Annotated in this window: 50 protein-coding genes (1 of these 50 cut by a window edge); 17 read left to right on the forward strand and 33 right to left on the reverse strand. The window is 43.6% G+C overall.

The annotated features are described in order from the left end of the window. Positions 1–11: 11 nt before the first annotated feature. The 4 genes from R7E42_RS08160 to R7E42_RS08175 form a co-directional block, all read right to left on the reverse strand. Complete coding sequence (locus R7E42_RS08160; protein ID WP_213966182.1) at positions 12–482, reverse strand: RES family NAD+ phosphorylase; 471 nt, start codon at positions 480–482, stop codon at positions 12–14. A gap of 1 nt (position 483) precedes the next feature. Next, on the reverse strand, positions 484–936 hold the full coding sequence (locus R7E42_RS08165; protein WP_017820987.1) for an antitoxin Xre/MbcA/ParS toxin-binding domain-containing protein: 453 nt from the start codon (positions 934–936) through the stop codon (positions 484–486). A gap of 173 nt (positions 937–1,109) precedes the next feature. Then, positions 1,110–3,284: a catalase/peroxidase HPI gene (gene katG / locus R7E42_RS08170; RefSeq protein WP_256900074.1), complete on the reverse strand. Its 2,175-nt coding sequence runs from the start codon at positions 3,282–3,284 to the stop codon at positions 1,110–1,112. 186 nt (positions 3,285–3,470) lie between these two features. Continuing rightward, on the reverse strand, positions 3,471–5,012 hold the full coding sequence (locus tag R7E42_RS08175; RefSeq protein WP_031781378.1) for a glutamate synthase-related protein: 1,542 nt from the start codon (positions 5,010–5,012) through the stop codon (positions 3,471–3,473). Positions 5,013–5,168: 156 nt separating this feature from the next. On the opposite strand from R7E42_RS08175, the gene R7E42_RS08180 reads away from it, so the two are divergent. Beyond that, positions 5,169–5,648 carry an aminoacyl-tRNA deacylase gene (locus tag R7E42_RS08180; protein ID WP_005376501.1) on the forward strand — a complete coding sequence of 160 codons (480 nt, stop codon included), beginning with the start codon at positions 5,169–5,171 and terminating at the stop codon, positions 5,646–5,648. Positions 5,649–5,823: 175 nt separating this feature from the next. Here R7E42_RS08180 and R7E42_RS08185 read toward each other — a convergent pair whose 3' ends face one another. The 3 genes from R7E42_RS08185 to R7E42_RS08195 form a co-directional block, all read right to left on the reverse strand. Then, the gene (locus tag R7E42_RS08185) at positions 5,824–7,236 is read right to left on the reverse strand and encodes a coniferyl aldehyde dehydrogenase (RefSeq protein ID WP_318072570.1); all 1,413 of its coding nucleotides are present in this window, start codon (positions 7,234–7,236) and stop codon (positions 5,824–5,826) included. 125 nt (positions 7,237–7,361) lie between these two features. Further along, positions 7,362–7,934 carry a GNAT family N-acetyltransferase gene (locus tag R7E42_RS08190; protein WP_033906501.1) on the reverse strand — a complete coding sequence of 191 codons (573 nt, stop codon included), beginning with the start codon at positions 7,932–7,934 and terminating at the stop codon, positions 7,362–7,364. A 104-nt stretch (positions 7,935–8,038) separates the two neighbouring features. Continuing rightward, a complete protein-coding gene (locus tag R7E42_RS08195; protein ID WP_005376504.1) occupies positions 8,039–8,497 on the reverse strand; it encodes an NUDIX hydrolase in 459 nt (152 codons plus the stop codon). Between the two features lie 168 nt (positions 8,498–8,665). Here R7E42_RS08195 and R7E42_RS08200 point away from each other — a divergent pair, with 168 nt between their 5' ends. Beyond that, positions 8,666–9,571, forward strand: a complete 906-nt coding sequence (locus R7E42_RS08200; RefSeq protein WP_005376505.1) for a DMT family transporter — start codon at positions 8,666–8,668, stop codon at positions 9,569–9,571. Between the two features lie 79 nt (positions 9,572–9,650). On the opposite strand, the gene R7E42_RS08205 is transcribed toward R7E42_RS08200, so the two are convergent. Continuing rightward, the gene (locus tag R7E42_RS08205; RefSeq protein ID WP_005376506.1) at positions 9,651–9,965 is read right to left on the reverse strand and encodes a DMT family transporter; all 315 of its coding nucleotides are present in this window, start codon (positions 9,963–9,965) and stop codon (positions 9,651–9,653) included. Positions 9,966–10,359: 394 nt separating this feature from the next. Between R7E42_RS08205 and R7E42_RS08210 the strand changes: the two genes are divergently transcribed. Further along, the gene (locus tag R7E42_RS08210) at positions 10,360–11,724 is read left to right on the forward strand and encodes an endonuclease/exonuclease/phosphatase family protein (RefSeq protein WP_203345398.1); all 1,365 of its coding nucleotides are present in this window, start codon (positions 10,360–10,362) and stop codon (positions 11,722–11,724) included. Between the two features lie 284 nt (positions 11,725–12,008). On the opposite strand, the gene R7E42_RS08215 is transcribed toward R7E42_RS08210, so the two are convergent. From R7E42_RS08215 to R7E42_RS08230, 4 genes are all read right to left on the reverse strand, one after another. Further along, positions 12,009–12,542: a DNA mismatch repair protein gene (locus R7E42_RS08215; RefSeq protein WP_203345397.1), complete on the reverse strand. Its 534-nt coding sequence runs from the start codon at positions 12,540–12,542 to the stop codon at positions 12,009–12,011. Continuing rightward, positions 12,536–12,922, reverse strand: a complete 387-nt coding sequence (locus tag R7E42_RS08220; protein WP_005376510.1) for an MAPEG family protein — start codon at positions 12,920–12,922, stop codon at positions 12,536–12,538. The genes R7E42_RS08215 and R7E42_RS08220 overlap by 7 nt, the downstream gene beginning before the upstream one ends. Positions 12,923–13,130: 208 nt before the next feature. Next, complete coding sequence (gene rarD, locus R7E42_RS08225) at positions 13,131–14,036, reverse strand: EamA family transporter RarD (RefSeq protein WP_031778926.1); 906 nt, start codon at positions 14,034–14,036, stop codon at positions 13,131–13,133. 102 nt (positions 14,037–14,138) lie between these two features. After that, positions 14,139–14,861: a sulfite exporter TauE/SafE family protein gene (locus R7E42_RS08230; protein ID WP_005376512.1), complete on the reverse strand. Its 723-nt coding sequence runs from the start codon at positions 14,859–14,861 to the stop codon at positions 14,139–14,141. Between the two features lie 444 nt (positions 14,862–15,305). Here R7E42_RS08230 and R7E42_RS08235 point away from each other — a divergent pair, with 444 nt between their 5' ends. Further along, entirely contained in the window at positions 15,306–15,842 is a 537-nt protein-coding gene (locus R7E42_RS08235; protein ID WP_262602081.1) for a conjugal transfer protein, read from the forward strand. A 49-nt stretch (positions 15,843–15,891) separates the two neighbouring features. Here R7E42_RS08235 and R7E42_RS08240 read toward each other — a convergent pair whose 3' ends face one another. Further along, complete coding sequence (locus R7E42_RS08240) at positions 15,892–16,872, reverse strand: chemotaxis protein (RefSeq protein ID WP_025998672.1); 981 nt, start codon at positions 16,870–16,872, stop codon at positions 15,892–15,894. A 682-nt stretch (positions 16,873–17,554) separates the two neighbouring features. Here R7E42_RS08240 and R7E42_RS08245 point away from each other — a divergent pair. Then, the gene (locus tag R7E42_RS08245) at positions 17,555–18,163 is read left to right on the forward strand and encodes a response regulator transcription factor (RefSeq protein ID WP_017821556.1); all 609 of its coding nucleotides are present in this window, start codon (positions 17,555–17,557) and stop codon (positions 18,161–18,163) included. Here R7E42_RS08245 and R7E42_RS08250 read toward each other — a convergent pair. The 5 genes from R7E42_RS08250 to R7E42_RS08270 form a co-directional block, all read right to left on the reverse strand. Then, entirely contained in the window at positions 18,160–19,047 is an 888-nt protein-coding gene (locus R7E42_RS08250; protein ID WP_005376516.1) for a LysR family transcriptional regulator, read from the reverse strand. The genes R7E42_RS08245 and R7E42_RS08250 overlap by 4 nt on opposite strands. Before the next feature lie 157 nt (positions 19,048–19,204). Then, positions 19,205–20,575: a GGDEF domain-containing protein gene (locus R7E42_RS08255; RefSeq protein ID WP_005376517.1), complete on the reverse strand. Its 1,371-nt coding sequence runs from the start codon at positions 20,573–20,575 to the stop codon at positions 19,205–19,207. Positions 20,576–20,584: 9 nt separating this feature from the next. Further along, positions 20,585–21,181, reverse strand: a complete 597-nt coding sequence (locus R7E42_RS08260) for a response regulator transcription factor (protein WP_017635347.1) — start codon at positions 21,179–21,181, stop codon at positions 20,585–20,587. Continuing rightward, a complete protein-coding gene (locus R7E42_RS08265) occupies positions 21,174–22,340 on the reverse strand; it encodes an EAL domain-containing response regulator (protein ID WP_318072571.1) in 1,167 nt (388 codons plus the stop codon). Before R7E42_RS08265 ends, R7E42_RS08260 begins: the two co-directional genes overlap by 8 nt. Continuing rightward, positions 22,324–25,989: an ATP-binding protein gene (locus R7E42_RS08270; protein ID WP_318072572.1), complete on the reverse strand. Its 3,666-nt coding sequence runs from the start codon at positions 25,987–25,989 to the stop codon at positions 22,324–22,326. The genes R7E42_RS08265 and R7E42_RS08270 overlap by 17 nt, the downstream gene beginning before the upstream one ends. A 447-nt stretch (positions 25,990–26,436) precedes the next feature. On the opposite strand from R7E42_RS08270, the gene ylqF reads away from it, so the two are divergent. Both ylqF and cqsA read left to right on the forward strand, forming a co-directional pair. After that, entirely contained in the window at positions 26,437–27,381 is a 945-nt protein-coding gene (gene ylqF, locus R7E42_RS08275) for a ribosome biogenesis GTPase YlqF (RefSeq protein WP_005376521.1), read from the forward strand. A gap of 337 nt (positions 27,382–27,718) precedes the next feature. Further along, positions 27,719–28,900: an alpha-hydroxyketone-type quorum-sensing autoinducer synthase gene (cqsA, locus tag R7E42_RS08280; RefSeq protein WP_213898375.1), complete on the forward strand. Its 1,182-nt coding sequence runs from the start codon at positions 27,719–27,721 to the stop codon at positions 28,898–28,900. A gap of 103 nt (positions 28,901–29,003) precedes the next feature. On the opposite strand, the gene R7E42_RS08285 is transcribed toward cqsA, so the two are convergent. Then, complete coding sequence (locus tag R7E42_RS08285; RefSeq protein WP_064369289.1) at positions 29,004–31,049, reverse strand: response regulator; 2,046 nt, start codon at positions 31,047–31,049, stop codon at positions 29,004–29,006. Positions 31,050–31,412: 363 nt separating this feature from the next. On the opposite strand from R7E42_RS08285, the gene R7E42_RS08290 reads away from it, so the two are divergent. Further along, positions 31,413–32,030, forward strand: a complete 618-nt coding sequence (locus R7E42_RS08290; RefSeq protein ID WP_005388227.1) for an HAD family hydrolase — start codon at positions 31,413–31,415, stop codon at positions 32,028–32,030. A gap of 89 nt (positions 32,031–32,119) precedes the next feature. Here R7E42_RS08290 and R7E42_RS08295 read toward each other — a convergent pair whose 3' ends face one another. Continuing rightward, positions 32,120–32,668, reverse strand: a complete 549-nt coding sequence (locus R7E42_RS08295) for a GNAT family N-acetyltransferase (RefSeq protein WP_005376525.1) — start codon at positions 32,666–32,668, stop codon at positions 32,120–32,122. Positions 32,669–32,939: 271 nt separating this feature from the next. On the opposite strand from R7E42_RS08295, the gene R7E42_RS08300 reads away from it, so the two are divergent. Next, the gene (locus R7E42_RS08300) at positions 32,940–34,064 is read left to right on the forward strand and encodes an acyl-CoA desaturase (RefSeq protein WP_017821552.1); all 1,125 of its coding nucleotides are present in this window, start codon (positions 32,940–32,942) and stop codon (positions 34,062–34,064) included. A gap of 359 nt (positions 34,065–34,423) precedes the next feature. Continuing rightward, a complete protein-coding gene (gene dcuC / locus R7E42_RS08305) occupies positions 34,424–35,791 on the forward strand; it encodes an anaerobic C4-dicarboxylate transporter DcuC (protein ID WP_318072573.1) in 1,368 nt (455 codons plus the stop codon). A 103-nt stretch (positions 35,792–35,894) separates the two neighbouring features. Here the strand turns inward: dcuC and R7E42_RS08310 are convergent, their stop codons facing one another. After that, positions 35,895–36,251, reverse strand: coding sequence for a hypothetical protein (locus R7E42_RS08310; protein WP_005376535.1), 357 nt, complete (start codon positions 36,249–36,251; stop codon positions 35,895–35,897). Positions 36,252–36,827: 576 nt separating this feature from the next. Between R7E42_RS08310 and R7E42_RS08315 the strand changes: the two genes are divergently transcribed. From R7E42_RS08315 to R7E42_RS08330, 4 genes are all read left to right on the forward strand, one after another. Then, positions 36,828–38,060 carry an OFA family MFS transporter gene (locus tag R7E42_RS08315; protein ID WP_005388232.1) on the forward strand — a complete coding sequence of 411 codons (1,233 nt, stop codon included), beginning with the start codon at positions 36,828–36,830 and terminating at the stop codon, positions 38,058–38,060. Positions 38,061–38,127: 67 nt separating this feature from the next. Further along, positions 38,128–39,741 (forward strand): VRR-NUC domain-containing protein, encoded by a 1,614-nt coding sequence (locus R7E42_RS08320; protein WP_318072574.1) that lies wholly within the window; start codon positions 38,128–38,130, stop codon positions 39,739–39,741. Between the two features lie 165 nt (positions 39,742–39,906). Further along, the gene (locus R7E42_RS08325) at positions 39,907–40,554 is read left to right on the forward strand and encodes an AcfA family outer membrane beta-barrel protein (protein WP_104976146.1); all 648 of its coding nucleotides are present in this window, start codon (positions 39,907–39,909) and stop codon (positions 40,552–40,554) included. A gap of 15 nt (positions 40,555–40,569) precedes the next feature. Then, positions 40,570–40,905 carry a YgiW/YdeI family stress tolerance OB fold protein gene (locus tag R7E42_RS08330; protein WP_130546257.1) on the forward strand — a complete coding sequence of 112 codons (336 nt, stop codon included), beginning with the start codon at positions 40,570–40,572 and terminating at the stop codon, positions 40,903–40,905. A gap of 81 nt (positions 40,906–40,986) precedes the next feature. Here the strand turns inward: R7E42_RS08330 and yegS are convergent, their stop codons facing one another. The 11 genes from yegS to R7E42_RS08385 form a co-directional block, all read right to left on the reverse strand. Further along, positions 40,987–41,889: a lipid kinase YegS gene (gene yegS, locus R7E42_RS08335; protein WP_169628690.1), complete on the reverse strand. Its 903-nt coding sequence runs from the start codon at positions 41,887–41,889 to the stop codon at positions 40,987–40,989. 8 nt (positions 41,890–41,897) lie between these two features. Beyond that, the gene (locus R7E42_RS08340; RefSeq protein ID WP_005376541.1) at positions 41,898–42,803 is read right to left on the reverse strand and encodes a LysR family transcriptional regulator; all 906 of its coding nucleotides are present in this window, start codon (positions 42,801–42,803) and stop codon (positions 41,898–41,900) included. A gap of 172 nt (positions 42,804–42,975) precedes the next feature. Beyond that, entirely contained in the window at positions 42,976–43,401 is a 426-nt protein-coding gene (locus R7E42_RS08345) for a bifunctional diaminohydroxyphosphoribosylaminopyrimidine deaminase/5-amino-6-(5-phosphoribosylamino)uracil reductase RibD (RefSeq protein WP_318072575.1), read from the reverse strand. Between the two features lie 49 nt (positions 43,402–43,450). Then, positions 43,451–44,752, reverse strand: a complete 1,302-nt coding sequence (locus tag R7E42_RS08350) for a BatD family protein (protein WP_213968445.1) — start codon at positions 44,750–44,752, stop codon at positions 43,451–43,453. Further along, positions 44,749–46,479 (reverse strand): VWA domain-containing protein, encoded by a 1,731-nt coding sequence (locus R7E42_RS08355; RefSeq protein WP_213972726.1) that lies wholly within the window; start codon positions 46,477–46,479, stop codon positions 44,749–44,751. Before R7E42_RS08355 ends, R7E42_RS08350 begins: the two co-directional genes overlap by 4 nt. Beyond that, the gene (locus R7E42_RS08360) at positions 46,472–47,542 is read right to left on the reverse strand and encodes a vWA domain-containing protein (RefSeq protein ID WP_213972725.1); all 1,071 of its coding nucleotides are present in this window, start codon (positions 47,540–47,542) and stop codon (positions 46,472–46,474) included. Before R7E42_RS08360 ends, R7E42_RS08355 begins: the two co-directional genes overlap by 8 nt. Then, complete coding sequence (locus R7E42_RS08365; RefSeq protein WP_054577823.1) at positions 47,535–48,113, reverse strand: DUF4381 domain-containing protein; 579 nt, start codon at positions 48,111–48,113, stop codon at positions 47,535–47,537. The genes R7E42_RS08360 and R7E42_RS08365 overlap by 8 nt, the downstream gene beginning before the upstream one ends. Then, positions 48,114–49,076, reverse strand: coding sequence for a DUF58 domain-containing protein (locus R7E42_RS08370; protein ID WP_054577822.1), 963 nt, complete (start codon positions 49,074–49,076; stop codon positions 48,114–48,116). It abuts the gene before it with no gap. 12 nt (positions 49,077–49,088) lie between these two features. Continuing rightward, positions 49,089–50,072, reverse strand: a complete 984-nt coding sequence (locus R7E42_RS08375) for an AAA family ATPase (protein ID WP_258656234.1) — start codon at positions 50,070–50,072, stop codon at positions 49,089–49,091. A gap of 85 nt (positions 50,073–50,157) precedes the next feature. After that, positions 50,158–51,459 carry an anaerobic sulfatase maturase gene (locus R7E42_RS08380; protein WP_033906479.1) on the reverse strand — a complete coding sequence of 434 codons (1,302 nt, stop codon included), beginning with the start codon at positions 51,457–51,459 and terminating at the stop codon, positions 50,158–50,160. Between the two features lie 106 nt (positions 51,460–51,565). Continuing rightward, positions 51,566–53,092, reverse strand: a complete 1,527-nt coding sequence (locus tag R7E42_RS08385; protein WP_318072576.1) for an arylsulfatase — start codon at positions 53,090–53,092, stop codon at positions 51,566–51,568. A 141-nt stretch (positions 53,093–53,233) separates the two neighbouring features. Between R7E42_RS08385 and R7E42_RS08390 the strand changes: the two genes are divergently transcribed. Continuing rightward, positions 53,234–54,091 carry a LysR family transcriptional regulator gene (locus R7E42_RS08390; RefSeq protein ID WP_025767859.1) on the forward strand — a complete coding sequence of 286 codons (858 nt, stop codon included), beginning with the start codon at positions 53,234–53,236 and terminating at the stop codon, positions 54,089–54,091. A 134-nt stretch (positions 54,092–54,225) separates the two neighbouring features. Here R7E42_RS08390 and R7E42_RS08395 read toward each other — a convergent pair whose 3' ends face one another. Further along, positions 54,226–55,773 carry an arylsulfatase gene (locus R7E42_RS08395; RefSeq protein ID WP_005376560.1) on the reverse strand — a complete coding sequence of 516 codons (1,548 nt, stop codon included), beginning with the start codon at positions 55,771–55,773 and terminating at the stop codon, positions 54,226–54,228. 306 nt (positions 55,774–56,079) lie between these two features. Between R7E42_RS08395 and R7E42_RS08400 the strand changes: the two genes are divergently transcribed. Together R7E42_RS08400 and R7E42_RS08405 are read left to right on the forward strand one after the other, a co-directional pair. Continuing rightward, a complete protein-coding gene (locus R7E42_RS08400; RefSeq protein WP_137282695.1) occupies positions 56,080–56,466 on the forward strand; it encodes a winged helix-turn-helix domain-containing protein in 387 nt (128 codons plus the stop codon). An 80-nt stretch (positions 56,467–56,546) separates the two neighbouring features. Next, positions 56,547–57,671 carry the beginning of a fatty acid cis/trans isomerase gene (locus tag R7E42_RS08405; protein WP_047101402.1) on the forward strand. The gene runs 1,230 nt beyond the window's last position, so only the first 1,125 of its 2,355 coding nucleotides appear in the window; its start codon is at positions 56,547–56,549; its stop codon lies beyond the right edge, outside the window.

Genomic DNA, 57,671 nt, shown 5'->3' on the forward strand with positions numbered 1-57,671 from the left:
AGCCAGCGCGTCTATTTGAAAATGCGCGGATCAAACGCGAAATCGAGCTTTTCGGCTTTCTTGATGATCTCTTTCATTTTGGGATGATTTGGATTCACCACGTAGTTTTTATCACGAGGTGAAATCGTTGAAGGCACTTGCAGCGCGGCAAACTCTGGATGAGGATCATTGAGAAACTGATCACCAATGTACTGCGTAGACTCGCTCGCCGGTATTGCTCGCCACGTCACAGGGAGATCTTCTTCATCTAAGGTGGCGATGAGGTATTCTGGCATTTCAATACGATATAAATCGTAAAGTTTGGTGATAGCAGGATCGTTGTTTACGTGAACAAATACTTCCAACGAGCAAAGGGATTCCGATTCAGAGAAGTAGAGGACTTCGGTTCCTTTTGAATTCCATCGCCCTCCAAACAACTTTGCGCCAACGGGGCTGAATGGCGTGTCAGCGAATTTCTTTTGTGTGAGACGATAGAGCTTCATATTACGAGAATACCCCGTGCTCTAAACGGCCGATCAAATCTTTTACGATTTCAAAATCCACCGTGGTCGAGACCATATCAAGTGGACGTTTTCCACCTAAGCCATACACATTCTCTCTCATCCATTTTAACGCGCGCTCTTCGTCGTCAAACAGTTCTGTCGCGAGTTTCAATAACATCGCTAATCGATAGATTGCATCACTTTCTTGCGTATTGAAGCGTTCATCGTTTTTTAGACGACGCTTGATCGTGCTAACAGGTATCAATGTGACGTTTTGAAACTCACTCTGAGAAAGCTTCACACGCTCAACAATATTGCGATACACCTTTGGCTCAAAGCCTTTGTGAACCGCATCAGTGCGACCTGTTTCAGCGTCTTCAATACCCAACATAAACCAGAAATTGGCTTTATGAGGTTGTTTCGGTTTGAAGCTTTTTAATGCTGCAGTTGCCATATCAAGCTCCTATGGTTCATATGGTCCAGTTATTATGGTTCAAATGAGCTTAATTTTCAATCAAAGTAACAATCAAAGTAAAAAGATAGTAAAGAAAAAGGCGAGCTTTTCGCCCGCCTCTCTTACTTATTCATCAACTTTGTTTACGCATCTATCGATGAACATCGTTTCACTTATTGCAAGTCAAAACGATCCGCGTTCATGACTTTCGTCCATGCGGCGATGAAGTCATGGATGAATTTTTCCTGATTATCATCTTGCGCATACACTTCCGCATACGAACGCAGGATCGAGTTTGAACCAAAGACAAGATCCACACGGGTTGCCGTCCACTTCACAGCGTCGGTTTTACGATCACGGATTTCGTACTGATTAGCACTCACTGGCTTCCACGTATATGCCATGTCAGTAAGGTTCACGAAGAAATCATTCGACAAAGTGCCTACTCGGTCAGTAAATACGCCCTCTTTTCCACCGCCGTAGTTACTGCCTAGAACGCGCATACCACCGATAAGTACCGTCATTTCTGGCGCCGTTAGCCCCATAAGCTGAGCACGATCTAACAAAAGCTCTTCTGGCTTAACCGCGTAGTCTTTCTTCAACCAATTCCGGAAACCGTCAGCAACAGGCTCAAGTACTTCGAATGATTCAACATCCGTCATCTCTTGGGTGGCATCACCTCGGCCTGGCGCGAATGGTACGGAAACATCATGACCTGCGGCACGCGCAGCCAGTTCAATACCTACGTTACCAGCAAGCACGATAGCATCTGCAACACTACAGCCCTCTTCTGCTGCTATTTTTTCTAGCACAGCAAGAACACGACTTAGACGTTCAGGTTCGTTCCCTTGCCAATCTTTTTGCGGAGCCAAGCGAATTCTCGCGCCATTTGCACCGCCTCGGCGGTCAGAGCCACGGTAAGTACGCGCACTATCCCACGCCGTACTTACTAACTCACTAATGGATAGGCCACTTGCTTCGATTTTTGTTTTTACTAAATCAACATCGTAGTCTGTCTTACCTGCGGGCGTTGGGTCTTGCCAAATAAGATCTTCGCTTGGCACATCAGGGCCGAAATAACATGATTTTGGTCCTAGATCGCGGTGTGTCAACTTAAACCAGGCACGAGCAAAAACGTCATCAAAGTACGCAGGGTCATTTTGGAACTTTTCTGCAATCTTACGATATTCAGGGTCCATTTTGAGCGCCATATCGGCGTCGGTCATGATTGGATTGTAGCGCTTAGAACCGTCTTCAACATCGACAGGCTTGTCTTGTTCTTCAATGTCGATTGGCTCCCATTGCCATGCGCCAGCTGGGCTCTTTTTCAGTTCCCAGTCATACTTAAATAGTAGGTGGAAGTATCCGTAATCCCATTGTGTAGGGTGTGTTGTCCAAGCACCTTCAATACCACTCGTTACCGTGTCACGGCCAATACCACGTGTTTTGTGATTAATCCAGCCAAGACCTTGCTCATGAACGTCTGCTGCTTCGGGCTCTGGGCCAAGGTTTGCGGCATCACCATTACCATGACACTTACCCACCGTGTGACCACCAGCTGTGAGCGCGACGGTTTCTTCATCGTTCATTGCCATTCGCGCAAAGGTCACTCGCATGTCATGTGCTGTTTTGAGAGGATCTGGGTTACCGTCTACCCCTTCAGGGTTCACATAGATAAGACCCATCATTACCGCAGCAAGCGGGTTTTCTAAATCTCGCTCACCAGAGTAGCGGCTGTTATCAGCGTCACTTGTGGCTAACCATTCTTGCTCAGAACCCCAGTAAGTGTCTTTTTCTGGGTGCCATATGTCCTCTCGTCCAAACGCAAAGCCAAAGGTCTTAAAACCCATGGATTCGTACGCCATGTTACCGGCAAGGACAATCAGGTCTGCCCAACTTAGTTTGTTGCCATATTTTTTCTTGATTGGCCATAAAAGGCGTCGAGCCTTATCCAGGTTGGCGTTATCTGGCCAAGAGTTGAGAGGAGCAAAGCGTTGGTTGCCTGTAGCAGCACCGCCACGGCCATCCGCAATACGATAACTGCCCGCTGCATGCCATGCCATTCGGATCATTAAACCACCGTAGTGTCCCCAGTCGGCAGGCCACCAGTCTTGGCTATCAGTCATTAAATCTTTTAAATCTTTTTTAAGTGCTTCGACATCTAGCTTTTTCAGTTCTTCTTTGTAATTAAAGTCCTGACCAAATGGGTTGGTTTTGGAGTCGTGTTGATGCAGGATGTCTAAGTTCAAGGCATTCGGCCACCAATCCATCACCGACTTATCTGTAGATGTTTGCCCACCATGCATAACTGGACATTTACCTACCGAACCGCCGTTTGCTTTGCTCATATAATGCTCCTTCGTGTCGTGGTTGTGGTAACCACTCTTTGTTATTCAATAAATCGAATATCCACCTCAAACAGCGTAGTTCATACACTGTTTTTTTAGTTAACGCCAAGTCAAAATTTCAAACATTTCAGCGAATAAATAATTGTTATCAAACATGTACCTATATGCAGAAAATATGGATAGAGATCAGTTTAAGTCCATACCTGAATACTTAATCCCAGACAGCCTCGCCATGTTGTGATCCCAGGTCGCTAAATCATGATGACTAAATTCATTCAGAGCGTGATGACCACACGCCCTCGCCATGACTTTCATGAGCTCAACCGAAGATTCGAAGAAATTTTTCAGTTGCTGGGATGACTTTTCAACGTCGAGACGCTGCCTCAAATCGGCATTTTGTGTCGCAATGCCTGCCGGGCAATTATTGGTGTTGCAGATGCGAGCCGCGACACAACCGATCGATTGCATCGCACTGTTTGCTATCGCTACTCCGTCTGCTCCAAGTGCCAACGCTTTGACAAAATCCGTAGGAACTCGCAACCCACCGGTGATGATTAATGTGACGCGGTCACTTGCACCTTTTTCATCTAAATACTTACGTGCACGAGCTAATGCAGGAATGGTGGGCACACTAATATGATCACGGAACATAGTTGGCGCCGCACCCGTGCCACCACCGCGACCATCTAAGATGATGTAATCAGCCCCAGCATCAAGCGCAAACTGAATGTCTTGCTCAATATGGTTGGCACTGAGTTTAAATCCAATTGGAATACCGCCTGTGATGCCACGAACTCTGTCAGCAAACTTTCTGAAATCGTGAGTAGTGTGAAGATCTTTGAACGTTGGTGGTGATATCGCTGGTTGTCCTTCGGGGATGCCTCTCACCTGAGAGATCTTACCTACATTTTTATTTGCAGGCAGATGACCACCCGTGCCCGTTTTTGCTCCTTGCCCACCTTTAAAGTGAAACGCCTGAACATTAAGAAGCTTAGATTCGTCGTAGCCAAATTGAGCACTAGCAAGCTCATAGAAATACCGTGAATTAGCGGCTTGTTCTTCCGGTAACATGCCACCCTCACCAGAGCAAATCCCAGTCCCTGCCAACTCTGCACCTTTTGCTAGTGCAATTTTCGCCTCTTCAGAAAGTGCGCCAAAACTCATGTCCGACACCAACAAAGGAATGGCGAGTCTGAGCGGCTTACGCGCGTTTGGTCCCACAATCAACTCGGTAGACACAGGAACGTCTTCCAACAACGGTTGTGTCGCCATTTGCGCCACCATAATTTGTATAGCATCCCAATGTGGTAGCAAATGCCTAGGAACCCCCATTGCAGCCATCGGACCATGATGACCGAGTTTAGAGAGTCCTTCTCTCGCTAATTGGTGGATAAACTCGAGGGTTGGTTCTTCTTGAGTAGCAGACGCCGTTGGTTTGTCTCTTTTCTCTCGCTTTTGTTCCGGTCCCTCTTTACCGACTTGCTCTGCGGTAAATCGCTTGTGTGTACCATCACAAAAAGGAGCATTGGCGGTATGCTTACATTGGCAGAGATAGGCATCTTCGTCTTTTTCCGCACTAAAGCTCATTGGCTTTAAGCCGGTTCCCGAATGAGACCCATCGCAGTAAGGTTGTTTTTTAGAACGCCCACATCGGCAGAAGTAATATTCTTGCCCAGCTTTCAACTCTACTTTGATCGGCTTGTTATCAGCGATGATTGGCTTGCTCATGTTGCCCCCTATTTATTATTGTTAACCATGCTTTCTCGCTGGCTTGCAATAAGCGTAGAACAGGAGCGTAAAGAGCGTCAGTGTCGCCGAGTAAAATGCGCGATTGTCGCCCGACTAACCTATACTTTTTATGGGTCTCATACACGTGGAGGCTATATGACGATTGCAACCCGATTAGATGAATATTTGACTGAGCATAACATTCACTTTCAAACCGTGAATCACAGCCACAGTCATAGCTCGCTACAAAGTGGTGTTGCAGCAGGTGTGCCTTTAATGAATATCGCAAAAGGTGTGATTCTAGAGGATCATGAAGGGCGTCATATGATGGCGGTCTTACCTGCCAACAACAAAATCAGTTTGTCGAGATTAAACGACGAATTTAATGCCACCTTCCACTTGGTGAAAGAGCGTATGGTTTACCGACTCTTCACCGATTGTGAACACGGCGCTATTCCACCGATTGGTAGCCCTTACCACATGTCGACAGTTTGCGATGAAAGACTAGCAAACTTGGAACATGTCTACCTTGAAGCTGGCGATCATGAAACTCTGATTAAGCTGGACCGAAAGGCGTTTAAAGAACTGATGAACGACTGTAGATATCTAAGATTCAGCAGTGAAGTTCTGCATTAAACTTGCCAAGATCTCTCGACACTTCCTGAACAAGGCTCTTTCAACAAGAGCCTTTCTTTGTTTTGTTGGTAGCACGCGATGGAAGTTTCTCGGACTTTGGTGCTCAGCGTTTCAGAGCATATAGAAACAAAAAACCGCCTATTCGGGCGGTTTTTTATCAATCAAATCATAATTATTATCGAACAAAGATCTTTTGGATCGCTTTTATCGCCATAGCCCTACGGCGCATTAATACGCTCGTTCTTGGCAACCATTTCGGTGTGTGAAGAATGGTTTTCGCATGACTAAAAGTTCTGAATCCTTCCTCTCCGTGATAATGCCCAATACCCGATTCACCAACGCCACCAAAAGGCGCATCTTCAGCGCCAACATGTAAAACCGTATCATTAACGCCGACGCCACCACTGTGGGTGTTGCGTACAATATGTTTGATGGTCGATTTGTCGTCCGACATAACATACAGCGCAAGTGGTCTTTGGCGCTGATTAATGTAGTCAATCGCTTCATCAACGGCATTGTAGGGCTTAACAGGTAGAAATGGCCCGAAGATCTCCTCTTGCATGATTCGCATATTCGGCGACACATCCGTGACCAAATGAGGATACAGAAGTCGTTCCTCTTGGGGCGACGCTTCAACAGTGTGAAGGTTAGCACCTTGCGCTTTTGCATCCTCAAGTAGCGCAGTCAAACGAGCATATTGTCGTTGGTTGACAATATGGGTCAGCTTTTGATTCTTGTTGGATTTTAAATAGAGCTTTTCAAAACGTTTTAAGAATAACGAAATGAACTCTTCGACACGTTCTTGCGGTACAAACGCGTAGTCAGGCGCGACACAAATCTGGCCTGCATTAATGCATTTACCAAACAAGATAGCATCAACGGCTTTCTTCATGTCTGCATCTTTTGCAATGATCACCGGGGACTTTCCACCCAACTCTAACGTCACCGGGGTAAGGTTTTCCGCTGCCGCTTTTGCCACTGCGCGACCAACACTCGTAGAACCCGTGAACAAAAGGTGATCGAATGGCAGTTGGCTGAATGCTTGTGCGACGTCTGCTTCACCCTCAAAAACTTCGACATACTCAGACAACCCACGGCAAATATCGACGATGACTTTATTGGTTTTTGGCGTAAATTCGCTGAGCTTCATCATCACGCGGTTGCCAGCAGCCAATGCTGTCACTAAAGGCGCAAGGCTCAAAATCACAGGAAAGTTCCACGGTGAAATGATCCCGACGACACCTAACGGTTGATACTGAACGGTGACTTTAGAAGGTGCGAGCAATAAGCCGGATTCGCGCTTGCTGGGTTTGCACCATTTTTTTAGTCGTTTGAGGGTATAATTAATATGCGAGACCGTTGGCAAAACGTCGGTCATGGCGGTATCAAATTCTGAACGATAGCCAAAATCGTCACTTAACGCTTCAACCAAAGCTTGTTTGTTCTCAAGCAGCGATTTTTTTAACAAAACGAGGCGCTGTTTACGTTCATCCAAACTAGGATAAGGCTCGGCTGCATATGCCGCTTTTAAGCGTTCGAGGCTTTGCTGTAACAAGTTATCTACTTCAACCTCTGTGATTGCGTTCATGATGCTTCTCCTAGCCTAGTTTCTACCAATGACGCTCCAAGTTAACACGAGCGCAACAATGTTACTATTGTAGCGCTCGTGAAGTTAGAGTTCGAACTCTGATTAAAATATCTCTGGGGTGGATACTACATCAAACGTAGTTCATAAATGCCTAGTCGTTGAGAGCGGTCAAGCATATCAAACTCATGATCAACGTATTCTTTTAATGTGGCGCCTGCACGCTCAGCAATATTGATGCTAGCGATGTTATCTTCCATACAATGGAACTGAATGAATTGTGCGTGCCCTTTCTGCTTCAAAAAAGGGATCAATACTGCGAGTACTTGATCAATCACACGATGGCCTCGCCCATTATTGGCAAGCCAGTAGCCAATTTCAGTAACACGTGTATGTAAATCCACACCTTTAATGCCAATAACACCCGTAAGCTGCTCATCAAAATAAATTGCACACCAGTGGGAATCCAGCGCGTTACTGTTCACTCGCAGGGAAATGTAGTTCACGGCCTCTCTATGATTCGTGACAGAATCCGTCCAAGGTAGATAGCCCTCAAGGCTCTCTCGGTGAGTGTTCACAACCTCTAGTAAAGCGGACGCGTGTTTCGTGTTGAGGGGCTCAATTGAGACCCTTTGCGAGACGGAAAAACGCTTCTGTAAGTGATTTCCTTGATACGTCTCTTGGCATGTAACTTCATCCATAGATGTTATTCCTTTTTATTGTGAACGCTCAGCGCAAATCCTAACGCTTCATTTTATGAGAACAAACCTCTCTATAAAAACTAATCAAAGCCGTTGCCGTTCATTTAGCCCTTTTGATCGATCAGCGTAAATGGCGTTAGTGATGCCACATCTACATAATGCTTCCATACATGTTCATAGAGGTGATGCTGATTGGCAAACGGAGCCAGCTGCTTAGCTTCTTCAAGCGTACACCAGCGATACTCTGTATGCTCTTCGTTAAGAACAACTGATTGGTTAGGCGGACAAAATAGCACAAAACATGGGATAACCATGATACGGTTATTTTTTGCTTCGTAGAACTGCTCTAGAAAGTCTGCAGTATGTAACTCAACTTGGTCAATTAGTGTCTCTTCTTTTAACTCTCTTAAAATGGTTTGCCACCCGGCTTCACCCGCTTCGATACCACCTGCAACATGGCACCAATAGCCACCTTTTACGCGTTTGAGTAACAGCATTTTTTCTATGCCATCAATTTTTGAAATGACAACGCCTGAAACATGCGTTGCTTTTATCGGGATCATGTAAGCTCCTTAAATATCGAGTTTTTATTGTTACGCTGAGAGAGGCAGATTAATTGCTACGTATTTTACTGTTTATTCATCTTGTCGACAGAAGTGTTTGAGTTGAGAGGATTTAATCGCTAACTAAGTATGCTAAAGTGAGATCTGTCGCAACAAATGAGCAGTAAAATGTCCAATTCATTCAACACTATGATTCCCATCGGTGTGCGCTTTATGGTGCTTTCCGCGTTCGGCTTTGCTCTGATGTCGGCTACAGTAAAGCACGTCGGCAACTACGGTATCCCCGTTTTTGAAATCGTTGCAGCAAGAGCGCTCGTTTCACTTATCATTAGTTATTTCGATGTAAAGCGAAAACGAATTTCTGTATGGGGCAATAATAAGCCATTACTATTTGCACGCGGTGCTGTGGGTACGATGGCTCTGATGTGTGTATATTATTCAGTGACTACCTTACCTTTGGCAGAAGCGACGATATTCCAATATATTCATCCGGTATTTACTGCACTACTCGCCGTATTTTTCTTGAAAGAGCGCATCCAGCCGTCAACTTTCCTTTGTATTGCGTTATGCTTACTCGGCATCTATATCATGGTAAGCCCAGAAACTGGGCAAGGCTCAGATAGCGCTTTACCAATGTTTAGCGTCATGATTGCGATCTTAGGCGCATTTGGTAGCTCAATTGCCTACGTCATTGTCAGAAAACTGAGTCAGACAGAAGACAGCTCAGTGATCATTTTCTATTTCCCGTTGGTTGCTCTCCCCGCTTCACTCTTACTGATTGGCGACGATTTTGTAATGCCCGATCTATATCTGACTTTCATGTTGGTTCTAGTTGGTGTCTTTACCCAAATTGGACAATTGGGGTTAACCAAAGCGATGCAAACTCAACAAGCGGGTAAAGCCTCCGCTTATTCGTATATCCAGATCGTATTTTCTGTGTTGTTGGGCATCATTTTCTTTGGCGAGGTTCCGATCATTTGGACGTACGTCGGTGGCGGTCTGATTGTTACAGGCGCATTAATTAATGCGTTTGGTCATCACTTACGGTTACCTTTTATTAAGCGCAACGCTTGATATACCTCGCCAGAACCGTAAACACGACATTTAGAAAAACAGCCAGAGTGACTCTGGCTGTTTTGTGTTTAGCCTAACGTTAAGCTGATATTTTTAACCCTGCGATACCAGCGACAATCATTAGCAAGCTTAAGGCTTTGATAAGTGTTGCTGGCTCATTGAACAGATAAATACTCACGACTGCCGTGCCTATTGCGCCAATCCCTACCCATACTCCATAAGCAATGCCTAAAGGCAAGGTTCTTAACGCAATGCCAAGCAACCAAAAGCTCAATAACATAAAGACAATAGTGAATGCCGAAGCACCGAATTTGGTAAACCCTTGTGAATATTTAAGACCGACAGCCCATGCGATTTCACACAAGCCCGCAATGAAGAGAATTCCCCAAGCCATGTCACATTTCCCAACGAGATGGGGTCGTCCCCGAGAAAAGATAGAGCGGTGAGGTCGTCCTCACTTCTGATTGACTGCTTATTATATACGGAAATCTAAACATAAAAAATAAAACACGGCGATAAGCATACAACTCAAACATCTCATGCACGCTTAAATTCTACGCTTTTCTTTTTAACGGTGGCGGACTCTCTATTTCGCATCAATAACGACACCGTTTTTTAACAATTTACATATAACCTTCTGGTGTTGAAAGTGTTGCATTTATTGCACAAATCACACAAAAACTAATTGAACATGTAAATATGAAAACATTTGTGTGACTAATATCGCTTAAAACAATGACTGATGACTTTAATATTCAGCCGAATTAATTATAAGGTATGACGTACCCATGAAAGCAATCAAAACCTCTATCGCTGTCCTTGTTGGCGCCGCTCTACTATCTGGATGTAATGACGATACTGAATACGTCAATGTTCAGCCTAAAGAAGTAAAAATAGCGACTTACAACCTCTCTTTTGACCGCGCTACCTTCGAAACTTTGGTAGATGAAATGCAAATTGAACCAACGCAGCAAACTGCGTTGGTCACCTCTTATTTAGACGGTTCAATCGCAGCCGAAGACAAAACCACTGCGGAAAAAGTCATTCAAATTCGTAACGTTGCAGCAATCATTCAAAAGAATCGTCCTGATGTTCTTATGATGGCGGAATACAACAACGACGGAACAGGTGAAAACAAAGCAGCCATTGAAGGATTCCAGAAGAACTACTTGTCTGTCGCGCAAAGTATCGATGGCGCGGGCGGTGAAGCAAACCTTGAGCCTATTGAATACCCTTATGCTGAATCTTATTCAACCAATACAGGGTTGTTGAGTGAGTTTGATCTCGACAACAACGGAACCGCAGGTCAAATGCCAGGTGATGCATGGGGCTTTGGCATGTACCATGGTCAATATGCATTTGCCCTTATGTCTAAGTATAAAATTGACACGGCAAACACACGTACATTCCAAGCATTTAAATGGAAAGATATGGAAGGTGCGAAAATTCCAACCATTACTATCTGTGACGGTTCGCAAAAGATTCCAGACGGCATGAAGTGTGGTGATGAATGGTACTCAGCGGAAGAATGGGATCAAGTGCGTCTATCTTCGAAAAATCACGTCGACGCGCCAATCATCATTCCAACTCGCAATGGCGAAGAAGTTGTACACTTGTTGATGTCTCATCCTACTCCACCAGTATTCGACACCGGTAAAAACAAAGCGCAAAACGCAGCAGAAGTGGAGTTTTGGCATCATTACATTCAAGGTAAAGACTATTTTTACGACGATGCGGGTAAAACAGGTGGCTTAACGAACGGCACTAAATTCGTAATGATGGGTGATCAAAACCTTGATCCAGTGGCTGGTGACGGTATTAGCTCTGTAATGCAAGAGCTGCACAACGATCCATTGGTTAATCAAACCGTGATGAATGGTGAGCTTTACCCAACAAGCTTTGGTGCAGCTGAACACGCTGTTGACCGCAGTTCAACTCACCCATATCCGAATCGCATCACTTCAACGTTTGGCTTAGGGGTAGACTATGCCTTGCCTTCAGCAAATTTGAATGTAATAGACTCTGGTGTGTACTGGTCAGCGTCTTATGAAGAAGGCCGTAAACTATTTAACGATGCACGTATCGGTAAGTATGGTGATGGTAAGGATGTATCTTCCGACCATCGCATGATCTGGATTAAAGCACAGTTCTAGACTGCATAAAAAAAAGCCAACCACAAGGAGTCGTGATTGGCTGTATATATTTGTGAACAAGATGGTTCACTAACAACGTCAGTTGGCTAGGTGACCCTCGGCTTAGAAAGGGTCACTCATACTAAAGCATGAGACGTGCCAACTTTTCAGCGCACAAAAACAGGTTGTTATTTAATCACTTTCATTAAAACTTAACCAATAGCTACTGTTTGCTCACAGAATAAATTGCAATTTGCAAACTACCATTGGCATTTCGCAATAAACCTGATCTTTAGCTCTTGCTTTTATTGCTTCCTAGCTAAGTCGCGTGCAAGGATTAACGCAAGTCCGAATACTTGCAAGAAGAGTCCGATATTCTTGTACCAAGCGATCTTTTCATCCTGCTTTGCCATTACCTCATTGAGCTCTACATTCTCAATGTAGTAATTATCGATGCGGTCTCTATACGAAGCTTGTGCCTGATTTATCTTTGACATTAGTTGAGGAAGTTGATCAATTTTTATTTCATCCGACTCGTTATGAACCCAAGAAGATAAATGACCTGCTAATACCTCTTCTAGCTCTAAAGGCATCGCTACGCTCTGACTTATGTGCACATGCAGCAGTAAAGCTTCTCTTTTCCTTTCTAGGGTTTCCACACTGTTCCATGCGAGTTGGATGGAATACAAGTTTTCTGCTGTTTGCTCTGCGAGCTGCGAGTGCTGTTTACCCAACTTATCAAGGACTAAGCTAGTAACGATGATCGCGCCAATATTCAGTACTAATCCAATCAGAACGAGTACCCATGGTGGTGGAATGTAACGTCGCAGACTTACCATAACTTATCGTATGGCAGGTAAATCATATTTAACACAACCAATGAAAGTATCACCAGAAATGTCACCTGCATCCCTCTAATGCGCTTTTTCAAGTCTTTTTTCAATATGCCTTTAGCATGAATAACTCGACCAATTACAAAAATAATACCGGTGAGATGTATCCATGTTGGGTAAGCACTATTGAATTCTAAAAGTGCCATTAAAATCAGGGTGATGGGGATATATTCTGTCGCATTACTCTGGGCACTACGAGCAATTTGTAGAGCCTCTACCCCACCATCTGCATAAGCAATTTGATTTAAGCGACGTTGCTTAATTACTTGAACAGCCAACCAAATAATGAGTATTGCGAGAATGTTGGCATACAGAGCTGTGATCATATGTCGTCCTTCTTGATCTGGTTTTCACTTATATAAGCGTGTCACTTGGCTATAACTATAGCGGTATCATTATGATAATGCGTCAAATAATCTCAAGTTATGATTTCTATTCGGGCAAAAAACGAAAGCCAATGCTTTATGGTATTAAAAATGCCCTCGAATGAGGGCATAAGAATAAAGAAGCTAATATGTGAGAATATTGAAACCACTATAAGGGGTGTTTGACCAGCTTTTTGCGCCGATGCCCTTTGATAATACTTTCAAAAATTGTGAACAACAGCCCTACCCAAATAAATGCAAAGGTCACCGCTTTCACTTCGTCAAACAACTCGCCAAAAAACATAACTGCCAACACAAACTGCAAGCTTGGCTCGATGTATTGCATTAGACCGACGGTTGATAAATTAGTTATACGTATTGCGATAGAATAAAATACGAGTGGTAAAAGTGTGATAGGTGCACTGCCAAAATACAAAAGCAATGTTGTGGTATCTGTGCCCGAAGCCAGTTCACCAGTTGCCCATTGTTTATAGAGCAAATAGGCGAGTGCAACTGGAGTCAGTAACAACGCCTCAACAAACAAGGTTGTACTCCAGTCATAATTTATCTTCTTCTTGTACAGCCCATACAAAGCAAAGAACAACCCCATCGTTAGTGCGATAACGGGTAGCTGACCATAGTGAATCACTTGATACATAACACCAATTGTTGCCAACACTATTGCAATAAGTTTGCCTTTTGAGAGCCTATCCCCAAGAATAAATACGCCCAGCGCAACAGATACTAATGGTCCAATAAAGAAGCCTAAGCTGGCATCGATGACCCGATGATGGGTCAAAGCCCAAGTGAACGCACTCCAAGAAATACACATCAAACTGCTCGCCACAAACGTGTACCACAAGGATTTTTTATCAAGCCAGATTTCTTTCCAATTCAGCCCTCGACGGGTTATCCCAAGTACAATTAGAAACCCGACAGGTACAGACCCAATGATTCGCCATGCTAGCAACTCATCCATAGAAGCATTTGGTAAATAACGATAATAAATTGGTAGCAATCCCCAGATCACAAAGGAGAATGCTGCCATAAAAGTGCCATAACGAGTGTTATTCATAAAACTATCGCCCATCTAAACGACCAATTTGGCGTAAGTAAACAAGTCCGCCTTACATAAAAAGGAATGCAATCCCGCAGTGGCTTTATGATGCAGATGGCATTATTGGCTCAACGCTTGTACGACGGCAGTAAAGCCACTCACAAAACACAACACAAGTGCCCCAAACCGAATCTTTTCTTTTGGTAACGACTGGGTAGTTTTCATTGCTAGCCAGTAACCAAGCGCCGCAGCAGGTAATAGAGGAATAGTAATGACCAAATGATGCAATGTGAAGAAGCCCACTGGGATTTGTACTATTAGTGAAATAATCGAACTGAAAACAAAAAAAGCCGATAAGTTGCCGCGTAACTGATTTGCTTCTTGATGCTGCAACAATAACGCCATCGGAGGGCCTCCAATCGCAGAACTGGTACCAAACAACCCAGAAAAGAAACCAGCACATGTCATACGCGAAGGCGTAGGCTCAACCCGAAACGGTAAAACACTCACCACGACTGCAAACAGCACCAACAAACCAATCCAAAGCGTGAGAGTTTGTGTAGATACAAAAAAGAGTAGCAAGCCACCAGCAATTGATCCCGGCACTCGCCCAATCAACGCCATCTTTAAGCCGCCGATTTCAACACTACTGCGGTGCTTCATCGCATTCATCAACGAAATAAATAACGCGACTAAACAGATTGGCGCAGGAACATATTCTGGCGCCCAAAGAATCAGTAAAGGTGCGGCAACAATAGCCAAGCCAAAACCGATTGCGGTCTGGACATAAGAGCCAAGAAATATCAAACCTATTGCAAGGAAGTTTATCGAATCGAATTCCATTTAGATTATTCTTATATTTGAAAAATAAACACAAAACCAAAGCACATTCGCATGATGAATACCTCAGGCATACTGCGATATGAATTCCGCGTAGCATTCATCAAAGTGAATAAAAAGACAATCCATTTGTGCGGTTCGCCCTCATTTGCATTTTGTATTTCATTCCGCTGATGTACATGTTTGCTTACATCGAAGAGGATTCATGCTCGCCTGTTCACGCAGCATTTCTTCAGCGGAATTAATGACCTCTTAAAATCTAGCAGAATTAGACCCATGAATTCTCCATTGCATTTAATGGATTCAGTCAATTAGTGCGGCGTCGGTATAGCACTTTACAACTCACCTCCTTATACTACTGATCGATTTATCATTACCGTACTTATTTACACAATAAACAAGTGTACGGTCAGTGTTTTTCTACCTTTAACTTGCTGTGAAAATAATATGAAAAAACAAACGGGATTTACTCTAATAGAGTTAGTCGTAGTTATTGTCGTGCTCGGTATTCTTGCTGTCACTGCCGCGCCACGCTTTTTAAACCTTCAAAGTGATGCACGTGAAGCACGTTTGGAAGGAATGAAAGGCGCTATTGCGTCAGCATTAGGCGTGGGTTATGGGAAAATGGCGATTGCAGGGTTGGAACATTATCCATATATATCAAATAAACACACCGACGCAGGTTCAGGTAAGGGCCCAGAAAGTCTGCCTTTCTCAAGCTGTGAGTTAAATGGCTCTCTTAACTGTACATTTAGGTACGGTTACCCAGATGCAGATGAAACAAGCTTAGCTCTATTAGTCTCGGAACTTGAGAATCAGCATGGTGATAGTGACTGGAAAATTGTTCAGACTAACAACATTAAAGTCGTCATTTCAGCAAGAGATGATAAAAATAGTAGCCTAACTCAATGCGGAATTTTATATGGGCCGCCGCAGACTCCAAACGAGAGTTACACCTTAGAGATTCTTCCCTGCCCTCAATAAAAATAAGGCTGCCAATCGGCAGCCTTATTTGTTTCATCTGATCGGTTTTTTACGCAAAGTTAAACACGTATTTATCCATCATATTCACCATGCGGCCAATCTCTGGCTTGGTAATCGTATCATTTGCGCCAAGAGATAGTGCTTTCGCTCGGTTATCCTCACTCATCAATGACGAGAACATAATGATCGGCATTTCATGAAACGCTTCGGTATCTCGTAGTCTCTTCACTAAGTGCATACCATCCATTCGAGGCATTTCTACGTCCGTAACCACCGCATCTAATAGCTCTTTAACTGGCAAGTTTTCTTCTTTCGCAACCTCGATCAAGCTCATCAACTTCTCATGCGCCTCACCACCGTCTTTACATGTGATCACATTGTAGCCTGAAGAAGCTAATGTATCTTGGATCAAAGAGCGAATAAATGCTGAGTCATCCACCACCATGATCGTTTTAGCATTACGCTTACCGACCATTCTCTGGTTGAGATCCACCGACTTGTCCCCTTTCACATCGTATTTTTCCATACTCAATTCTGGGTTGATGTCTGCGATGATTTTTTCAAAGTCGAGAATCATGATCAGGTTGCCTTCTTTACGGACAACGGCTACTACACAATCTTGTTCGCCCGCTTCCAAAAACTGACTTGGTGATTCCACATCATTCCAAGAGATGCGATGAATACGCGAAATGCTGTCAATTAAGAAGCCGTTGGTCATTTTGTTGAAATCCGTAACGATTACAAACTTGCGCTCCAGATCTTGTCGTGTTGGTACACCTAACCAACCAGCTAAATCCACTAAAGGCGTCAGTACATCTCTGGATGAGAACACACCAATCATATGAGGTTGTGCGTTTGGATAATCGGTTGTTTCTGGCACGCGAATCACTTCTCGTACTTTCGCAACGTTAATGCCGTAATAACAAGTTTTTGTGCTGCCATCTGGCAATGTTTTTTCTAAATGAAACTCGATGATTTCAAGCTCATTGGTACCACTTTCTGTCAAAATGGTGCTGGTTACGTTACTCATAAAGCCAATTATCCAACCAAAAATACGCATCAGAAAAAGTTTGATGCAAACGCCATGAGAAGCCATTCTCTGGCTAAAAATCCAAAAGTCCTTTTTAGTCGTTACAACAAAATTTGTAAACCATCAAAAGGACGGCTAACGCACATTTCCATACCAAACCATGTAAAATTGTCTCATTTTTGAACGCGACATTATGAGTGGCCAAAGTGCGAATTAACACCTCCACTTTTAGCGGCCGAGTCAATGAAAAGTTTAGAAATAATTTGAAGTGATGTTCAGCGTCAATAGCCAAACCTATCCAACAGATATCAGTGCAAAGTTGGCTAGCGTGCTCATGCCTGGTGTAGAACAAGCTCTCTTCAAGTGGCATGGTATAAAACTGCGCTTGTGAACACGGGTTTAAATCGAAGCGCTAGAGGCATCGCAAGAAAATCTGAAGGCATAGAACACTGAAAGAACACTTTCAGTTTGTTAGTTTTCTGTCAGCGTAAGTTTTAAGCAATCATCCTATCACTAGGTATTTCAATACCTGACATCGCTATTCCCATAATCAAGACACTGATTTTCACTTTTGGAAAGAGTCATTTTCCTTCCTCTTAGCAAGGTTTTTCCTACAATCTTATTCATCCAATTGCGCTGTCGCCTGACAGCACACTAGTTGATGTATTAGGTGAGGTTAACTTTGAATAATGTTCTTATTATCGACGCTCAACCATTGTATAGCGAAGCACTTGCTTCTCTAGTTGAATCTGTAATCAACGCAGCTGAAGTGATTCAAACCACTGACAGTGCGGAAGTGATGGATCTTGTTCGAGGCCAAAAGATTGATTTGATTATTCTAGACGTAGTGCTTGGCGACCGCGATGGTATGCGTTTAGCCAAAAACATTTTAGCGACGGGATATCGTGGCCGACTGTTATTTGTTTCTTCACGCGACTACTCGAGTCTTTCTAAAGCAGCGTACGAAATGGGCGCAAACGGCTTCTTAAGCAAGCATGAAACAAGAGAGACCATTATCGACGCAATTGTGAGTGTTTCACGCGGTTACTCAATGTTTAAGTCGACTCACACACCATCGTCAGGTAACGTAACACTTTCAAATCGCGAAGCCATGGTGTTCCATTATCTTGTACAAGGCTACTCAAATAAGAAGATTTCTGAACAACTTTCACTCAGCGCTAAAACAATCAGCACCTACAAAACGCGTATTCTGAAAAAGTACCATGCGGACACGTTGATTGAACTTCTGCATACTATTCCTCAGTCAGAAAACATTGAGTTTTGCCGCTAAGCGCTCATGTATTTTGCAATAGCACCGATTAACAACTGGTGCATTGCATCATGTCTTAAGCTTTGCTTCACCTGTACAACCACTTTTGGCCAGCCATCTGGGTAAAAATGCTCTGGCACTCTTATAAATTTATATCCATCAATTGGCGCCTGATATTCAAGTAACACGGTTGCGGCGCTTTTTTGCTTAATTAGCTTCAATACGCTGCTTACGTTGTCTAGAGCCGCAATACGGTTGATGACCATACCGTGGCTTTCCATTGCACGCTTAACGAGCTGCTCTTTCTCTTTCCAACCGATAATCTCTAACATGATAAAGGGAAGTTTGGCCGCTTCTTCCAGGGTGGCAATTCCCAGCTCTTCAGGGACAACTACCACAGCAGGCGCATAGCCGATGAACTTCTGATAAACAGATTTCGGAACATCCTCGTTGAAGTAATGTAACTGCGCATCCACTTTGCCTAGGATTATCTCTTCTATCGTATACTCTGTAATCGTTGCTATCGAAATGTGCGCCTTGGGAAACAGCGCCATTAAATCCATTGCAAGTAAATGCCCAAATGAGTATTGAGCGGTTTGCGGCAAACAAATGGTGATGTCTTTTTCGTAATTTTCCGGTTCAAACTCATCTCTAATTAGACAAGTTTCAAGCTTCTCGAGTGCATCGGAAATTTTAGGTAATTGACGTTTTAAATAGTCCGTCGGTTCCATGTGGTGAGGATGCCGAATAAACAATTCATCGTTTAGCTGGAGTCGCAATCGGGCAAGGTATTTGCTAATTGACGCTTCGCTCTTCCCCATCGCTTTCGCAACGGGCTTGAGCTGACGGTGCTTATCCAGTAAGACAAGTATTTTAAGTAAGTTTAAGTCGAGATCTTTGTTCACGTGCGACACCAAATGTAAGGTCGAGAATAAATAGAGCAATCACTATTTGTTGACTGCTCTAATATAAAAGACCACTCATTCTGTTTGGTCAAATTAATCAAACAGTTATGTCATGGTTATGTTCCGTAACTTAACATTGAGTCAATACTAGCGCTGCTTAATGGGACTTTTGTCTGTGTTTTTTCATCTCATAGAGATCTTCATCTGCACGTACAATAACGTCCTGAAGGGTTTCGTGTAATTCATTCGCCGCGATACCAGTACTAACACTAACTTCGATATCCAAGGTCTTTAGTCGGTTATCTTTAACGACACTACGAAGCTTCTTCGCCAATATTGAAGATTGGCTGATACTGCAACCTGGCAGAATCGCAACAAACTCATCACCACCAGTTCGAACTAGATAATCACTATTTCGAAACACTTTAGACATAGCATCAGCAATAATCCCAATAACTTCGTCCCCTACATGGTGACCGTAATGGTCATTGATTCTCTTGATCCTATCGCCATCTATTGCAATGACGGAATATGGCGCGGTTTCCAAACGACGTTTGAATTCGCTATCTTGAAAGACTCTGCGGTTAAACAATCCCGTTAAATCATCTTTCGTCACGTTCGTCAGTGCTTTCGCGAGGCGAAGTTTGCTCTCTTTAGATTCATAAGCTTTGTTGTAATACGCTAAGGTTACGAAAAAGAAGATGATAAACAAGAACACGTAATCCAATACAATTTTACTGAATGGGTACATGTAAACGATAAGATTGTTGTTGTCTGCGACATATGATTGGGTGTACGCGAATGATGGAAAGGGGTAGCCAGCGAAATAAATCACCATTTGCTTGTTCCCATTCGCTATTTGAACATCTACCGCTTTCCCATCATTGTAAAGCGGCGAGAGGTACAATTGTTCCGAGAACTCCCCCACTAACTCACCTTGAAAGTAAACCGGACTCATGATGCTTATCGCCATGTCATCGGAGTATGTCGTTTTAAATGGTAGGGAAAACAATACCCGGTCCGTCAGTTGCTCTTTCCACGCAGCTAACACACAAGAATAATTACTTTTACACCAATCAACATCAAATGTGGCTTTCACTCCCTCTAACGCTTCAATCGGTCTCTCTAAGATGAGTTTGTTTCCAGTATAAGAACGAAAATACATAACGGCATTTTGTCGATTGAACGCATTTGATAAATACGCTTCAGCCTGATGAAGCGATTTCCGTGCAACAGCTTCAACGTAATTAAGTTTTTCATAAGGTGACAGGGAGTAAATCGCATCTTGAAAGCTCAGCTCTGTTTGCGCTTCTACTTCACTCACGCTCATGCCTTTGTATTGCTCGAGCTGCGCTTCCGTCAATAGCCCCATGAGAATTACTTTTTGTTTTATTTTGGCTAAATTATTCGCGTAAGTGTTGAACTGCTTTACTTCATAAGAAATTAACACCGCACCAATCATTGTGACAGAAGTGACGAATAGTAATGTTGCGATAAAAAGGGACAACGCGATACTTTTAAGTGTCATGATGCGGTCTTACGCCCCCGCCACTCTTGTTAGCTCAACAATGTTCTTTACGTTAAATTTATCCAATAGACGACGTTTGTATGTGCTGACTGTTTTGTCACTTATTGATAGCACTGAAGCGATTTCTCGATTGGACTTTCCTTGTAATAAATACTTCATTACTGCACTTTCTCTGCTTGAAAGTTGTGGCATTTCTCGAACACTGTTAACAACTTGCTTAAATTTGAAGAAGGTATACCCCTTCTCTACCGCTTCTATCGCGTCTTTAAGAATGTCGTGATTTTCCGATTTACACACATAGCCATCAGCGCCAGAACGAAAAGCCATTTGGCTGTACATTTGGCTAGTTTCAGCGGAGAAGAAAATGACTTTGCCTTCATAACCATGGGATTTGATACGTTTGTAGAAATCAAACCCATCGCAATCTGCCAAGTTCACATCTAAGATCAACAGTTGGATTTCTTCCTTTTTCAATATTTGTAATGCCATCTTCGCTGATGTTGCAGTAAATACCCCATTTGTTTTCCCTAACTCTTCCAACAACGACTTGATTGCAACACAAACGAGAGGATGATCGTCAAAGATCAAGTAATTCAATTTATTCATATCTTTCATTTAGTATGGTTATGGCTTCTAGTGGCATGGGTTTATCAATGTAAAAGCCTTGGCAAAGATCAATCCCATACTCACGTATCGCTTGCAGTGTGACTTTGTCTTCAATACCTTCCGCGACCAGTCGTATATTCAAACTTTTCGCTAACGCGCAAATAGCAACAACGATGTTGCGTTTTTTGATGTCGCATTCGACACCTTGTACAAACGAACGATCGATTTTTAACTCGTTGAATGGCAGTTGAGCCAGTTTTTCAAACGTTGATGAACCCGTGCCAAAATCATCTATTGAGACAGTGACACCGTTCATCCTCAACTTGAGTAAATTCTTGTACAGGGACGCGCTAGTCTGAAATGTATCTCGCTCTGTAATTTCAATGGTGATTTGTGATGGGTCAATCTCGCTCTCTAAACATTGCTGTAAAAAGTAATGAGAGAACGCCGTATCTTCTAAATTTTCATGGTCTACATTGATGGATACGTTTTGCGTCAATCCGCGGTGTTTCATGTCATAGATAACATTACTCAATACAGCTTGAAACAACTCTCCTGAAAGGCGGCAACGCTCTACAATTGGCAAAAAATAATGAGGGGGTAACACACCATAAATAGGATGATTCCAACGCGCGAGCGCTTCATACCCAAGCACTTCCCCACTTTGCACATCGACTAAAGGCTGGTAATAATTTTTCACGCGCCCTTCAGCCAGAGCAAACAGGAATTCTTGATCTTCCACTTCAATCGGTTGAGCAAAGCTGACTTGTTTCGCTTTTTCATCTCTTATTTTACCCAACAAATCAACGACTTCATTTTCATCGTATGGCTTGGGCAGCTTCCCTAATACTTCAAAGCTAAATCCCTCGCACATGGCTCTTACCGCAGAAATAATGGTCAATTCCATTGCACTGACCAGTACAACTTGCCCCTGGTACTGGACTTTATCGAGCATTTCCATCATATCGATGCCGTCTTTTCCGGGCATTTGGATATCACAAAAAATCACGTCAAAATATTGTTCCTGCACACTCTGAATAGCGGCATCCACACAGTTAAAAGGGATGACTTGCGCGCAATAGCGATCCAATATTTGCGTAAGTATTGTGGTTTGTAGCGGATGGTCATCAATCACCATCACATTAAATTGTGTATTCATTTGTCTCTACCCAATAGTTTATGTTTTCGATCTCCTGCTCGATTCGTAAAATTAGCTCCGCTGTTCGCCTGTCAAACTCCGCAGCAGTAACTCGTTCTGCCTCAATGCAAAGCTCAGTCAGCATGCTTACCCCTATCGCCCCAACCGCTCCTTTGATGCCATGAATGACCCGTTTTTTGTCTCGCTCAGTCGATGCGGCGTTTAAGTTTTTTATATCTGTAGACATTGATTGACTAAACACGCGCGCAATCTCTTTTGCGTCCTGTGCTTTGAACCGTTTAATCCAGCCGGGCAGCCTACCCCTCTCTTTTTCGCCAATAAATGGAATCAAAACGGTTTTTAATTGATTAAGGTCATAGGGCTTGTAGAGCACATCATCAATGCCGATATCCTGTGTGCGCTCAATGGCAAGACGAGCATCTTCTGCTGTCACACCGATGATTGGAATTGCTTTAAATTCGGAGTTTTTCACGTGCCTAACAAGCTCATAGCCATCCATTTCTGGCATATGAAAATCGGTCAGCAGCAACACAACGTTTTCATCTTGGTTGATGTATTCCCATGCTTCGCGGCCGTTATTCACAATGACAGGTTCGATTCCAAGTTCATGAAGCTGCATTGCTATCACACTTTGGTTAATGGGATTATCTTCTACGACCAGTACCGTGCCGAGAACCCAAGAAACCACTTCTTGATTTACGTCACTAAGCTTGGTTTCTTGCTGCGTTTGGCTGAGCAAATTGAACAATGTATCTGGATATTGAATCTCTCTTAGCGTAAGACTGCCAAGTACCCTTTGTTCGTCACGCAGCATTAGGCCATTAAAACTGGCATCGCTGTCGTGTATAGGGTGAAGGTTCGCCACCATTGTTTTTAACGTCGCTGGACGCATTTTCCACGCGTCACACCACTGGCGAATATTAAGTGGTAAGCTCTCGCTATACGTCCAGTTCAAACAAACGTCTGGCTCAGAGTCGCAATGCTCAATTGGCAGTCTGACAGTAATCGTCGTGCCCAAGCCAAATTGTGAATCGATGTAGAGCACGCCGCCCATGCAGTCGATCAATCGGTCAACAATGCTTAGCCCCAATCCAGTACCGCCATATTTACGCGTAATAGTGTCATCCGCTTGAACAAAAGGATTGAGAATGCCTTCGAGTTGGTCATCCGTCATGCCGATACCTGAATCCGCCACTTTCAAAATAAGCTGCTTTTCATGAAGAATGACACTGATTCCAACCTCTCCTTCGGCAGTGAATTTCACCGCATTGGAGAGCAGATTGGTGGTAATTTGCACCAATCGCAGCGCGTCGATTTCAATGAAAGCATTCGAAAATGGTTTGATTGTCACTTTGTAATCCAAACCTTTCGCAAGCGCTCGTGGTTCAAAGCTTCGAAACACATCGCACAAGGTTTTAAGCAAGTCGGTCTTAACTGGGGCGACGGTTAAGTGCCCTGCCTCTAACTTTGAATAATCCAGTACTTCGTCTACTAGCGTATTCAAATGATTGAGCGAGCGTATGGCTTGGGCAATTAACTCGCGATTTGAATCTGCCGTCACTTGGCGATTTAGCAAATCGAGGATGCCGTGTGCTGCCGACAATGGCGTTCTTAATTCGTGACTCATGGTTGCCAAAAAGTTTTCGCGCGCACGTACCGCGGTTTGCGCTTCTTTTTGCGCATCGATTAACGCCTGCTCACGTTCTTTTTGCTGGGTAATATCTTGAATAACAGTCAGTACAAACTTGTTCTTACCGCTAGGAGAAGCGATGACTTTGCGTTCTCGATATACATGTTTAATATCAAGTTCACAGCCCGACGAGGCAACCTCTTCTGAGATACACTTTCCAGCAATAACAGTGGTTAGTTCATCAAAATTATTCACCAGAGGAGCGTGCGCAGAATCACTTTTCAACTTACATTGTTGGCACTGTTTACTGTTGTAGTTGGCACAATTGCTCATCTCTATATGGTTATTTTCACTATGGATAAAAACCAAGCTATTGATCTCTTTGATGATGTCCATCAGCCATTGCTTTTCCGCTTCCTCATTGTCAGCATTAAATTCGGCTAACCTCACTTTAAGTCGCATGTGAGATAAGATGAAATACGCCGCAATTAACATGAGACAGAATATGAATGAACCAGCAACAACAAATGTAGCGATCTGCTCCGCGTCATAGCCATAAGTCAGTTTGAAGCTTCGGTGAGAACGCAGCAGTTTTTCGATCTCGTTAGAATCAATGGTTTCGATGATGCTGTTCAACATGTGTTGAAGTTGTGTATTGTGGTTTGCAACCGCAAATGCATTAGAGAACGTCAAAACGTCCTCCGCATTGATCACCAAGCCATCGACTTGATCTTGTGCAATCATGTTGTGAACGATGTCGTCAGGAATGTAAGCCACATCCAAAACGCCCGATTTCAAATCGGTAAGCAGCTTTTTCAAATCATCATAATGATCAACTTGGCCTTGTTGCCAAGTGCCCAAATGAACTAACCCTTGCTTTTTCAAAGTGAGCAGAATACCCGCTTCTTTCAGTGCAGATTTATCGCGCTTGCTCTGCTCCGTTTGGATAGCCACGTAATTACTGTGCATGAATGGTTTAGTGAACAACCAATCTGACTTAGGTAGCTCACCCACATAAGAGATGGGGACTATATCGGCATCAAATGCCGTTAATCCATTAGAAAGGCTCGACGTCGGCTTCACATACTTAAAGCTCAAGCCAGTACGAGACTGCAATAAGTCGACAAAATCTGGAAAGAAGCCATCTAACTCGCCCGTTTGCGAATCTCGGTAGAGAAACGGATAAGCTTCGTCACTGCTGCTGTAAGTTATCACTAGTTTGTTTTGATGATTACGTCGGTAATCTACCAATAACTTATCACTGATATGGTAAGGATTTTTCGAGGCGACGGAGCGAATGTTTTTTCCATTTTGCTCCCACTGAAGGATTTTGTTGATGTCATCGATCAGACTCTGTTTGTCCAACGAAGCGATAAAACTCACCTCTTCGTTTTTCAACCAACTGGGAATATCGACAACCCCTTTTACAATGTCATTCAAATCCAAATATTGGGTAATACCAACATAAGTGTAAATCAGCGCGTTCGCTTTACCTCGCTTAACTTCATTAAACGCCTCTAAACGTGTTTTAACGTAATGTATCTTATCGATACCGCGTTCAGTGAGGTTGTCACAATACACACTGCCCTCAACACACACCCATTTAAGATCACGCGCATCACTATCTCGGTAAGTGGCATTCCGATACCAAACCGCGATAGTGCTCGAAAAGAAAGGCATCGAAAACAAGAAACGCTTTTCTCTTGCTGCTGTTTTACTAAATCCAACCGCACCATCAATCTTCTTGCTTTCGACATCCGCAAGTAAAGACGGAATATGCTTGTAAGTCCGAAGTTCTAACTCATAATCCAAAGCTTTAGTAATGTTAGACAAATACTCAAGACTAATTCCGTACGAAGGACCAACGCTACCGTCAAACGAGTCTTTAGCTTCGTCTTGCGCAATAACACCAACGATGACCTTCGGTTTAGGACTCTGTTTGGCAGTTGAGCAAAAAGAACTCGCTAAAAAAATTAAGGCGACGGACGATACCGTAATACTTCTAAGAATACTGAGCATGACTGCTTCCTCTGAATGGAAGCTCAGACTAGTTTTTGTCAGATAAAAGTCAAACTTCGCTCAATAGCGAAATAAAAATAAAGCTTTGATATAAAACCAAAAAACCAAAATTCGTCAGAACAATCTGACAACACAATCCACCTTTGACTACACAGTGTTTGCGTTCGGTCTCTCACCCAGACGGATATTCACTGCGAGTCGGTATACATAAGGGATGTGTGCTTTTAGGTTTGCACGCCATAGCTTTTTACTTTCATCTTGAATGATTCATCATCATTCCATGATAAACTGGCGTATTAACATGAAAGAAAGCTCAACTCCGCGGTTTCGAGCAGCTTGAAGTAAACACAGTTTTAGAAAATGCGTTCTAGTATTGTATTACTCAAGACTCACATTGCTACTTTTACAACCGCTGGAGCATTAGAAAAATTAAGGTATTAAATTCAAATGGTTAATAACTCAATCCAGTGGTTTCCTGGCCACATGCACAAAGCACGTAAAGAGATCGAAGAAGCAATCCCTCAAGTGGATGTGATCATCGAAGTACTGGATGCTCGTATTCCTTTCAGTAGTGAAAACCCTTTGATTTCTCAAATCCGTGGTGACAAACCTGTCGTTAAAGTTTTGAACAAACGTGATTTGGCCGATCCAGAATTAACTCAACTGTGGATTGAGCACTTGGAGCAAGAGCAACATGTAAAAGCAATGGCGATCACGACTTCTGAACCACAAGAAGTGCATCGAATCATGGAGCTTTGCCGCAAACTTGCCCCACACCGAGAAGAAATTGGTAAAAACATTCGCACCATGATCATGGGCATCCCAAACGTTGGAAAGTCGACGATCATTAACACCCTCGCAGGTCGAACAATCGCTGTAACAGGTAACCAACCCGCGGTTACACGTCGTCAACAACGTATCAACCTGCAAAATGGCATCGTATTATCTGATACTCCAGGAATTTTATGGCCAAAAGTGGAAAATCCACACAGTGGCTTCCGCCTTGCGGCTACCGGCGCGGTAAAAGATACAGCGATGGAATATGACGAAGTCGCATTCTATACCATTGAATACCTAGCAGCTCATTATGCAGACAAGCTTAAAGAGCGTTATCAAATTGAAGAGCTTCCAGAATCAGATATCGAGATCATGGAAGAAATTGGTCGTCGCCGCGGTGCACTACGTGCAGGTGGACGTGTTGACTTGCACAAAGTATCAGAGATCTTATTGCACGAACTTCGTCAAGGCACTTTGGGCCAAATTACATTAGAACGCCCAGAAATGATCACTCAAGAGCTGATTGAAGTCGAGATTGAGACCGCCCGTAAAGAAGAAGAAAAAGCGAAGCGTAAAGAAGAGCGTCGTAAGCGCTATTTACGTAATAAGCGATAAGCTTGTCTCTTATCTACTCATGTTTCAAGGCGCGATTTTCGCGCCTTTTTTGTTATCTAATGCGCCCATTTTTTTCACTTTTCAAACTTTATATTCCTCATCCAAAATCCCAGATATGAAGCACGAAAAAACACCGCAAAATCGCCGTATAAACTTTAAGCACAAACTAGTTTAGACCCCGGGCCCCTATAGAGTTACAGCCACCATCCAACCCTCAAATGTCGAGTTTGCAAGGGTCTGCAAACTTATGCAACCTGGTTAGTGACACTCTCCCCAAAATCCGCAATATGAATAAGTGTCAGCGCTGGCGTTTTTCCATATGAAGAAGAGATTTATTATGAGTGAAACTATACAAAGCAAACCACTTCCCTCCTTTATCGAGGAACGCCTAGATTTTTATATTCAAGATCTAATCGAACCGAATGAGAACAAAAAACACCTTGTTCTTGGTAAACGCCCACCGTGTAATGCCGTTGTCCTGCAAAGCAATGATTACCTTGCACTGTCTCATAATAAGGAGATTCAAAACGCGCATCGTGATGCGATTTCCCAGCACGATGACAACGTCGTGATGTCCGCGATTTTCTTACAAGACGATGAATCGAAACCTGTATTTGAAACGCAACTAGCCAGTTTCGTTGGTATGCCTAGTTGTCTACTTTCTCAATCTGGTTGGGCTGCGAATGTCGGTTTATTGCAGACTATTTGTGCACCGAACATACCTGTGTACATTGATTTCTTTGCACATATGTCTTTGTGGGAAGGCGCACGTATTGCCGGAGCACAAATTCATCCGTTCATGCATAACAACACCAGTCACCTAAGAAAGCAGATTTCACGTCACGGTTCAGGGATCATTGTTGTGGATTCGGTTTACAGCACTATCGGGACCATCGCTCCTCTACGTGATATCTACGAAATAGCACAGGAGTTTGACTGCGGCCTGGTTGTAGATGAATCACACTCTTTAGGTACACACGGTCCACAAGGTGCGGGGATACTGCAGGGTCTTGGCTTAACTCATAAGGTCGATTTTATTACCGTTAGTCTTGCCAAGACATTTGCTTATCGTGCTGGCGCGATTTTAGGCCCAGAAAAACTGGCGAAGACGCTTCCGTTTGTGGCGTACCCTGCAATATTTAGTTCTACCGTATTACCGCAAGAGATCATTCGGCTAGAGAAAACACTAGACGTCATAAGAAAATCAGATGATAAGCGAGATATTCTGTTTGAAAGAGCCAAGTCTTTAGCCGTTGGTTTAAAACGCATTGGATTTACTATTCGCAGTGAATCACAAATTATCTCATTAGAATGCGGCAACGAGAGAAACACTGAGCGAGTCCGCGATTTTCTCGAAGAGCGAAATGTTTACGGCGCAGTGTTTTGCCGCCCTGCAACTGGAAGGAACAAAAACATCATCCGTTTTTCAGTCAATGCCGACATGACAGCTGCTGAAGTTGATCATGTACTCACTGTCTGCCAACAAGCATTCGCACACCCTGACTTAGAGTTTGTGTAAGTTAGTGTGTAGATAAAACTAAAGAGCTCAACAGTTTTGCTGAGCTCTTTATTCGTGTTATTCGTTGTGAGCAACTCGCCTCAAGAAAACAAGTCGCGAATAATTAGATCCAGTTTGCGATTTTATCGAACAAGCGATTTTTATCCGCCGGTTTTACGATGAAGTCAGACATACCCGAAGACCCAATTTTGTCCAACGTGACAGGTGAACTATCCCCTGTATGTGCAATAATAGGTACCGACGCATAGTTTTTATCCGAGCTTCGAATTCGCCTAGACGCTTCTACACCATCCATAATTGGCATTTCGATATCCATCAGAATGAGATCAACATCTTCTTGCTCTAGTGTATCCAGAGCCTGCTGCCCGTCTTCTTTCTGAATCACTTCAAAGCCTTGCTTTTCAAGTAACATTGCCGTGAATTTACGCAAAGATTCATTATCATCCACGACCATAATTGTGCGCTTATTTGAATTATCTAACGTCACCGAGGCCGTTGGTGTCGATACATAGCTTGAATCATATAAGAGACGCTCAATAGTTGGTTTAGTATTCAATAACCAGGCTTGCGTTTCGATCCAAATAGGTTCATATGCAGCCTTACGTGCTCTCTGAGTCGGATGATGCTCAAAAAGATAAACGATGCGTGCTTCAGTGAAAGACAAGAGAGATTCTAATCTATCCAATTGGTTTGCTCTTGGATCTAAGCTCTCAAGATCGATAAAAATCAGATCGAATTCGAACTCGTACTCTTTCTTTTTGAGTACTTGGTTGGCATCTAAAATCGTCGAGTCAAAGCCCATAAAACGGCTAATATCTGTTACTTTAGACACCAAGATATCTTGGCTAGTCACCGTTAGAATGGTTTTGAGTTTAGTCAGATCGTTTTTGATTTCATTAACGGTATCAGATGTCGTTAGTGGGAAAGTTAATGTAAATTGAGACCACTCCCCTAACTGAGATTGACACTCAATGTTCCCCCCAAATGAACGCATGACTTTTTTACAAAACGGTAGACCCAAACCATAACTTCCTGATTTGCCAGTGGTGTAAAAGTCTTGAAAGATATTGCGTAGAACATCAGGAGCAATGCCAGCACCATTATCGGTTACAACAATTTGATTAAAGCGTTCTGAACTTATCATGGATACATGTATGTGAAAATCTTCAGATTTACGGTGATGGAAGGCATTCTTGAAGAGGTTATACATAACGTATTTAAGTAACGTATCACTACCTAGAAACTCAAACTCACTTCTCGCATCCAGCGATATGGCAAATCGATCAGTGGCACGTTTATAACTGAAGCTTTCAATTGCCTGTTCAACGACCGAGTGAACTGAATATTTTTTGAAGCTAGAACGAGAAACTCGATTTTCATCAATCGAAGTTAGCAATAAATCGATGGTTTCATTACCCGATTGGATAATGTTCATTGCATCCTGACTCACTTCACGTAATAAGGTGACATCCTCTACACTCATGACGTACTGCTCTTTTCCTGCCTCTTTCATGTTGGGCAAGATCGACTGGATAACATCTATTGAAGTGCAAAGCCCACTCAACGGGTTACGCATTTCATGTGCAATCCCTGCCCCGAATGATTTTGCCAGCGAGACTTTCGCTTCATGTTCAACTTGGTTACGAAAATAGAACAAATTACCGAAGACATAAATAAACAGAAAGATTGGCACATGAGTCCAATCCATGGTCAAGTCAAGATGGAACCCTTTTGCAACCCAAGCGAAGAATGTTGCTAAACCTATCCCAGCAAAGGTTTGAGCAAACATGACCCTAGTAACATGAACCAGTAAAATGTGTAAGAAAATTGCAGACATAAACGACATAACCCATACATTGGACCAGTCATTCATCAGTAACATATAAAAAAAGAAAAACGGTAAGCACAGCGTTATCGTCACTTGGTAGTAAATAGGAACATAATCTCTCCAAGTCGATGATAAGCGGTTTCTAAAAATGATGCCGAAAAACAATAACGAGCAAAACAATCTAAGAGGTAAATTTTCATAAGCCTGTGGAAAGGCAAACTCCCAGACAAAGTAGTACAGCGGAAAGCCAAGAAACCCCATCCAGCCAACGAGAGTTAGGTTTGGTTCTGCATATTGATAAACCTTACGTATCGAGTCCATATAATCTGTTTTGCTTACTCCGCCTGACGCACAACAATGTGATTTTGATTCATTTTTATCATTTTATTATTAACTAATTATATATTAATCATCATTTATAAGCAGCGCGAAATGACGTAAACAGCTCGCAATACTTATCTTTAGTTTCAATCTTTTAAGACAGCTGCACTTGATTTACAACCAAATAAACAAAGTTGCATATAGTTTAGTGTAATTTTGCGATAATCGCTCTGTATCCAATTGGATGTTAATCTCATTTTGTTCTAGAAACTTAAGTCGCGCCTTTGGCACGGCTTTCCAACGATTTAAAAACAGCACTCACCGCATATAGCGCGGTGACAAACAATTGGCTTGGGGTGTGTCATGAATTCTTTCCAGATAAAAAATGTCATTTTTGATGTAGGTAATGTATTGGTACGCTGGTCTCCAGTAGAAATCGTTCGCTTAACATTTGGTGGTTCCGTAGAGTCAGAGAAAATGGCTCAGATGCTATTTTCATCACAAATCTGGAAAGATTTAAATAAAGGGACGATCTCCGAAAGGGAAGCAAAACAGCGTTATCAACGTGAACACCAAGTAACGACGGAAGAAATGGACCGCTTCTTTTATTATGTAAAACACACTCAAATATTACTTTACGGCAGTATAGAGCTGTTAAAACGAGTAAAAAGAGCCGGATATGGCGTATATGCGCTCACAGACAACATCAACGAAATTGTGGAACATCTTCGTACTACCTATGAGTTTTGGCCACTGTTTGATGGAGCAATCATCTCTTCTGAAGTTCAATTACTAAAACCACAAGCGGAGATCTACCAAACTCTACTTTCAAAGTATCAGCTTAACCCCGAAGAGACAGTATTTCTTGATGACATGCCTTACAATGTTGAAGGTGCCCGAGCAGTTGGCATGGCTGCTATTCAGTTTGAAAATGCTCAGCAATGTGAGCTCGAACTAAAAGCCATGGGGGTTAACTTCTAGAAAGCTTGCAATAAAACATAACGTTAGGGTGCATAAACAAAAAAGAGCAGTGTTGAGACTGCTCTTATCTAATATTTTAGAACGCTAGGTTAGGAGTAAATCACGTTTTCCTCAATCCCACTAACTAATGACTGGGCGTTCTTCCAACGGAATACTTTTTCTAACACCTCTTTGCCATCAGGTGCGCGCCAAGTTCGCTCTTGATCCTCTTGTCCACCAATGTGGCGATAGAATTCAATCGCAGAAATGTTTTGCGACACAACTTCTAAATAAAGACCTGTGTCTTTAAAGTACTGCTGTTGCCATTCTGCGACAGCAAGTAATAGCTGCTTACCAATCCCACGACCACGGTAACTGTCATCAACATGCAATGCGTCAATAAAGGTTCCACGCTCGAAATCATGGTTGCCGAACACACAAACAAAGCCAAGTAGCAAACCTCCCTCCTCCGCCAAGACAATGTGCTGATTGAATGGTGGGTTGGTCAAACGGGTTTGCCAAATCAGTAGTTTGTCGTCAATCGCTTCTTTCTCAAGATAGTTATCACTAAGAATGCCACGGTAATGACGCTTCCAGCTATCCGCATGAAGATGCGCAATGCGCTCGTAGTCCTTATATTCCGCTAATCGTAAATCCATTACGTATTCCTATTTTCTTACATTTTTGCTTCTTTATAGAGTCTCGGTATATTCCACCTTTATAACACTTGTTTCTTGGCAGATTTTATACACCTTAAGCCAGAGCTCACTTTTTAATACTACTCATTATTCAATTAAAAGCAAAATATCCCATCAAGTTCCTTAATCTACACCCAAAGGAATAGTCACATTTGTCTAACTTTAATTTGACTTACATGTGTACGCTGATATTCTGGCGAACAGTTGTTAGCTCAAAGTTAGGGATACATCTGTGACTCAAAACAAACCACCTGTTATCTGGTTGAATACATTAATATTTTCTGCCAGTTTTGTTCTGACTTTTATTGTAATGCCTTGGTATGCATATCATTTTGGACTAGGTTGGGAACATCTAATTTGGGGAGTGATTGCATTTAGTTTTACTAACCTTTCTATTACAGCAGGCTATCATCGTCTCTGGAGCCACAAAACGTACGAAGCTCATCCTATTTTGCGCGCCATTTTTGCGATTGGAGGAGCATTTTCTTTGCAAAATAGTGCATTACATTGGTCTTCTGATCATCGTGTGCATCACAAACATGTCGACAATAACGATAAAGATCCGTACTCAGCCAAGCGGGGTTTTTGGTATTCTCACATTGGGTGGATGTTACGTGATTACAATAAATCAAAGGAAAACGAATATACAAACTGCCGTGACCTAAAGCGCGATAAAATCGTCATGTGGCAGCATAAGTATTATGTTCCACTTGCCCTACTGACTAATATTGGTTTCCCAGTCATGCTCGGACTGATCTACGGTGATATCTGGGGGATGTTATTGGTCGTTGGTGCGGCTCGACTCTTTATGAGTCACCATACGACTTTTTTCATTAACTCCCTCGCACATATTTGGGGTAAGCAAACTTTCACAGACAAAAACACTGCTCGCGATAATGGTGTACTCGCCTTTTTCACATTTGGAGAGGGTTACCATAATTTCCATCATATTTTCGAGAATGACTATCGCAATGGCGTGTATTGGTGGCATTACGACCCAACGAAGTGGTTGATAAAGTCATGTTCTTGGCTAGGACTCACATCTAAGTTGCGCACAACGCCTACATTTAGAATTGAAAAAGCCCGTGCGAGTCAACTTTTGAAGAAAGCAAGAGAAAAGCTAGAATCGAAACCGAACACGCAAACAATCCTCGATCAGCTACAGCACGAGTTTGATACTCTAGTTCATCACATGCAGGAATACTACGAGATGCGCAAAGAAGTACTCGGTGCCAAAACTGCCAGTGTGGTAAAGAAATACGAATGTTCTGTAACGAAAATGAAGTACCAGCAAATTAAAGCAGAGTTCGAACGGCAGCAACGTAGTTGGAACCTTATGGTTCGTCGATACGCATAGTTTATCCTCATTCTTACGATTACTTAGCTTCGCTTCGGCGAAGCTTTTTTGTTGTGAAGAGTGTTTTCCAATAATTGCTTACTGAGTAAAGTCTTTTTCCTATTGTGAATCAATTCACTCTTTATTCATTCACTTTCCTAGTCATATTTTCCTTCCTATAAATAGCTTCAAACCAGCACATAACACTTAGAAAACCAAATTCCAACAATACAATCTAACGAAATTATTTATTAAATTATTATTTGTCTCAGATCATGCAAGCCCCATATTTGTCTCGTGCCACAGCTAAGAATTCTGTAAATTCCTTGTCATAAACTGAAACAGTTTCTTTCTTTTTTACATAACATTCGGAGATCCCTATGTTAGAGCTCTTAATTGGCTTAGTGGTTACCATTGCGGTGGGTTACTTTATTGTCAAAGGCTATAAAGCTGCGGGCGTGTTACTGACAGCTGGTATTGCTTTACTTCTTATGACTGGCGTTTTGGGGCACGACGTGCTGCCGTCAAAAATCACCTCAACTGGTAACATGGTGACAGATGCGCTTGAATACGTGAAATACATGCTTCAATACCGCGGTGGCGGTCTTGGTATGCAAATCATGCTGCTTTGTGGTTTTGCGTCATACATGACTCATATCGGCGCGAACAACGTGGTAGTGAAACAGTTCTCTAAACCGCTTTCTGTCATCAAGTCTCCTTACGTCCTTTTGGTAGCGGCTTACATTGTGGCGTGTTTAATGTCTCTTGCGGTAAGTTCTGCAACAGGCCTTGGCGTACTATTAATGGCGACACTATTCCCTATGATGGTCGCGATGGGCATTTCTCGTCCAGCAGCCGTTGCAGTGTGTGCCTCTCCAGCGGCAATCATTCTTTCTCCTACTTCTGGTGATGTTGTTATCGCAGCAGAAAAGTCTGGTTTAGAGCTTGATGTGTTTGCGGTACAAACTGTGTTGCCTGTTTCTATTTGCGCAATCATCGTCATGGCAGCGGCAGCGTTCTTCTGGAACAAATACTTAGATAAGAAAGAAAATACACCAATGGAAAAAATTGATGCATCAGAGATCAAAGCTGACGCACCAGCGTTTTATGCAGCTCTTCCATTTCTACCTATCATCGGCGTTTTCCTATTCAACGGTCGTACCATTCCAGGACTTAGTCTAGACATCTACACTATTGTGGTTGGTTCGATTTTCCTTGGAGCTCTGATCCATTATGTTGTAAATAAGTTCGATGGTAAGAAATCACTAGAAGATTTAGATTCTTGCTACGCAGGCATGGCTGACGCGTTCAAAGGCGTTGTGATGCTTTTGGTTGCCGCTGGGGTTTTTGCACAAGGTCTGATGTCTATCGGTGCTATCGATAACCTACTTCATCTAGCAGATAATGCTGGTGCAGGCGGCGTTGCTTTAATGCTTATTCTAACTGCATTGACAGTTGCAGCAGCAATTGCAACGGGTTCGGGTAACGCGCCTTTCTATGCGTTCGTGGAGTTAGCACCATCTTTAGCTGCTAAAATGGGATTAAACCCTGCGTTCCTAATTATCCCGATGCTTCAAGCATCAAACCTAGGCCGTACTATCTCACCAGTATCTGGCGTAATCGTTGCGACATCAGGTATGGCAAACATCAGCCCGTTTGAGGTTGTAAAACGCACATCCGTTCCAGTTCTAGCAGGCCTTATCACGGTGATTATTGGTACTATGGTGCTTGTTCCAATGAGTGCCTAACGGTATTGCCACGATCAAACTAAAAGCAATATCCGAACAAAATTACGTTTAATTAAAAACGCCAGCAAATGTGCTGGCGTTTTTTTTATTCTAATGTGTTGATTTACGCTGACTTAAATCGGTCAGGAATCTTAGTGATGCTCTCTCTGTAGCTAAACCATAAGTAGGTAACGGCAAGCGAAAAGAATAAATATGAAAGTGCGAATACGATTGGAGACGTGATTAATTCCGCGGACATTCCCCACATCACACCGACTACGGTTATCGTCAACTTAGAAAGCATACCGCAAATGAGTAGGAATAAAGCAAGCTGTGGAAAGCGCGAGCTGCGAAATGCGAAGAAATAACAGCTACCTACCGCTAAAGAAGCAATAGATAAGCCCAACATAAATGAATGGATGTGGTCTGCTGATGCGATACCAGCGGATACCGAAGCCATGAGTAATAGGAACAGTTTCATAAGTCACCTCACAACAAATCTAAAAAGCATCCCTTCATAAATGAAAACTCATTTTTCACTATATTCTGCGCCTAAAATCAGCAATTACAAGTTACTTTTTTGCTCACTTAATGAACATAAAAGCTAATCAGCTTCAATTATTACAAAAGGTTAACAATTAAAAATTAAGAAACCCTTTGCATCTGATACTTACGACAGTTAGATGATAAATTCGCCATTTTTGTTACAGATGGTTAACATGGAAACATTTTGAAATTTTTTATTTGAAATGTGAACTGTGCACTCAACAGCGTAAAACCTCTCTGTCTTGACTCATCATTCGTTATTAGCGAACAAAAAATATCACTTTTTTACAACGTTCTTACTACATACAAAACCATGAATTCACATCCACTTTTAATGTTGCAAATTATTTTATCAGTAACCGTAAAAAGAGATTCCAATCACATATTTATTGGTTATAATCCGCGCTCATTGCGTTAAACGTTGAAAAACGCAAACTAATTTTGATAAAAAACATCTTTAAACCAACCTTCTTTGCGGCATTGCCAATAAGAGGAAAAACTGAGAATAAAAATGAGCAAGATTGATAAAGCTATGCGCATCCTGTTAGCAGGGTTCTGTATCAACCTTTGTCTTGGCATCCTGTATGCTTGGAGTGTATTCAACAAGGCACTGGTAACTGAATCAGGCTGGAGTGCTGCAGAAGCTTCTGCACCTTACGCAACTGCAACCATCACTTTCTCTATCTGTCTTCTTATTGCAGGCATTCTTCAAGACCGCATGGGCCCTCGAATGATCCTTATCCTAGGTACTGTTCTTACAGGTCTGGGCATGATCGCGTCTGGCTTTGTGAACTCTCCACTAATGTTGAACATTACATTCGGTGTGATCACAGGTGCAGGTATCGGTTTTGGTTACGCATGCCTATCACCTTCTGCGATGAAGTGGTTCCACGCTTCGAAGAAAGGTATGGTTAACGGCATTATTGCGGCAGGTTTCGGTCTAGCGGCTATTTACCTTGCGCCAGTAACTTCTGCGCTAATAGACAGCATGGGCATTCAAACTAGCTTTATGGTTCTTGGTGTTGGTATCCTAGCGATTGCAGTTCCTCTTGCAGCAACCATCAACAACCCACCAGCAGACTACACACCTGCTGAGCCTAAAGTAAAAGAAGGCCAAGCACCTAAAGCGGTGAAAAAGTCAGATGACTTAACTTGGAAAGCAATGTTGAAAACGCCACAGTTCTACTCTCTATGGATCATGTACGCGTTTGCAGCTTCTGTTGGTCTAATGATCATTGGTAACATCACGACAATCGCAAGCGTTCAAGCAAACTTGCCAAACGCGGTTTACCTAGCGTCTATTCTTGCTGTATTCAACTCTGGCGGTCGTGTTGCCGCGGGTATGCTTGCAGATAAAATCGGCGGTGTTCGTACGCTTCTACTCGCGTTCGTTCTACAAGGCGTAAACATGGTGCTGTTCGCGACGTTCGACTCTGAGTTTACACTAATCATCGGTACAGCAATCGCAGCGGTAGGTTACGGTACACTTCTAGCGGTATTCCCTACTCTAACGGCTGAGTTCTACGGTCTGAAAAACTACGGCACTAACTACGGCGTACTTTACACAGCATGGGGTATTGGTGGTGCAATCGGCGCAGCGGTTGTTGGTTTCTCGATGACAAATGGCGACGGCTACACCTTGGCTTACACAATTTCTTCTGCAATGATGGCAGTATGTATCGTACTTGCGTTCATCACTAAGCCATTGTCTGAAGCGAAAGTAGCACAGCTAAAAAACGCATAATTGCGAATTGATTTGATAGCGAAAAGGCTTAACCTATGGGTTAAGCCTTTTTTGTTATCGGTCGTTTATGGAAAGCCCTATCGAACTTGCACCAGACTACTATCTAGAGAACTTCTTCAAGCTGACTCATCACGCAATAACTTGGTACAGCGATTTACTGACCAAGGAAGAACACGCATGGCTTTGCTCGTTTGATTCTTTGAGCAAACACGCCCAGTGCCTTTTGGTGCGTTTATACAGCCGAAAGGGATGTTGGTTTCGAAGTGATAAGCTGAGTTATCAAGAAATACCTTCTATCAATGAAGCACTGGCAGAATTGAGTCAGCATGAGTTTGTAGCCCTTTCCCCACCCCTTTCTCATCAAGAGTTAGCGGCTAATTTACTGACCAAGCCAGAAATCTCCACGCTTTATCCCGAACTGCCGAAATCACTCAAGAAAGACGCCCTTGTCGAACGTTTGAGTAATGCGGAATTTGATCGTACAGAGAAGCTTGAGTTTACGATCGTCAAACTCAATTCAGCTCATATGATCGACGTGTTGCTCACTCTGTTTTTTGCCAACACCCATCAAGACTTAAGTCAGTTTGTGCTTGATGACTTAGGTTTGCATCAGTTCGAGCAATATCAATTGAGTAAAGTGCGCCGTTTCTTTGATTCACGTGAGCAAATAGACCGCTTAATTGAACTGAGCCAGTTGGCCAACCTGTACTGGCAATTTGACCGAAAAGACAAAGCCAATCTCGACTTATTAATTGAGGCAATGCCTCAGCCCGTTAAACACCGTTACGTAGATCGTAAACGCGAGCACATGTTGAATGACATAGCACGTGATTACGAACGGCTTAATGATCTAGAGACCGCCCTGTCTCTATTTGGCCAAACTCAACTCACACCGAGCCGAGAACGACGCGCACGTATCTATGACAAATTAAACCATGATGATTTATTTGGTGACATTGTCACAGATATGCTTAACTCACCGATCGATGTATCTGAGCTCGAAGTTGCACAAAAACTTGAGCAACGGTTAAAACGAAAACAAGGCGAGAAAGTGCCAAGAGTGACGAAGCCAACCTGTACGGAATACCGCCTTGAACTGGATTTATCTCAACAGAGAGTCGAACTCGCCAGCAAAGCGTATTTTGAGTCCTTAGGCTGGACTGTATTTTACGCCGAAAATGCACTGCTTAATGCATTACTTGGTCTCACTTTTTGGGATGCGATTTTTGCTCCTATTGAAGGGGCATTCATTAACGCTTATCAACACCGTCCTTTAGATTTATATCACTCGGATTTTGTTACCAAGCGCCAAGCTTTGATAGACACCGCTTTTGCCGAACTAGAAGCGGGCAACACCCAGATGTTATTGACAAAATACGATGAGAAGTTTGGCATCAGTAATCCATTTGTACATTGGAATTTAATAAGTAAAGAGCTACTCGAAACGGCACTCGATACAATCCCAACTAGCATGTTGGTGGCGCTATTTAAAATACAATTGAGTGACCTAAAGCTTTACCGCAATGGGATGCCTGATCTGATTGCTTTCAAAGAAAACGAGTTCGAGTGGATTGAAGTGAAAGGCCCTGGCGATAAACTCCAGGATAACCAATGGCGTTGGATCAAAGAGTTTACTCGCCTTAATGTCCCGTTTGCGGTGTGTTACGTCGCAGCAACTTAACTTACTCTATATAAAGAGCTTGGTGTTTGTTCACTCAAACCGCCCCTCGGTTATCGCCCCTTGCTCTTTTTTCTAAACATTTTTTCGTTTCTTCACGATCGCTTCACGCTTCTTCACACAAAATGCGCTTCTACTCACTAAGTTGATTTGAAGAGGCAAAATAAAATGAACAAAACCATTCTTGCGTTACTCGTTACCTGCTCAGTTTCGGTATCTGCGGCTCCTTATGTAGGTCTGGAATATGGACTAGGTACCACTGACCATGACTTGGAACCTCACTTTTCATCTGAAAATGTAACACTTAATCCAGAACTTGAGGATGGTATCTTCTCAGGTTTTATCGGTTACTCGTTTAATGACAATTGGGCAATTGAGCTAGGTTACAGCCAGTTTGACCTTGATGACGGCCGTTCTAAGAACCTTGGTATCAAGACAATTGATGGCAAAGATTACCATCATGAAATGGATTGGGATGCCTCTATCACAGCCAAACAAGTCTCGCTAGCACCAGTGTTTAGCTATGCATTAAGTGATAAATGGACAACAAAATTCAAAGCGGGTTTAACTTACACACAATACGACGCCAAGGTTGCTCAACATCAAGAATATGAGCTTGTCGCGAATGACGATGTGGAAATAAGCAACACGCTTTTCCATAGCTCGGAGAAAAGCAACGAGTTAGGCGCAATGTTCTCTGTGGGCGCGGAATACCAAGTGTTGCCAAAGCTCACCATTGGCGCAAACGCTAAATACCAACTAGACAGCTACGCAAACACTGCATCCTTTAATGTAGGCACAACTTATTACTTCTAATATCAGGAGAGGATAATGAAAAGAGTATTGTTAACATCCATGCTTGCCCTACTTTCAAGCTCGGCTTTCGCCGCGTTTAATGGCCCAGAAGTCAGTGCAATCAATACGGTGAAAGAGGCGCGCAACGCAACCGACGACAGCGCTGTAGTGCTAACCGGGCATATTGTTCAATCATTTGGTAACGAGACTTACTTGTTCAAAGACAACACTGGTGAAATCGAAGTAGAGATCGACAACGAAGATTGGATGGGTCAAGAAGTGACACCAAAAGATACCGTAATGATTCGAGGAGAGGTTGACGCAGATTGGACAACTACGCAAATAGACGTTGAGACCATTCAAAAACGTTAAGAAGTTGACTAATACCTCAACACAAATAACACAGCCACATTTTAGTGGCTGTGTTACGCAATAATCATGGAAAACGCTCGTTTAGCTAGTCAAGCAAGGGCAATCTTGCGGTACGACTAATCGTATACTCTTAGGCTGAACATCAAATCTAATGGTTCTCGAATGATAAGGTTCTCCATCTAAATTAAGAGGCAATGGATTCGGGAAGTCTATCTCCAACCAGCTTGCTCTTGTGTACTTCACAAACTCTCCTTTCTCACTCGGGTTATTGATCTCGTCGATTACTTTAGGCAGCTCATGAGGTAAAAATGGGCGCACCAATGTTAGATCCATCAGCCCATCATTAATCATCGCTTTTGGAGCTAACTCTTGCCCACCTCCAGCAAGGCGCCCATTACAAAACGCACCGAGCAACATTTCTCCCTGATACGCACCACCTTCAATCGTTATTGTTCCGTCATATGGTTTAAAGCCAAGTGCTTTTACAACACCAGTTAGCGTGTAAGCTCCGCCGCCAAGAAAGTTTTTGAGTTCAACAGGCGTTTCTGCTGTAACTTCTGCGCCAAACCCTGCTGTTGCCACGTTAATAAAGCAGCGATCGTTCGCTTTGACGCAATCGACCAAAGCGGACTGCCCCTCAACAGCAAGAGATAAAGACGCCTTAATGGAATTAGGTACTTGAATAGCGGTAGCAAAGTCATTGGCGGTACCAAGGGGAATAATGGCTAACTCAGGGCGTTTTTCTTCGTCAATTTGAATAATCGCAGAAGCCGCCTCATTGACGGTCCCATCGCCACCAGCGACAACAATACGTTCAATGCCTTCATCAACCGCTTCTTTCACTAGCCGCGTCATGTCTTGAGATTCCCACGTCACACGCACCTGTACGTCGATGCCTTTTTCTCTCATTTTCATGATTGCATCTCTTAACTCTGGATTCCCAGCTTTTTTTCCGTTAAGGATGGCACGTATTGTCTTTTTCATTGCACTTCCTATTGGTTGATGACTTTTCCTGCTTGCTTAATCTGTGAACGCAACCACTGATGGGCGCTGTCGTTTGTGCGACTAGGATGCCAGATTGTGCAAAGCTCATACATTTGTTCATCAAATGGCATTGATAAAGATTTAACATGATAGGTGTTATTGAACAAGTTGATCATCGACTCTGGCATTAAACCAATGTATTCACTACCACAAATAATTGGGAGCATTTCTAGTACGCCCGAGGCTCGATACTTAATCTTTCTCTTATCCAAGTCGACAATGTCATCGGCGTTTAACAAGCTCTTACGACTCTGCCACTGCGAAACCACTACATGTTCTTCTTCAAAAAATTGTTCAGCCGTAATCTCGTCATTCAGGCGTGGATGCGCTTCGCTACATACCACCACCAAACGCTCCGTAAGTACAGTTTCCAGTTTTAACACCGTTCTTGCTCTTGGTGTGATATCAATGATCAAATCGTATCGTTGTAACCGCAGATCACTTTCAAAATCTTCCGTAAAAAGCGGATGTACTTCTAATGCAACATTTGGCGCCGACACACGGATTTGTTTCATGACTTGAGGTAGCAACTCAAAACTTGCAACGGACACACAGGCAATAGAAAACACTCTATTCGACACTTTAGGGTCAAACTCACTAGAGGCCGATAATGTCGAAGTGAAATTTTGTACTGAAGCAAGAAGAGCAGGATAAATATCCATCGCAAACGAGGTAGGCTCGACACCTTTAACGCAACGATGAAACAATGGATCATCGTAGATATCACGTAGCCTTGCTAGCGCTTTACTCACCGCAGGCTGGGTGATGTTTAAACGAGCCGCCGCCCGAGACAAGTTACGCTCTTCATAGATGGCAGTGAAAATGGGAATAAGATTAAGGTCGGTCGGTTTCATGCTATTAAATTTTTCAAAAGTCACTTTCTCTATTTTAATCTAACAGCATGATCGTTCACGCAGCCAAGTGCAATAAATGGGCGGTATCGCTTGTTTTAATGAGTTTTAACTCAATTTTGACGCACTTCATTCACTACATAAACTGGCACCGTAGTGCAACGTAAAGCTTGACTTAGGCTTTGCCTAGGTAAGGGGTAAGAAACTCGCTGACTTCCTCGCCGCATAAACCAGTTTCTACCTCTATACCTGCTTGTTTTAGAATCTCGATACCTCCACCACTGTTGCGCGGGTCGGGGTCCAATATGGCTACGACGACTTTGCTTATGCCGGATTTGACTAATGTCACCGCGCAAGCTGGCGTGCGACCAACAAACGAACACGGTTCCAGCGTAACGTATGCCGTCACCGATTCTAACGAGCCTTGATACGCATTCAGCGCTTCCACTTCCGCGTGATTGCCACCAATCGCCTGAGTATGACCTTCAGAAACGATTTGATTGTCTTTCACTAACACGCAGCCAACCGGCGGGTTGGGTTGACATTCAGGAAGCGCATTTTTGGACACTTCCAATGCGCGGCGCATAAACTCTTGGCTCATTTGAACTCTATTCTCTAATAAAAACGAGGCGCTATATTAGCGCCCCGTTTTATTCATTGCCATCTCTTCCAATGACTTTGTCCAGTTCTGGTAACGCTCGTGGAATACGGAATTTAAAGCGTTGTTGTTTGGTCTGGATCTTGCGCCACATCGACTTCATTAAATGAGCGCTATTTTCACCATTTTGCATTCGCGACGCACTTTTTTGCCACGATTCACTCGAATCGGCTTTGGTCATTTCCAGCTCTGCCGTATTTAAACGCAATTGTTTGTACAATACGGTCCTTGCTTCAGACCAACGTTTAGCCTTTAACAAACGGTGGAACGTCAACCATGCTGGTGTCGGTCTGTTGCGGTAGTAACGTTTAATGGCTACCAATGAAACAGTCACAAAACCCAACAATACAAGCGTGGAAACAATCCATGCAAAATACGTTTTGATGAAGGATTTCAACGTGTGCTTCGCGGCAAATGTTTTGCCCTCTAACACCACCGTTTCCACTTGCTGAGTCTTACTGTTCCACCAACGGAACTCATAATCTGGCAGGGTTAATTCACCACCTTGTTGAATCACATACACGCTCTCTTCTGTGCGTGTTGACTGGTAATCACCACGAGTTTGCGTATCCGTAAGACGGTGCGGTTGAGGATACGCTTGGTAACGGGTTGTTGATTCTCCTTTCAGCAAGTCTGGTAACAACACAGAAAGTGAATCTTGAGCTGAAATAGTGATTTTACGCGTGATTGCATCCCCAACTTTGAGTGACTCAGTGGAGGTTTCCCACTCTTGCTTTACCTCTACATCTGTTGCAGAAAACCAAGGTGTCTCACCACTCAGCAGGCCCGATGGCAATACGGTTTTGAACTTAATCGGCTGCGTGTAAAGTGTGCCTGACACCTTCTCGCCGTCCGGCGCAGACACCTGAACGCCCACTGCGACAGGTGGAATCACAAAATCACCAGAAGCTTGAGGATACAAAGTCACTTCCCAGCGTTGACGCGACCAAGTTTGTCCCTCTTTTTGCTCAGTAAAGTTGGTTGCTAGTTGATTACGCTGTTTGGCGATAACATTGGGTATTTCAATATTGCCAATTCTCGTACCACCCGTAAACCAACGCGGCGTTGCCACTTCGATGGTTAAAATAACTTGCTCATTGACGCTAAAACTTGGTGTTTTCCTCTTCTCTCCAGCCATTGGTTGTTTACCAACCCACGCTTGTAACTCAACTCCATGCTTTCGTTGAACGTCACGAATATCTTGAGCCAACACACTACTGCTCAGGAGGAAGCCGAAACAGATAACTAACCACAAGGGTAAAGCAAAGTGCGTAAAACGGTGGCTTTTCATCATTGCACCGCCTCCTCTGTATTTTCGTTCGCAGTAGAGGTTGATTCTCCGGTTTCTATTGAACGCAATTGAATCTGAAACTTCGCATTTAAGAAGTATTTAGGATCCGCTTCGACTCGCTTTAACCATTTGTCGGCTAATTCTTGGCTACCTAAGATGTCGTCTGCACTTAACGTTTCTTTAATCATCAACTCCGCTGACGTTTTTTCATCCGCCCCTTCTGCGGTTTGAGGGTTATCGCCTAGCTCGGTTGATGCTTCTTGCTCCGTTCCTGCCTGACTCTCACTCATCCGGTTGATGTCCTCTACAATACCACCAATCACTTTCAAGTTATGCTCAACATCCGGTCTTAGCCTCTCGCTCAACGTTGGCTTGTTGGCTAGGGATTTTAACAAGTCACGTGCAGCCAAATATTCACGCTGACGCGCCAATGCACTCGCCGCATTATAAAGACCGTAATCTCGAACCTCTTCGGACGGGTCGTTTTGCATTTCCAAAAACGCACTGTGCGCGAGCTCAAACTCGCTAGCGTAGTAGTACGCCGTGCCTTTGCGTAATGGATCGACAAAGTGTTTTGCAGCTTCTAAATACGCTTGTTGGTTGAACAAACGCTGTCCTTGTTGGTCTGGCGTCAGCCACAAATCCCACCACCATTGCGCCACCTTGTCGAAGGTCGTCACTTTTTGCACAACTTGTGGCTGCTCGGCTTTAACAGAAATGTTCTCCGCCATTGCACTGGTCGGCATCAACAGTGTACCGCTCACCATCGCAATCACACACCATTGCACTAACCACCCTTTTCTAAACCACAGCATCATGATCAACGCGATTGGAAACAGAAGTTGATAACCCATGTCTTTCCAAGGCATTGAAGATTCGCCATTAAGCTGCATATTGCGCTCAACGTATCGGTTCAGTTGCTCGATATCACTGTTATCGACGGTCACTTCCATTAATCGACCGTTGGTCTGGCTGGCCAGTTTTTGTAGAGAATCCAAATCCATTGGGTTGTTACTCACAATGTCAGCGTTCCCTGTCGCAAGAATTAACAGTTGATAAGGTTTGCCCGAGAAATACGCTTGGTATTGCTCAATCGTGGCAGGATTAACGCCATCACTCACCAACAGAACGGTAGAGCCTGGTTGACCTTGCAATTGTTGGTCAATTAACGGCAAGGCTTTTTCGGCAAGCTTACCTTGCACGGGCATAATTTCTGGCGTAATGGCCGCCAAAAACGGGTCAAATACTTTGCTGTCTTGAGTTATAGGCATCGCGACATGAGCACTGCCCGCGAACACGACTAAACCCGTTTTTCCGCCTTTTCGCGCGGCTAGCAAATCGCGTATTTTCTGTTTGGAACGCTCAAGGCGGCTTGGTGGGAGATCTTTTTGCAGCATCGAGTCGCTGTTATCAAGCACCACAAGCATAGAGGCTTTATCTTCGCCAAAGGGAGAAGATTCTCGTTGCCATGTTGGGCCTGCACAAATCACAATGGCGATGAACACAATCAGCATCAAGAGCTTAAGCGGCAGTTGCTTACGCCAGCCTCGCTCACCTATCGTCAAAGCATTGCGTAAATGTTCGGGCAGAATATCCTTCCAGCTTGGCTTGCTTTCTTCTCGCCAGCGTAACCACACCAAGAAAAACATGGGTACCAAAGCCAGTAACCACAGTGGTCGAATAAAATGAAACTGCGTAAAGAATTGCGTCCAACTAAGAGAATCAAACATCGCTCTCTCCTAATGATGATCGTGTAACAGCCTTTCTTTTGAGTGTTGCGACGCTGAACGCGAGCAAATGCATGATGACCACTAACGCCATCAAGTAATGATGAAGGCTTTGTTTTGGGCGGTATGTAGTGCTTTCGTAAAGTTGAGGTTCCAGTTTGCCAATTTCGTCGTAGGCAGCCGATAGTTCATCACGGTTGAGTGCTTTAAACGCTTCACCGCCGGATTCTTTCGCAATGCGATGAATCGTCTCCATATCCAACGCGGTTTCACCTATCGTTTCCGGATCGCCCATCGCAATGACGTGTACTCTCACGCCTTTGGCTTTCGCCACTTTCGCCGCATCAATCGGTTCAACAAAACTGCCCGTGTCGTTACCATCGGTTAATACAATCGCGACTTTTTCACGGTTTTGGTCTTGTTCTAAAGCACCACGCGACTTATCGCTTTGCTCAAAAACTTTAATCGCTAAGCCAATCGCATCACCAAGATGGGTACTCTGCCCTGCCATTGCCACATCGGTTTGGTTAAGCAGTTCGAGCCACACTTTTTGGTCTGCGGTAAATGGCGTTTGCACGAAAGCAGCATCACCAAAAAGCACCAAGCCTAATCGGTCACCTTTACGAGACTGAACAAACTCCGACAGCACTTCTTTTGCCGCATCAAGACGAGAAATTTTTTCGCCTGTACGTGAGGTGAAATCTGGCTCGGCCATGGAGCCCGAAAGATCCACCACCACCATCACATCGCGACCTAAACTCTCGCGAACTTGAGGCTCGCCTAACACGGTGGGTTTTGCCATCGCACACACCACCAAAAGCCATGAGAGAATTAACGTTGCTCGTTGCCACCAACTCGGGGTCAACTGGCTTGCACCTTCTGATGGCGTCTCGCCAATCGCTTCCACCAGCTGACTAAAAAACGGCACTTTGATCGCCATTTGCTTAGTGCGATATGCAGGCACCAAGTAGTACACCACCAACGGCAAGGGCAAAACCAGAAACCACATTGGGTGAGCAAATTCAAAACCAGACAAACCAGTTATCGATGCAAGAAGATCATTCATGTTGACCTCCCTGATGTGCTTTGCGTTTCAATCGTGGTGATTTCTTTGCCGCGCTTTTTTGAGCATCACCACGGTGTTCACTCACCCAGTTTTTCGCACGAGCAATAAGCGTTACTCGCTCTTCGTTGGTTAGCGTAACGCTTGGGTCGACAATACTTTGTAGCCAGCGCTTTGAAAGCTCATCGTTAAAGACCACAAGCGAGTTTGCTTGAGAATCTTCGGTTTGCGGATACAGCGCATCGAGCTTGCGCAGAAAGGCGGTATCAAACAATTTCGCGTTGCGGCTATCAATATGAATCAGCACTACTTTAAGCACAGAGAACAATACTTTTGGCATGTCTTTGTCGCTCGGGTTGATTTGCGAAATCGCCAGTAGAGCTTCTTTTCGGTAACGATTATGCCACCATTGCCGAGCCAAGCGATATGCGAAATATACCAATGCAATGAACGCAACCGCCGCTAAAATTTTCCAGCCAATAGTTTGCGGGTACCAACTCACGCTAGATGGTACGGCCACATCATGCAGCTCTCTGAGTATGTAGGTACTTGGAGGCGTAGGAAGATCACTCATTTAACGCCCTCCTACCAGTTTTTGAAATTGTTTAATGTGCTCACCTGTCGTATCGAGTTCGATGTGCGGAAGGTGTTTCATCGCCATAAGTTGAGAGAGTGATTGACGCTGTAAGCTAGTTCGAGCTTCAAGCTTTGCGCTCGCAGCTTCTACCTTTGCTTTGCTGTCTAAGTTGAGTTGATACTGCCCATCACCAACCACCCATTTCGATTTTGCCAAATCGTCTGGTAACGTTTGTTCTAATGGGTCGCTGACCATCACTGCGAGAACATCATTGTGCTGTTGTAGCTGTTTAAGATGGTCAAGATGGTGCTCCTCGCAGTCGCTCCAGTCGCTGATAAAAATCAAAGTGGATTGCTTGAGCTTCATGCGTTTAATGAGCTCAATCCATTGACTGAACGTTACTTTTTCGGAATTGCGGGAGTCCACATTGAGCGATTGATTGGCTTTAGCGAGACGCTTAAGCTGCGCCAGAAGATCGTTTTGCGAACGCTGTGCCTTGCTGTGAAACAACGCTTGCTGGGATGCGATGACAAAACCGACTCGGTCGCCATCTTTTAATACTCGCCACCCACACATCGCTGCGATCTCTGCCGCGACAACTGATTTCATTACTTGCGTCGAAGCAAAAAACATTGTGCTTCTCTGGTCGACACACACGATTACGTTGCGATCTTTTTCTTCTGTATAACTGCGTACGTGCGGCTTACCTGTACGCATCGTAACTTTCCAATCAAGGTTACGAATATCGTCACCCAATTGGTAATGGCGCAGCTCTTCGAAGTTCAATCCACGACCGCGAAACAACGAATTGTGTCGGCCAGAGAGTACGCTACCCGCCTTTAGGTGAGGAAGTAAACTGAATGATTCTGCTTGTGCTTGCAGACGTACTAAACGAGCGTAATCGCAGTACAAACGGGGATCCATCCCCTGTGATTTTGGCGCAAGAGTTGGCTTAGCCATAATGCCTCCCACTTACCCAATTTCTACACAATCTAGCAGCTCTTGTACGACTCGTTGATGATCTACCCCATCTGCCAGTGCATCGTAGGTCAAAGAAAAACGGTGGCCCAATACAGACGGAACCATGGCTCGCACATCGTCAGGAGTCACATGGTCACGTCCTTGCATCCACGCATACGCACGAACGCATTTGTCGAGAGCGATGGAAGCACGAGGACTAGAGCCAATCTCAATCCATTTTGCTAAGTTTGAATCGGCATAACGCTCTGGCTTACGAGTCGCCATCACTAACGCAACGATGTAGTTTTCCACTAGGTCTGATACCACGATGTTTGGTAACTGACGACGCGCTTCTAGCACCACGTCTGGCTCGATGTGTTTTGGCGTAATAATTTCGCTGCTGGTTTCCGCACCCAATTCTTCACTGCGCACCAAACGAATGATGTCACGTTCGGCGTCATCTTCTGGATAATCGACGGTAACCTTCATGATAAAGCGGTCCATTTGCGCTTCTGGCAGCGGGTACGTGCCCTCTTGCTCTACTGGGTTTTGCGTTGCAAGCACCATAAATAAGTCTGGCAATACGTGAGTTTTATCGCCTACTGTGATTGTGCCTTCGGCCATGGCTTCAAGCAGTGCCGCTTGTACTTTGGCAGGTGCACGGTTGACCTCATCAGCAAGTACAATGCTGTTAAAAATGGGCCCAGGTTGAAAGTGGAGTTGCGGCTTACCATCCAGCTCTTGATAAACCTCAGTACCCGTCACGTCAGATGGTAAAAGATCCGGCGTAAACTGGATTCGACCAAAACTGGTGTTTAACAAGTTCGCCAACGATTTTACGGAACGTGTTTTTGCCGTTCCCGGTAAACCTTCTAGCAGAATATGCCCATTTGTTAATAACCCGATGACTAAAGCTCGAACCACGTGGCTTTGTCCAATGACGCTTTTTTCTGTTTGTTCGATGAGTTCTTTTATCGCTTGTTGTGCGTGGTTCATAGGATACCTTTTCAATGGTTTAAGCCGTCTTTTCGATAGTTAAGTATAAGAACAAATGAAATAACTTAAGGTTATATTCACTATGTTATCTTTGCGGTTCTTGAGATTGGAGAAGTTGTGCAAGACCAACCAACATCGGTAACGCATAATCAAAGAACATTTTGATTCCCGAACACAAATAGTTTAGACCACTCTCACCATTCGGCGTTTTGATCAAACGGTTTTTTGGGCACTCACCCCAACAATAAGGCAAGTAAGGGCATTGCTTACAATACGTCGGTAATGAATCGCGTTTTGCCATGCCAAAAGTATATTGTCTTGTAGAGAAGGCCATTTCATTCAGTGAGTGTTCATGAATGTTGGCGAGTTTGTATTCTGGATACACATAGTGGTCGCAACTGAACACATCGCCATTGTGCTCAATCGCCAACCCTTTGCCACAAAACTCCGCCGTCACGCAAAGCTGAGACGGTTTCCCCATTACTTGCGCCACCGCGGTTTCAAACAGATTAACCAGCACACGGCCAAGATCGTTATTCACCCACTCTTCAAAGGTCGCCATTAAAAAGCGTCCCCAGTCTTCAGGGTCGACTGACCAATCCGTTACAATCGACATTGGATGCCCCGGTTTAGCCAGATCACTGCCTTTGGTTGGGATCATCTGTTCGTTCCAAAACTGCGGCGCGGTTGTTTGGAAGTTGTTGGCTTCTACCACCGGCGCAAACTGAATATAAGTCACACCCAATTCTTGGGTTAAAAATCGATATACTTCGAGCGGGTATTTCGCATTGTGACGATTCACCGTGACCAACGCGTTGAATTTCACGCCATGCGCTTTGAGCTTATCTACCGCTTTCATCACGAGATCAAACGTTGGCTTACCGCTGCGGGTTTTGCGATATTTGTCGTGCAGCTCTCGTGGTCCATCAATCGACAAGCCAACTAGGAAGTTGTGCTCTTTTAAAAACGCACACCACTCATCGTTTAGCAAAATGCCGTTGGTCTGAAGGTCGTTTTCAATGCGAACGCCTTTCGGCTGATATTTCTTTTGCAAAGCTACGACATTGCGGAAATAGTCCAACCCAAGCAGCGTCGGCTCCCCGCCCTGCCATGAGAATACAATTTCTTCGCCATCCTGACTTTCGATATAGCTTTTCACGAACGCTTCCAGTGTTGCGTCGTCCATTTTTGGCTGCTTTTCTTGGTGCAGTAGATTTTCTTTATGCAGATAAAAGCAGTACTGACAATCGATGTTGCACTTTGCTCCGCCTGGCTTTGCCATCACATGGAATCGACGGTCATACGCGCCCAGAACAGGCGCTTTAGACGCCGTTTTAAGAGGAACAATAGGCATAGTAGTAGAATGGCGAGGGGAAATCTTACTCATACGTTTCTCACTATTACATATACCCAAATAACCTCGTGAGCGCTGTACAGCAAAAGTGAAGCTATTTGGGTATATAGCGCTCCAAAAAGCGCTATATAATCTTAATTTACTTAGAAGACTTAGGTACGAACGAACCTGCTTCCATACGAGGCGGGAATTCTTTGAATGTACCCATCACCTCTTTCACTGTATCCATTGCTGGCATCATTAAGAATGAACGCTCGTACATCCAACGAGAATAACCCATGCCTTGATCGCCTCGTTCAAATGGATCAATGCTCAAGTCAAAGATCAGTGGCACACGAAGTTTAGTGAACGGCTTACGCCATACATCCATACCCGTTTCATTCTCTTGAATCATAAAGTGGAACTTGTACTTTCCTTGGCGCAATGCCACAAGATCGCCGTCGTCGCTCCAGTAAACGAACTCATTTCGTGCGGATTTGTCTGACTTACCCGTTAAATATGGCAGTTGGTTGTAACCGTCTAGGTGAACTTTGTAGTCCATATCGCCAACTTTTTTGCCTTTTAGCAGTTCGTCTTTAACTTTGGTATCACCTGCCGCAGCAACTAGTGTCGGGAAAAAGTCCTCTAATGACATCATGCCGTTGAATGTTTTACCTGCCTCAATTTTTCCAGGCCATTTAATCAACATTGGCACACGGAAACTCCCTTCCCAGCCAGTGTTTTTCTCTGAGCGGAACGGTGTCATCCCTGCATCCGGCCACAAATCAACCATAGGGCCGTTGTCAGTGGTGTAAACAATGATTGTATTGTCATCCACACCTAACTCTTTGATCTTGTTAAGTAGCTGACCGATTTGGTCATCGTGCTGCTTAACACCATCCGCGTAGAAACCGGCACCTGTTTTACCTTGGTATTCTTCAGGAACATGTGTGAAGTTGTGCATGCGAGTGGTGTTAAACCAAGTAAAGAACGGCTTGTCCGCTTTTACTTGTTTTTCTATGAAGCTTTCTGCGGCATCAAGAAACTCACCATCAACATTTTCCATACGCTTACGCGTAAGTGGACCGGTATCTTCGATTTTGCCGTCAGCGGAAGAATGGATAACGCCACGAGGGCCAAATTTCTTCTTGAACTCCGGATCTTTAGGGTAATCCACGTTCTCTGGCTCTTCTTCTGCGTTCAAGTGGTATAGGTTGCCGAAGAATTCATCAAAACCGTGGTTGGTAGGAAGATGCTCGTCTCGGTCACCTAAATGGTTCTTACCAAATTGTCCGGTTGCGTAACCCATTTGCTTAAGCACGGTTGCAATCGTCGGATCTTTTTCCGAGATACCTTCCGGAGCGCCTGGTAAGCCCACTTTTGATAGACCTGTACGTTTTGGCATTTGACCAGTGATGAATGCAGAACGGCCTGCTGTCGAGCTTTGCTGTGCGTAGAAGTTAGTGAACTTCGCACCCTCTTTAGCAATGCTATCGATGTTTGGCGTGTTGTACGCCATCATGCCTTGGTTGTAGGTACTAAGGTTCCAGTAACCAACATCATCACCAAAGATGACAAGAATGTTGGGTTTGTCCGCTGCATGTGCAACTGCAGATGCAGCGCCCAAAGCTAACGTACATGCGTTAAGTACGAGTTTTTTACTGCTCGTTTTGGTCGCATTTTTCATATTATCTCCAAGAGTTCGCTAGTGCGTAAAAAATGGTATTCGCTTTTCAATACCATTGTTGATATAAGATAAAGCACTAATTTCAGGCGATAAATGCAGTCAAAATTAGTTAACCTATAAATTAAATTTATGAGTGACGTTATGGACTTGAATTTGATCCAAACTTTTCTTGTTGTTGCGGAGTTTCAATCTTATACAAAAGCCGCGGAACAATTAGGGCTTACACAACCTGCTGTGAGCGCTGCAATAAAGCGTTTAGAGCAAGTCGTAGATAAGCAGTTATTCGTTAAAAAAGGACGAGGGATCGCACTAACCTCCACCGCTTATCAATTACTGCCGCAATTCCAGCAAGCGGTTAATATTATTGACAATGCGATATCTGATAAAAATCATTTTGAAGTGTGTTGTTCGGAAATTTTGTTGCACATTATGGACCCGATAAAGAACACTATTTTTTATGAATCACCACCCGAAAAATTCCTATTATTTGAGCTGTTAAGACAACAAAAAGTCGATCTAGTAATCGATACGGTGATCACGAAAGATGCAGCGTTTATTATTGAAGATGCCTATGAGGAAGAAGCCGTGGTTATCTGTCGTGAGAACCATCCCCGTGTACACGGCACGCTCACAAAAGAGCAATTTTATGAGGAAACTCACTGTTTATTTTCAGGAAAATGGAACAACATGTCGGGGTTCGAGCAACTAGCAAAGGAAACAATTCAAGAAAGAAAAGTCGACTTGATCACATCTTCGCTAGCGGGCATGGCGCTGTATGTCGCCCAAAGAGACAGTTTAGGGATCGTGTCTCAATCTTTTGCAAACAAGTGGAGCAAAGCGCTCAAACTTCAAATTTTGCCCTGCCCCATTTCGATACGCTCTATCCCTTACAAGTTCGTCTACCATAAGCGAGAGGTAAACAACCCAGCCCACATCGCTCTACGTGAAAAAATCAAAGCCAACTTAACGGCAGCCCACTACGAACCAATTTGTTTATAACTCTTGTCAATTGAAGCGTTAGGCGTTTTCGTCATCAAGCTTTCTACAAACCTGAATAGATAGAATTTTACAGATAAAAAAGAGGCTCATTTTAATGAGCCTCTTTCTATATGTGATACTTCACTTAGCTTTTCCTACTTATTTGGGTTCTCTTTTAGTTTCTCCATCACTTGATCGAGCGAGAAGCTTGCTGCTTTTTGCCTTGGTGGGAACTCTTTAAACGTTTCAAGGAATCTGCCTACGTAAGCTTGCGCAGGAACGAGCATGTAAGCACGGTCTAGCATCCAATCGTAGTAAGTGTTAGAAGTGATATCAGCCACTTCGTAAGGATCCATACGCAAGTTGAAGATCTTAGGAACACGAAGTGTGGTGAATGGTTCAGCCCAAATACGCAACGTACCTTTTGCTCGTTGCTCCATAAAGACCAGCTTCCATTTGTTATAGCGAAGTGCAGTTAAGTCTCCATCATCTGAGAAGTAAAAAATTTCTTCTCGTGGGGCCTTATCCTCTTTACCAGTCAAATATGGTAGGAAGTTATAGCCGTCTAGGTGAACTTTGAATTTCTTACCATTCGCACTATAACCTTTGAGCAATTTCTCTTTGATATTGTCATCACCCGCGGCAGCAACGAACGTTGGCATCCAGTCCATGTGATGCATGATATCATTCGAAACAGAGCCAGCTTTAATTTTACCCGGCCAACGTACCATCGCAGGAACTCGGTACGCACCTTCCCAGTTGGTATTTTTCTCTCCACGGAATGGCGTTGTACCTGCATCTGGCCACGAGTTCATGTGTGGGCCATTATCGGTGGAGTAAAAGACGATTGTGTTGTCTTTAATACCCAAATCATCCACTTTTTTCAGTAGCTGACCTACATGGTTATCATGCTCGACCATACCATCTGCATACTCGCTGATACCTGTTTTTCCAGAGTTCTCTTCTTTCACATGAGTACGGAAGTGCATACGAGTTGCGTTCCACCAGACAAAGAAAGGTTTTTCAGCCTTGACGGCACGATCCATAAAGTCGAGTGCCGCATCTAACGTCTCTTCATCCACGGTTTCCATGCGCTTGCGAGTTAGAGGTCCTGTATCCTCAATTTTGCCATCAGCGTACGAACGGATAACGCCGCGCGGACCGAACTTTTTACGAAACTCAGGATCTTTAGGATAATCGACGTTTTCTGGCTCCTCCTCGGCGTTCAAGTGATAAAGGTTGCCAAAAAATTCATCGAAGCCGTGATTAGTAGGAAGGTGCTCATCTTTATCACCTAAGTGGTTTTTACCAAATTGCCCTGTCATATAGCCCATCGGCTTCAGCATTTCGGCAATGGTTGCGTCCTCTTCCTTCAAGCCAAGATCAGCACCTGGAAGCCCCACTTTACTCAAACCTGTTCTAAGAACGGTTTGGCCCGTAATGAAAGTAGAACGGCCCGCTGTACAAGATTGCTCACCGTAATAGTCAGTGAACATCATGCCTTCTTTGGCGATACTATCTATATTTGGTGTTTTGTACCCCATCAAGCCAAACGTGTAAGCACTGAGATTGGACTGGCCAATATCATCACCCCAAATGACGAGAATATTTGGTTTCTCTGCTGCGATACTGCTACTTGTCGCACCGATTAAAGCGGCGGCAAGAATCGCTAATCGGCGTTTAACGCCATATTTCGCTGTCATATAAACCTCTGTGTGTATTAGAAAAGTGCTTCCTGCAACAGAATGTATAGTTCACAAATAGCGGATAAGCGAATTTACTAAATGAGAATTCTTTCTATCTTTGCCTAACATTACACCGTTATTTGTAGCTAATACGCACTCCAATAGCACTTTAGTTCAGAGCGACATCGCACCATTCATCACTACTGTTAATCTCAAGTATTAAGATTGTCTACGCATATCACAGTGCTCATAAAGTACCTGATTGCTTTTAAATAAATATTAATGATAATACGTTTTACTACTATTAATAATTAAGGTACCCGTGTGCTTGACTCCAAGGTTTCAAATGGAAAAACTTCCCAATGCCAACACAACGGCGTTCACCATAATGATGAGGAGCTATTACTAGATAAGCACACTCACTCTGTGGTACTCAATTACTTGCCAAACAAGAAATCTGTTCAGTTAACAAGCATTCAATTTAAGCTGCTGCAAACTCTCACTCACCATCAAGATCAAGTACTTAGTAAGCCTTTTCTTTACGAAACAGTACTAAAACGTGAATTTACTGAACATGATCGAGCACTCGATATGCACATGAGCAGAATGAGAAAGCGTCTAGTTCACGAAGGCGTTCCAACAGACAGAATTCAGACAGTCCACCGCCAGGGTTACATTTTCAAGCGCTCAGACAATCAACAGAAAAATTAACGCTAATTGGCCCAACTTTTGGTAATTGACCGCTTATTTTGCTTTAATTAATGCAAATTCGAATCACGTAAAATAACTCAATGAATTTGCGCTTAATTTTTACACTTTGCATTGCTACTTTGTTTGCCGGCTGTGCAACCTATGCTGGTCTTAACTATGACCAACTGTTTGGTCCACAGCTCGTGCGTGAACGCACAGTTGACGTGGAAACCCCTCAAGCAAACTTCTTCCAAAGCGAAGTTAAACCCATTATGGATAACCGCTGTGTCGTCTGCCACGCGTGCTACGATGCACCATGTCAGCTTAAGCTCTCTTCTGTTGAAGGCATTGACCGTGGTGCGAGTAAAGCACTGGTATATGAAGGAACAAGACTCACAGCCGCAGCACCAACACGCTTATTCGAAGATGCAGAAACAACCCAAGAGTGGCGCGATGCGGGTTTTCATCCGGTTCTCAACGAACGTGATCAAAGCATGGCAGCCAACATTGACGCAGGCCTTATCGCACGTTTGCTACAGCAAAAAGAGCGCCACCCATTGCCTGACCAAGTCCAGTTAGAAGGCTTTGACTTTTCGATAGACCGAGAGCAAACCTGTCCGACGATTGAAGAATACGAGCAATACGAAAAGGATAACCCGACCTGGGGAATGCCTTTTGGTATGCCAAACCTATCAAACAGTGAATACCACACACTCATGACTTGGTTGGAAAACGGCGCAATAATGAACGTTCACCAACCTGTTAGTGAGAATGAGCAAGCGCAAATAGATAAGTACGAAACATTACTTAACCACTCCGATTTGAAAAATCAGCTGATGGCTAGGTATATATATGAGCATTTGTTTTTATCCCATCTCTACTTTTCGGAACTCGATGAAGATCCCCGATTCTTCACGCTCGTCCGCTCTGCTACACCACCAGGACAGCCCGTCAAACGTATTTCAACGCGTCGCCCGTACGATGATCCAGGGGTTGAACGTGTGTTTTATCGAATTATTCCAGAGCAAGGGACCATAGTAGATAAAACTCACATGCCATTCGCGTTAAACAAGCAACGCATAGAGAACTGGAAAACTTGGTTTATTGATGCTGATTACATGGTTAGTCAGCTACCGAGTTATGAACCAGAAGTTGCTGCAAACCCGATGACATCATTCATCGACCTTCCAGTGAAATCGCGCTTTAAGTTCATGCTAGATAATGCG

Source organism: Vibrio sp. Vb1337 (genome assembly GCF_033338715.1).
GTDB lineage: Bacteria > Pseudomonadota > Gammaproteobacteria > Enterobacterales > Vibrionaceae > Vibrio > Vibrio alginolyticus.

What these genes read in the sequence shown, in the direction of transcription:
- dcuC (WP_318072573.1), top strand. Translation starts at nt 34,424, where the DNA reads ATGTTAGAGCTCTTAATTGGCTTAGTGGTTACCATTGCGGTGGGTTAC.
- R7E42_RS08345 (WP_318072575.1), bottom strand. Translation starts at nt 43,401, where the DNA reads ATGAGCCAAGAGTTTATGCGCCGCGCATTGGAAGTGTCCAAAAATGCG.
- R7E42_RS08380 (WP_033906479.1), bottom strand. Translation starts at nt 51,459, where the DNA reads ATGAGTAAGATTTCCCCTCGCCATTCTACTACTATGCCTATTGTTCCT.
- R7E42_RS08210 (WP_203345398.1), top strand. Translation starts at nt 10,360, where the DNA reads ATGAAAGCAATCAAAACCTCTATCGCTGTCCTTGTTGGCGCCGCTCTA.
- R7E42_RS08160 (WP_213966182.1), bottom strand. Translation starts at nt 482, where the DNA reads ATGAAGCTCTATCGTCTCACACAAAAGAAATTCGCTGACACGCCATTC.
- R7E42_RS08310 (WP_005376535.1), bottom strand. Translation starts at nt 36,251, where the DNA reads ATGAAACTGTTCCTATTACTCATGGCTTCGGTATCCGCTGGTATCGCA.
- R7E42_RS08385 (WP_318072576.1), bottom strand. Translation starts at nt 53,092, where the DNA reads ATGAAAAATGCGACCAAAACGAGCAGTAAAAAACTCGTACTTAACGCA.
- R7E42_RS08205 (WP_005376506.1), bottom strand. Translation starts at nt 9,965, where the DNA reads ATGGCTTGGGGAATTCTCTTCATTGCGGGCTTGTGTGAAATCGCATGG.
- R7E42_RS08165 (WP_017820987.1), bottom strand. Translation starts at nt 936, where the DNA reads ATGGCAACTGCAGCATTAAAAAGCTTCAAACCGAAACAACCTCATAAA.
- R7E42_RS08195 (WP_005376504.1), bottom strand. Translation starts at nt 8,497, where the DNA reads ATGATCCCGATAAAAGCAACGCATGTTTCAGGCGTTGTCATTTCAAAA.
- ylqF (WP_005376521.1), top strand. Translation starts at nt 26,437, where the DNA reads ATGGTTAATAACTCAATCCAGTGGTTTCCTGGCCACATGCACAAAGCA.
- R7E42_RS08330 (WP_130546257.1), top strand. Translation starts at nt 40,570, where the DNA reads ATGAAAAGAGTATTGTTAACATCCATGCTTGCCCTACTTTCAAGCTCG.
- R7E42_RS08295 (WP_005376525.1), bottom strand. Translation starts at nt 32,668, where the DNA reads ATGGATTTACGATTAGCGGAATATAAGGACTACGAGCGCATTGCGCAT.
- R7E42_RS08390 (WP_025767859.1), top strand. Translation starts at nt 53,234, where the DNA reads ATGGACTTGAATTTGATCCAAACTTTTCTTGTTGTTGCGGAGTTTCAA.
- rarD (WP_031778926.1), bottom strand. Translation starts at nt 14,036, where the DNA reads ATGAATAACACTCGTTATGGCACTTTTATGGCAGCATTCTCCTTTGTG.
- R7E42_RS08240 (WP_025998672.1), bottom strand. Translation starts at nt 16,872, where the DNA reads ATGAGTAACGTAACCAGCACCATTTTGACAGAAAGTGGTACCAATGAG.
- R7E42_RS08215 (WP_203345397.1), bottom strand. Translation starts at nt 12,542, where the DNA reads ATGGTAAGTCTGCGACGTTACATTCCACCACCATGGGTACTCGTTCTG.
- R7E42_RS08395 (WP_005376560.1), bottom strand. Translation starts at nt 55,773, where the DNA reads ATGACAGCGAAATATGGCGTTAAACGCCGATTAGCGATTCTTGCCGCC.
- R7E42_RS08355 (WP_213972726.1), bottom strand. Translation starts at nt 46,479, where the DNA reads ATGTTTGATTCTCTTAGTTGGACGCAATTCTTTACGCAGTTTCATTTT.
- R7E42_RS08285 (WP_064369289.1), bottom strand. Translation starts at nt 31,049, where the DNA reads ATGGACTCGATACGTAAGGTTTATCAATATGCAGAACCAAACCTAACT.
- R7E42_RS08185 (WP_318072570.1), bottom strand. Translation starts at nt 7,236, where the DNA reads ATGAACGCAATCACAGAGGTTGAAGTAGATAACTTGTTACAGCAAAGC.
- R7E42_RS08360 (WP_213972725.1), bottom strand. Translation starts at nt 47,542, where the DNA reads ATGAATGATCTTCTTGCATCGATAACTGGTTTGTCTGGTTTTGAATTT.
- R7E42_RS08370 (WP_054577822.1), bottom strand. Translation starts at nt 49,076, where the DNA reads ATGGCTAAGCCAACTCTTGCGCCAAAATCACAGGGGATGGATCCCCGT.
- R7E42_RS08255 (WP_005376517.1), bottom strand. Translation starts at nt 20,575, where the DNA reads ATGACACTTAAAAGTATCGCGTTGTCCCTTTTTATCGCAACATTACTA.
- R7E42_RS08180 (WP_005376501.1), top strand. Translation starts at nt 5,169, where the DNA reads ATGACGATTGCAACCCGATTAGATGAATATTTGACTGAGCATAACATT.
- yegS (WP_169628690.1), bottom strand. Translation starts at nt 41,889, where the DNA reads ATGAAAAAGACAATACGTGCCATCCTTAACGGAAAAAAAGCTGGGAAT.
- R7E42_RS08190 (WP_033906501.1), bottom strand. Translation starts at nt 7,934, where the DNA reads ATGGATGAAGTTACATGCCAAGAGACGTATCAAGGAAATCACTTACAG.
- R7E42_RS08265 (WP_318072571.1), bottom strand. Translation starts at nt 22,340, where the DNA reads ATGAATACACAATTTAATGTGATGGTGATTGATGACCATCCGCTACAA.
- R7E42_RS08365 (WP_054577823.1), bottom strand. Translation starts at nt 48,113, where the DNA reads ATGAGTGATCTTCCTACGCCTCCAAGTACCTACATACTCAGAGAGCTG.
- cqsA (WP_213898375.1), top strand. Translation starts at nt 27,719, where the DNA reads ATGAGTGAAACTATACAAAGCAAACCACTTCCCTCCTTTATCGAGGAA.
- R7E42_RS08375 (WP_258656234.1), bottom strand. Translation starts at nt 50,072, where the DNA reads ATGAACCACGCACAACAAGCGATAAAAGAACTCATCGAACAAACAGAA.
- R7E42_RS08290 (WP_005388227.1), top strand. Translation starts at nt 31,413, where the DNA reads ATGAATTCTTTCCAGATAAAAAATGTCATTTTTGATGTAGGTAATGTA.
- R7E42_RS08325 (WP_104976146.1), top strand. Translation starts at nt 39,907, where the DNA reads ATGAACAAAACCATTCTTGCGTTACTCGTTACCTGCTCAGTTTCGGTA.
- R7E42_RS08350 (WP_213968445.1), bottom strand. Translation starts at nt 44,752, where the DNA reads ATGATGAAAAGCCACCGTTTTACGCACTTTGCTTTACCCTTGTGGTTA.
- R7E42_RS08175 (WP_031781378.1), bottom strand. Translation starts at nt 5,012, where the DNA reads ATGAGCAAGCCAATCATCGCTGATAACAAGCCGATCAAAGTAGAGTTG.
- R7E42_RS08220 (WP_005376510.1), bottom strand. Translation starts at nt 12,922, where the DNA reads ATGATCACAGCTCTGTATGCCAACATTCTCGCAATACTCATTATTTGG.
- R7E42_RS08230 (WP_005376512.1), bottom strand. Translation starts at nt 14,861, where the DNA reads ATGGAATTCGATTCGATAAACTTCCTTGCAATAGGTTTGATATTTCTT.
- R7E42_RS08235 (WP_262602081.1), top strand. Translation starts at nt 15,306, where the DNA reads ATGAAAAAACAAACGGGATTTACTCTAATAGAGTTAGTCGTAGTTATT.
- R7E42_RS08320 (WP_318072574.1), top strand. Translation starts at nt 38,128, where the DNA reads ATGGAAAGCCCTATCGAACTTGCACCAGACTACTATCTAGAGAACTTC.
- katG (WP_256900074.1), bottom strand. Translation starts at nt 3,284, where the DNA reads ATGAGCAAAGCAAACGGCGGTTCGGTAGGTAAATGTCCAGTTATGCAT.
- R7E42_RS08200 (WP_005376505.1), top strand. Translation starts at nt 8,666, where the DNA reads ATGTCCAATTCATTCAACACTATGATTCCCATCGGTGTGCGCTTTATG.
- R7E42_RS08260 (WP_017635347.1), bottom strand. Translation starts at nt 21,181, where the DNA reads ATGAATAAATTGAATTACTTGATCTTTGACGATCATCCTCTCGTTTGT.
- R7E42_RS08315 (WP_005388232.1), top strand. Translation starts at nt 36,828, where the DNA reads ATGAGCAAGATTGATAAAGCTATGCGCATCCTGTTAGCAGGGTTCTGT.
- R7E42_RS08270 (WP_318072572.1), bottom strand. Translation starts at nt 25,989, where the DNA reads ATGCTCAGTATTCTTAGAAGTATTACGGTATCGTCCGTCGCCTTAATT.
- R7E42_RS08340 (WP_005376541.1), bottom strand. Translation starts at nt 42,803, where the DNA reads ATGAAACCGACCGACCTTAATCTTATTCCCATTTTCACTGCCATCTAT.